Origin of the sequence: Micromonospora sp. NPDC051296, from assembly GCF_040682255.1 — a bacterium.
Classification (GTDB): Bacteria; Actinomycetota; Actinomycetes; order Mycobacteriales; family Micromonosporaceae; genus Micromonospora; species Micromonospora craterilacus.
In genome coordinates, this window is sequence record NZ_JBFBAO010000012.1 from 1 (window position 1) to 41,674 (window position 41,674).

Genomic DNA, 41,674 nt, shown 5'->3' on the forward strand with positions numbered 1-41,674 from the left:
CGGGAAGGTGTCGCCCCGGCGTACCGCCCAGCCGCGTTGGCGCAGCTCGGTCCGTATCCGGTCGGCTCCGGGCCGGTGGACCAGCACGAAGGCGCTGGCCGGGCGGCCGGCGACGCGTACCCCCGGCAGGGCCGACAGCCGGGCGACGAGGTGTTCGCGGTCGGCCGTGAGCTGCGCGGCGATGGCGCGCTCGGCCCGGACCGCCTCGGGGCCGGCGCAGGCGGACGCGGCGGCCAGGGCCGGTGTGGCGACCGCCCAGAGCGGCTGTACGGCGGCCAACCGCTCCAGCAGCGCGGCCTCGCCGAGCAGGTAGCCGATCCGCAGCCCGGCCAGCCCCCAGGTCTTGGTGAGGCTGCGGACGACCAGCAGCCCGGGTAGGTCCCGCCGGGCCGCCAGCGACTCGGGCTCGCCGGGTACGCCGGGCGCGGCGGTGGTGTCGGCGAACGCCTCGTCGACCACCAGCACGCGACCCGGCCGGGCCAGCGCGGCCAGGTCGGCGGCGGGGTGCAGCACCGAGGTGGGGTTGGTCGGGTTGCCGATCATGACCAGGTCGGCGTCGGCCGGGATCCGCTCCGGGGCGAGCCGGAAACCGTCCGCCGCGTCGAGCAGTACCCGCTCGACGACGTGCCCGGCCGCCCGCAGCGCGGCCTCCGGCTCGGTGAACTGCGGGTGCACCACCACCGGCCGGCGTACCCCGCGCAGCGCCTGGGCGAGCAGCACGAAGCCCTCGGCGGCACCGGCGGTCAGCAGCACCTCGGCCGGGGGCCGGCCGTGCCGGGCGGCGACGGCGGCCCGCGCCGGCCCGGGATCCGGGTACGCCGCGAGGTCGGCCAGCGACGCCGTGACCGGGTCGGCCAGCCAGCTCGGCATCGGGGCGCGCCGCACGTTGACGGCGAGGTCGACGAGGCCCTCGCCCACCTCCGCGTCACCGTGGTGGGCGAGATCCGGCTCGGCCGGCACCACGCCGGACGTCCCGGTCAGCTGACCATGCATGCCCGCGATCCTGCCGGGAAGGCCGCGCGGGGGACAGCCGCGCGGGGGGTGGGCAGCATCACCACCGATCACTTCATGAGTATTTCTCATAGACGAATCGGAAATGTCATAACTTGGCGGTGTGAGCAACCGACCCCTTGCTGCCGCTGGTCGTCTCGTTCCTCTCCTCCGTGCCGGACTCATCGCCGGCATCGTGGTCGCCGCCGTCGCCTACCCCGTGGTCGCCATGACCGGCGTCGGCGCCAAGGCCACCGCACACGCCGTGGAGAGCAAGACCCGCCTGCTGGCCACCGCCCTGCCCGCCGAAACGTCCTATCTGTACGCGCCCGACGGCAAGACCGTGCTGACCATGTTCTACGAGGAGTACCGGCAGTACACCAAGCTGTCGGACATCTCGCCGACCATGCTGCAGGCGATCGTGGCCGCCGAGGACAGCCGCTTCTACCAGCACCACGGCGTCGACCCGAAGGGCGTCGCCCGTGCCTTCGTGGCCAACGCCCGCTCCAGCGGCGTCTCCCAGGGCGCCTCCACGCTGACCATGCAGTACGTCCGGATGGCGCTGCGGGACAGCGCCACCACCCCGAAAGAGGTACAGGAGGCCACCGCACAGACCCCGATCCGCAAGGTCAAGGAGATGCGTATGGCGGTCGACCTGGAGAAGGAGTTGAGCAAGGAGGAGATCCTCGAGCGCTACCTCAACTCCGCGTACTTCGGGCACCGGGCGTACGGCATCTACGCCGCCAGCGAGATCTTCTTCTCCAAGACGCCCAAGGAGCTCACTCCCGTCGAGGCGGCCACCCTCGCCGGGCTGGTGAAGTCTCCCTCCCAGTACGACCCGGCCAGCTCCGACCAGAAGGACGCCACCGCCCGCCGCAACTACGTGCTGGACAACATGACGCATCTCGGCTACCTGTCACCGGACTCGGCTGCGGCGGCCAAGGCCGAGCCGATCCGGCTGCGCCTGACCTACCCGCCCAACGACTGCGCCGCGGTGCCCGAGAGCTGGAACAGCTGGGGATTCCTCTGCGACTACCTGAAGAACTGGTGGAGCGCGCAGCCCGCGTTCGGGGAGAACCGGCTGCAACGGATGGACAAGCTGCGCCGGGGCGGCTACCGCATCGTGCTCAGCATGGATCCGAAGATCCAGAAGGCGGCGGAGGAGAACGTCGGCACCAAGGGAAACACCGGCAGCCCGTTCGCCAACGGCATCGTGGTCTCCGAGCCGGGCACCGGGCGGGTCAAGGCGATGGCGGTGAACCGCACCTACTCGCTGAACCTGGACGAGAACCCGCTCAGCTCCAACCCGGAGGCCGGGCCCAAGGTGAAGGCCAACTACCCGAACACGGTGGCACCCCTGATGGGCGGTGGTGACCTACCGGGGTACCAGGCCGGATCCACCTTCAAGATGTTCCCCATGCTGGCCGCGCTGAACTCCGGCATGACCCTCAGCACCACCTTCAACGCGCCGCACCGGTACCAGTCCCAGATATACGACGGCTGGGCACCGACCAACGCCAGCGGCGCGATGAGCGGCACCCAGACCATGTGGTCCGGCTTCGGCAAGTCGGTGAACACCTACTTCGTCTGGCTGGAGGAGCAGGTCGGCGCGGAGAAGGCCGTCCGGCTCGCCGAACAGTTGGGGCTGCGCTGGCGTACCGATGTGGACCGGGAGCACGCCTCACCGTCGAGGGCGCACAAGTGGGGCGCGTTCACCCTGGGCGTCTCCGACGCCACCCCGCTGGAGATGGCCAACGCGTACGCCACCGTCGCCGCCGACGGACGGTACTGCGAGGCGATGCCGGTGACCGCCATCTACACCCGGGACGGCACCCCGGCCACCTTCAAGACCGCCGGGGGCATCGAACGGGAGGTCGCCAAGCCGCGGTGCCGCCAGGTGGTCAGCGCCGACGCCGCGCGCGCCGCGACCGACGCCGCCCGGTGCCCCACCGGCGACTCTCCGGCCAAGGGCGGTTGCGGTGGCTGGTCGACGGCGGACAGCGTCCGGGGCACGGTGGGCCGACCGGTGGCCGGCAAGACGGGTACCACGGACAGCACCCGGTCGGCCTGGTTCGTCGGCTACACCCCGGAACTGGCGGCGGCGAGCTTCATCTCCGACCCGGACAACCCGTTCAACGCGGTGGGTGACGGACAGTCACAGATACCGATCGCGGCGGTCTCGAACACCCTCCGCGACGCCCTCAAGGGCAAACCCGTCCGGGACTTCGTCCCACCCTCCGACCAGATCGTCGGCTGACGGCCGGCCACCCCGTTGCGCCAGATGCTCCGCTCGCTCAGGCCGGTGGCCCGCCGGCCGGCCCGGCCGGGACGACACCGGCCGGGCCGGCCGCCGCGACATCGCCGGACCCGACCCCGATCGATCCCGCCGCGACCGTGGCCGGTTCGGCCGCCGCGGCGGCCACCAGCCGCGTCGCGACCTGCGGGTACGCGGCCCAGTGCGGGACGAGTTGGGAGGCGTGTACACCGCGCCAGACGAATCCCTCCGGCGCCCCACCCGGCCAGCTCCACGCCGGCCGCTGCCCGCTCCTCGGGGTGAGCACCGCGCGGTGCTCCTTGTGCCCGGTCAACACCTCGCCCCGGGTGGCGACCACGCTGTCGCTCTGCGCGGTCGCCTCCCGGTAGCCGACGACCATCCCGTCGCGAATGCTGCCGACCGCGTCGAGCACCCCACACATCGGCAGCCCGTCCACCTCCCGGGACAGCCACAGCAGGCCGGCGCCCTCGGCGACCACCGGCCGGCCGGTCCGGGCCAGCTCGGCGACCGCGATGCAGAGCCGGCGGTTGGCGGAGAGCTGCTCGGCGTACGACTCAGGCAGGGCACCACCGACCACCAGTGCCTGGGTCTCGGCCGGCAGCACCTCGTCGGTGAGCGGGTCGAGCGTCACCACCTCCGCCCCGGCGGCCCGCAGCAGCTCGGCCGTCTCGGCATGGCTGAAGCTGCCACCCGGCCCGCCGGCCAGCGCGACGACCGGACGTCCGGCACCGGGCGGCCGGGCTGGCGCCACGCCGTCGGCACCCCCCGGCGGCTGCGGCGACCACGGCTGCACACCAATCGTCGGGGCCGAGCGGGCCAGCCCGAGCAGCCGGTCCAGTTCGACGGTGGCGGTCACCGCCTCGCCCAGGCGGCGGACCGCACGGGTGGCCTCGGCGGCACCGGCGAGGACGGGCACCACCCCGTGCCGACGGGCCGGCAGCACCGAAGGAAGGTCCTGGCGGCGCAGCGCGCCGTAGACCGGTACGCCGATGTCGTCGAGCGCCTCGCGCAGCAACGCCTCGTGCCGGGAGGAGGCGACCCGGTTGAGGATCACGCCGCCGATCCACAGCTGCTCGTCGTACGCCCGGAAGCCATGCACCAGGGCGGCCACCGACTGACCCATCGCAGCGACGTCGACCACCAGCACGACCGGGCTGCGCAGCGCGGTGGCGACGGCGGCGGTCGACTCGCTCTCGGGGCGGCCGGTGAGGCTGTCGTACAGGCCCATGCTGCCCTGTACGACCGCGAGGCCGGCGCCGGCCGCGCCGTGCAGGAGCAGCGGGGCGATCCGTTCGGTACCGACCAGCCGTGGGTCCAAGGTCCGCCCGGGCCGTCCGGCGGCCAGCCCGAGGTAGGCCGCGTCGACCTGATCCGGCCCGATCTTGAACCCGGCCACGTCGAGACCCCGGTCGGCGAACGCGGCGAGCAGACCGATCGCCAGCGCGTTCTTGCCGTGTCCGGAGGAGGGAGCGCTGAGCACCAGACGCGGCACGACGGTCATCATCGACTCCTCGCGAGCGGACGGCGTGCCGACCGTCGGCGCGCTCCGCCCGCGTGACGATAGCCGAACCGGACGACTGGCACGCACCGCCCGGTACCCATCCCATTCCGGCGCGGCCCATCGGCGCGGACGGCCCCGACGCGGGCACGCTCCGCCACCGGGACCCGCGGCGACGCCCCTCGGGCGGCGCGGGGCAGTGGTGGCGGTCACACGGGTAGCCTCGTAGCGTGTACCGGTTCCTGCTGACGCCGCGCTGGCTGGGCATCCTCGCGCTGACCCTGGTGGCCGCCATGGTGATGGTGGCGCTCGGAAACTGGCAGCTGGACCGCTACCGGGGCCGTACCGCGGTCAACGAACGGATCGACGCGGGCCTGCGGATGGCACCGGCGCCACTGCGCGAGGCGCTGCCCGCGCCCACCGGTGGTCCCGGTACGGCCGGCCCGCCGGCGAGCGAGGAGCGGACCTTCACCCGGGTCACCGTGACCGGCCGGTACGACACCGACAACATCGTCCTGGTCCGGGGCCGGACGGTCGAGAGCAAGGTCGGCTTCGAGGTGGTCACCCCGCTGGTGCTGGCCGACGGCACGGCCGTCCTGGTGGACCGGGGCTGGATCCCGCCGGCTCCCGGCGGGGCGATGGCCCAGCCGCAGGTGCCGGCGACACCGACGGGCGAGGTGACCGTCGAGGGCCGGGTGCACCCGAGCGAGAGCGGGGCCGGCACGGTGACCCGGCGCGAGGGCCGGCTGGAGACCCGGCGTGTCGCCGTGCCCCAGCTCGCCCGCGAGTTGCCGTACCCGGTGCACGGGGCGTACCTGCTGCTCGACGAGCAGACCCCGGCCGCCGACCCGGTGTTCAAGGCGGTGCCGGTGGGCCACGCCAACAACTGGCAGAACCTCGGCTACGTCGTGCAGTGGTGGATCTTCGCGGCGATGACCCTGTTCGGCTACGGCTGGGTCGCCCGCCGCGAGGCCCGCCGCCTGGCCGGCGTCACCGACGATCGCCCCCGCGACCGCGCCGCCGCCTGACCCGCTGGCTCCCGCCCACCGCCTCGGCGCTGGGCACGGGTGGGCTGGGGTGGGTCAGGTGGACGGGCGGCCCGCGTGGATGGCGCGGACGGCGTCGATGGTGTCGGCCTCGGCGGCGGTCTTGTCGTCGCGGTAGCGCACCACCCGCGCGAAGCGTAGGGCGACCCCGCCGGGGTAGCGCGAGCTGGTCTGCACCCCGTCGAAGGCGATCTCCACGACCTGCTCGGGTCGGACCCGGACCACCCAGTCGCCGCGCTCCACGGCGAGGCCGAGGAAGCGCTCGGTCTGCCAGCGCAGCAACTCGTCGGTGAGCCCCTTGAAGGTCTTGCCGAGCATCACGAAACCACCGGTGCCCGGGTCGCGCGCCCCCAGGTGCAGGTTGGACAGCCAGCCGGTGCGTCGGCCGCTGCCCCACTCCACGGCGAGCACGACCAGGTCGAGGGTGTGCCGGGGCTTCACCTTGACCCAGGCCGCGCCACGCCGGCCAGCGTCGTAGGGCGCGTCGGGCGACTTCACCACCACGCCCTCCTGCCCGGCGTCGAGCGCGGCGGCGAAGGCCGCACCGGCCCCCGCCGGCCCGTCCACCTCCATCCGCCCCACCAGCAGCGACGCGTCGACCGCGCCGGCCAGGGCCGCCCACCGCTCGCGGCCGGGGAGATCGATCAGATCCGCGCCGTCGAGGTGCAGCAGGTCGAAGAAGTACGGCGTGAGCACGGTCTCGCCGGTCCGCGCGGCGGCGGCGCGCACCGCCGGGGCGACCGGTGGCCCGTCGACGGAGCCAGCCGACCCGCCGCCAGCCGATCCGGCCCGGCGGGCGGCGGCACTCGACGTCTGCTGGAACGGCACCGGCCGGCCGGTCTCGTCCAGCCCGATCGCCTCGCCGTCGAGCACCAGCTCCCTCGCGGGTATGGCACGCACCGCAGCGACCACTTCGGGCACCCGGGCGGTGATGTCGTCCAGGCTGCGGGTGAACACGGCGATATCGGGGCCGCTGCGGTGCACCTGAATGCGGATGCCGTCGAGCTTGACGTCGACCACGGCGGGCGTGCCGGTGGCCGCGAGCGCTTCGTCGACCGATGACGCGCTCTGCGCCAACATCGGTGCGAGGGGCCGCCCGACCCGCAGCCCGAACCCGGCCAGCGCCGCAGCCCCACCGCCGAGCGCGGCCACTGCCACCTCCCGCAGGTCACCGGCGAGCAGCAGCGCCCGGCGCACCGCGGCGACCGGCACCCCGGCGGCCCGGGCGATCGCGTCGGCGAGCAGCCCCGCCTGGGCGCCGTGGCGCAGCTCGCCGAGGAACAGACCGGTCAGCAGGCGCTGCTCATCGACGGTGGCGGCGGCGTAGAGGGCGTCCAGCAGGGCCCGCCGACGGGCCTGCGACCCCGCGCCGCGTACCGCCGCGATCTCGTCGATCGCGGCGTCCACCGCGGCCACGGTCAGGGTCGGCTCCGCCGCCGGCGGGGGCAGGTCACGCAGGCTCGCCCAGCCGACGCCGGTCTGCCGCTGACGCAGCTCGCCGGCGAGCCAGCCGGAACCCGCCGCGACCTCGGCCGGGTCGAGCCGGCGCAGCGCGTCGGCGAGCAGCTCGACCTTGGCCCGCCGGCCGCTGGTGGCGCCGACGGCCGCGGAGGTGGCAGCCAGATCGAGGAACCGCACGGCCCCATCCTGCCAGCCACCCCCGACAGCGGACGCCACCTGCCCTGCTCACGAGCATGTCGTGAGCGGGCAGAGTCACCCGCGACCCGCCGTCGGGCGTCAGGCCGGGACCGGTTCCTCGACCCGCAGGCCGCGGGCGCGGACCTCGTCGGCGATCCGGGACAGCGACGCGTCCAGGGCGACCAGGGCGGCGGACAGTTCACCGAGCTGTTCCTTGAGTGTGTCCTCGGGCCACGCGGAGACGTCGACGTCCCCCAGAGCGCTGACGGCGGCCTCCAGGCGGGCCAGAACCTCGTTCGTACGCATGTTCGAGAGGCTACAACAGCCCTGCGCCCGACACACCGGAAACGGCCACCATCTGCCGGAAGTTACGGTTCAGCCGCGCGCCGCCGCCGCCACCCTGGACAGCAACAGCGCCTCGGCCAGGCAGACCCGGGCGAACTCGCCCAGGTGCAGGCTCTCGTTCGGCCCGTGCGCCCGGGCGTGCGGGTCCTCCACCCCGGTCACCAGGATCGACGCCTGCGGGAACATCTCCTGGAAGGTGGCGATGAACGGGATCGAGCCGCCGACGCCGATGTCCACCGGGTCGGTGCCGTCCCAGGCGGTCCGGAAGGCCGAGCGGGCCGCGTCGCACACCGGGCCGGTGGCGTCGATGACGCACGGGGCGCCGTCGTGTTCGAAGGTGACGGTCACCTGTGCGCCCCACGGCGCGTACCGCTCCAGGTGGTCGCACAGCGCCGCGTACGCCTGCTTCGGGTCGTCACCGGGCGCCAGCCGTACGCTCAGCTTAGCCTTGGCGGTCGGGACCAGGGCGTTCGGCGCCTCCGCGGTGGCCGGTGCGTCGATGCCGAGCACGGCGAGCGCCGGCTTGGTCCACAGCCGGTCGGTGATCCGGCCGGTGCCGATCAGCCGTACCCCCTCGACCAGCCCGGCCTCGGCGCGGAACCGGTCCTCGGGGTAGTCGACGCTGGCCGCCTCCTGGCCGACCAGCCCCTCGACCGCCACGTTCCCGGCGTCGTCGTGCAGCGTGGCGAGCAGCCGGACCAGGGTGGTGAGCGCGTCCGGCACCGCGCCGCCGAACATGCCGCTGTGCACCGCGTGGTTCAGGGTGCGAACCTCGACGAAGCAGTTGACGATGCCGCGCAGCGAGGTGGTCAGGGCCGGCACCCCGACGTCCCAGTTGGTCGAGTCGGCGATCACGATGACGTCCGAGGCGAGCTTGTCGCGGTGCTCGGCGAGCAGCCGCTCGAGCGAGTCGGAGCCGTACTCCTCCTCGCCCTCGATGAACAGGACCACGCCGACCGGCAGCCGGTCGCCGAACGCGCGCAGCGCCGCGACGTGCGCCATGATGCCGGCCTTGTCGTCGGCGGCGCCCCGCCCGTACAGCCGACCGTCCCGCTCGACCGGCTCGAACGGGTCGGACTCCCACAGCGCCCGGTCGCCGACCGGCTGCACATCGTGGTGGGCGTAGAGCATGACCGTCGGCGCGCCGGGCGGCGCCGCCTTCCGGCCGATCACCGCCGGCTGGCCGCCGGCCCGCACGATGTCGACGTCGAGCCCACAGCCGCGCAGCAGCTCGGCCACCGCCTCGGCGGAACGTTCCACCTGCGCGTGGTCGAAGCCATCGAAGGCGATCCCGGGGATGCGGACGAGACGGTCCAGGTCGGCCCGGACGCCGGGCAGCTCCCGCGCGACGGCGGCCCGCAGGTCGGACTCGGTCATGATCGGTGTGGTCATGACCGGCATCGTATTCCGGCCTTACCCAGGGCCACCGTCGGCATCGCCAGCCCGAGCCCACCGGGCTGCGGCTGTCCACCGGGCTGCGTCTCCCGGGTCGGTGTCGCGCGGGTCGGTGTCGCGCGGGTCGGTGTCGCCATGCGCGACGGCGACCCGCAGGTAGTAGCGGCCGGCATCGTGGGGCAACGTGGGCGCGCCGTCGACCACCAGGTCGGCCCGGGACTCGGTGCGGTCGGCGGTGAAGTGGACCCGCTCGGTGGTGTGCCAGTGCCGCAGCTCCGGCAGGATCGACGGGCCGTCGCGGGCCACCGCCCGGGTCAGCCGCAGCGGCGGAGGGGCGGTGACGAACACCGACAGGGTCAGGTCGGGTCCGGCGGCGGCCCGTGCCGCGCTGACCCCCTCCACGATCAGCACCGGCGCGGCCGGCACCGGCACCGGCCGGGGCAAGAAGCGGCGGCGCACCCAGCTGTAACGGTGGTACGCCCCGGCTCTGCCGGCCCGCACCGGCGCCAGCACCGACTCCTCCAGCCGGTGCCAGAAGGTGAGCTGGTCGCCCCACCCGTCCAGCAGGTCGTCGGTGTGCACCACCGGCGGCCGGCCGACACCGAACGTCCCGGCGGCGTGGGTCCCGGCGGCGTCGGTCTCGGCGGCGATGGCGTCGGCCAGGCGGGCGGCGAAGACGGTCTTGCCCGCGCCGCTCGGCCCGTCGACAGCCACCAACCGGGTACGCCCCAGCCGGGGCGGCCCGGCCAGCACCCGGCGCGCCAGCTCGGCGTACGCCTCGAAGACCACCACCACGGGCACCGACGTTACCGATCGGGTTGTCCCGGGCCGCTTCCGGCCGTGAGCCCGCTGAGCAGGCGGCATGCTCGTGCCGTGTCCCATTCCGTGATGAGTCCCGGCGTCGAGGCGCTGCTGGAACAGGCCCGCGCGGGCATGACCCGGTTGACCCCGCAGGAGACGGTGCAGGCCGCCACCCGGGGTGCACTCGTGATCGACACCCGTACCGACGCGCAGCGACGGGAGCAGGGCGACCTGCCCGGCGTCATCGTGATCGACCGGACGGTGCTGGAGTGGCGGATCGACCCGGCCAGCGATTGGCGCATCCCCGAGGCCACCGGGTACGACATCGAGGTCGTCGTGGTGTGCCGCCAGGGCTACAGCTCCAGCCTCGCGGCGGCCAGCCTGCGCGCCCTCGGCCTGCACAAGGCCACCGACATGATCGGCGGAGTGGACGCGTGGCGATCGGCGGGGCTGCCCTTCACCGACAAGCCCGCCGACATCCGCTACTGACCCCGACCGGCTGGCGGCCGTCGCATCCGCCCCCCACCGAGGGCCTACTGGTCGCTCCCCGGCATTTGCCCCAGATCGGTCCGCAGGCGTCAGCGGGGCGGGGCGCCGGGCGGGACGAACGGCAGGTCAGCGGGCGGGCCGGATTCGATGAGCCGGCGCAGGGCGACGGTGTCCAGGTGTTCTTCGACCAGATCGCCGAGCAGGTCGAGGTTGCGTTCGCGGGCGGCGGCGAACGAGGTGCCGGGCGCGACCCGGAACCCGGTACGGCCGGCGAGGCGGGCCACCCGGGCGAGGAACCACCGGCGGAACTCGTCGGACTCGAAGGTGCCGTGCCAGTGGGTGCCGTGCACGACGCCGTGGACCGCACCCTCGCCGGTTCCGTCGGTGTGGTGCAGCAGTGGGAGCAGCTCCGGGGCGGCGGTCGAGACGTACCCGTGGTGGATCTCGTAGCCACCGACCGGCCGGTCACCCTCGACGGTGCCCTCCGCCTGGCGCACGGTCTTGCGCGGGGCGAAGGTGACCTCGATGGGGAGCAGGCCGAGGCCGGGGACCGTGCCCCGGCGGCTCTCCACCGGGTCGTGGATGGCGCGGGCCAGCATCTGGAAGCCGCCGCAGATGCCGAGCAGCGGCCGGCCGGCCGCCACGTGCCCGGTCACCGCGTCGGCCAGGCCGGTCTCGCGCAGCCAGGCCAGGTCGGCCACCGTCGACTTGGAGCCGGGCAGCACCACCAGGTCGGCCGCGGCCAGTTCGGCCGGTTCGACGGTCAGTCGTACCCGCACCCCGGGTTCGGTGGCGAGCGCCTCGACGTCGGTGGCGTTGCTGATCCGGGGCAGCCGCACCACGGCCACGTCGAGCCACTCGGTGCCGTACGGTGCGGCGGGGCGGCCGAGCACCCGCCCGTAGGCGAGCGAGTCCTCCGCGTCGAGCCACAGGTCCAGCGCCCACGGCAGCACCCCGTACGTCGGGCGGCCGGTGAGCCGGCGCAGCATGTCCAGCCCCGGGGCGAGCAGGCCGAGGTCGCCGCGGAATTTGTTGACCACGAAGCCGGCGACGAGCGCCTGGTCGGCGGGGTCGAGCAGGGCCAGAGTGCCGAACATGGCGGCGAACACGCCGCCCCGGTCGATGTCGCCGACCACGATGGTGGGCAGCCGGGCGTGCCGGGCCAGGCCCATGTTCACGTAGTCGCCGTCGCGCAGGTTGATCTCCGCGGGGCTGCCGGCCCCCTCACAGATCACCACGTCGTACGCCGCCCGCAGCTCCGCCAGGGCAGCGTGGGCCGTCTCGGCCAGCCGGGGCCGCAGCGCGCGGAACGTGCCGGCGGTGACGGTGTCGACCGCCTCGCCGAGCAACACCACCTGGCTGGCCAGGTCGCTGCCCGGCTTGAGCAGCACCGGGTTGAACCGCAGATCAGGTGCGAGCCCGCAGGCCGCCGCCTGCATCGCCTGCGCTCGGCCGATCTCGCCGCCCCGACCGTCGGGCCCGACCACGACGGCAGAGTTGTTGGACATGTTCTGCGCCTTGAACGGCGCCACCTTCACGCCCTGCCGGTGCAGCCACCGGCAGATGCCGGCGGTGAGCACGCTCTTGCCCGCGTCGGAGGTGGTCCCCGCGACCAGCAACCCACCCGTCATCGCCGGCTGCCCACCTCGGCACCTGCCGACGTGGCGGCACGGCCACTTCCGCCGATGGCCGGCCGGACGAACCGCGTCGCGGCACCAGACCGGGCGGCCCGGCGGGCGACGGCGCCGGCGAGGCGGCCGACGGTCAGCGGGTACGCCGCCGCCAGCCCGAGCGCCGCCAGCCCGACCGCGCCGGAGATCCGGGCAGCCCGCGCCAGGTGTCGCGCCTCGGGCCGGGGGCCGTCGCCGAGGAACGGACGCACCTCGGAACGGCCGAAGTAGACGTTGCGCCCGCCCAGCCGTACGCCCAACGCGCCGGCCATCGCCGCCTCGCACTGCCCGGCGTTCGGGCTGGGGTGGTCGGCGCGATCCCGCCGCCAGACCCGCCATGCCTGCGCCCGGTCGCCGCGGCCGGTGGGCGCCACCGCGACGGTCAGCAGCCCGGTCAGCCGCGCCGGTGCCAGGTTGAGCAGGTCGTCCAAACGGGCCGCCGGCGTGCCGAACCGGGCGTAGCGGGCACTGCGGTGGCCGACCATCGCGTCGAGGGTGTTCGCCGCCCGGTAGCCGAGCAGGCCCGGCAGCCCGGCGACCGCGCCCCAGACCAGCGGGGCGACCACCGCGTCGGAGGTGTTCTCCGCGACCGACTCGACCGTCGCCCGGGCCAACTCGGGCTCGTCGAGCGCCGACGGGTCCCGCCCGCAGAGGTGCCCGAGTCGCTGCCGGGCGGCGGGCAGGTCACCGGCGCGCAGGGCCCGTCCCATCGTGTCCGCCTCGTGGCGCAGGCTGCGCCCGCCCAGCACGGCCCAGGTGCCGGCGGCGACCAGCACCGCGCGGGCCACCGGTCGGCGCCGGGTTCCGTAGGCGGCGGCGGCCCCGACCAGCACCGGCCCGCCGACAGCGAGCGCGGTGAACACGCCACCGGCCAGCCGGCCGGGCCGGTAGAGGCGGCGTTCCAGGGCGGCGGCGGCCCGGCCGAACCCGGCGACGGGATGCCCCCGCCGGGGGTCGCCGAGCAGCGCGTCCAGCGCGTATCCCGCGACGAGCCCCGCCGCGTTCGCCACCGCATTCGCATGGCGCATCCACACCACCCCCCGGCCGGCCAGCCTAGCCGAGCCCGCCAGCCGGACCCGCCCGCCGATCCGCGCCCCCGCAACCCCTGCCGTCGACGACCAGCGCCGGCCCGCCGACGGAGGGCATGCTCTGGCCGACGTCGAAGCTGGTCCCCGCGACCACCCCCGCCGCCATCGCCAATCGGCGCCCCACGAGCCCCGCCACTGACGATCGTCTGCGGATAAGTGACTCGACACGCCGGCCACCTAGTCACTCATCCGCAGACGATCACCCGTCAGTCGCCCTGGCCACTGCGGTCAGGCCGGCTGCGGCAGCCGCCCGCGAACCCGCCGGCCCCGCCCGGTCGCTGCGTCGCCCGCCCCCGATCCCTCCGGACGCGCCGCCGACCCGCCCTCCTGTACGCCGGTCGCCCCGTCCCCCGGCACCGCGCTCGCTCCGTCCCCCGGCACCGCGCTCGCTCCGCCGGGCACCGCGCTCGCTCCATCCTTGGGCACGGCGGGCTCGATGCGCACCGGGGCCAACTCGTCGACACCCACCTCCCCTCCACCGGTGAGTTCGTCGAACGGATCGGGCGAGAGGATGTCGTCGAGGACGATCCCTCGCTGGGTCGCGGCAACCATGGACGGCTCGACGCCGTCGGCCGGACCGGGCCCATAGCCGCCGGTGTGCGCCAATCCGACCCGCGACGGAGCGAGGTCGGGCAGTTCGAAGTCGTCGTCGAGCGGACGGTCGTCGAGCTGGGTGGGCGCGTCGCCGTACGGCACCGACTCGGTCGGCTCGCCGTGCACCCGCTGCTCGGCCTCGGCATCGGAGACGGCACTGGTGGCCAGGCTCGGCCGGTTGCGCAGGAACCGCCCGCGCCCCCGGGACAGGTCGTGACCGACCGCGACGGCCTCCAACTCGTACAGCGTGCGGTGGTTGCCGGCGTCGTCGGTCCAGTCCCGGGTGTAGAGCCGCCCGCAGACGACCACGGGATCGCCGACGGTCACCGAGGCGGCCACCCCCTCGGCGAGCTTGCGCCAGCAGTTGACCCGTACCCGCAGGCTGTTGCCGTCGACCCAGCGCCCGCTGTCGCGGTCGAGGCGCCGGGCGGTCGAGGCGACCTTGAAGTTGGCCACCAGGGTGTTGCTCTGGGTCGTACGACGCCACTCAGGCGCCGTCAGCACGTTGCCGACAATCGTCACATAAGTATCAAACATCGTCCCTCCAGCGGGGATCGGCGGCCCGCCTTCGCGAGCCGACTCGCAGTCGAGCCTGCGGCCCGGCACCACCAGCGGGCAGCCCCGAGGCCCCGATCTGTGGACGACCGGGCCACCTGTGGACGAACACCTGATCAAGGTCCCGGTGTGGTAGGCCGGGTGGCCCTGCCCCGCCGGGCAGCCGGATCGCGATGATCGAGAGACACCGGAACTGCTCACGTTCCGGACGGAGTCGACCTGGGTAGGGATCTTTCAACCGCACCGGTGAGCACGACGTCGAACGAAAGGTCAGCGATCATGAAGATGACCACCACCCGTTCCGCCCGCGTCCCTGGTCAGGTGCGGCGATGAGCACGAACCCCGCCACCGTGGCGAAGTGTCTCCGGCTCGGCGCCGGCTTCTCGCAGGCCGAGCGGGACTGGATCGTCGCGCAGTTCGCCACGCTCGACGCCCGCCTGGCCACCTTCCACGCCGACGCCACCGAGCTTGAGCTGTCGGTCAAGAACCGGGAGGCCAAGGGCCAGCACGTCACGCTGGAGTGCTGGATCGCCGGCCGGCAGAAGATCGTCACCACCTCCGCCGAGGAGAATCTGCGTGCCGCGCTCAACGATGCCCGCGACGACCTCCGCCGCAAGCTCAACGACGCGAAGACCCGGCAGGAGCCACGCAACAACAAGCACCTGCGGATCAACACCCCACCCGGCCAGGCCACGCCGGCCGACGAACTGGCCGACGCCGGTGTGACGACCGACGAGAGGTGATCGCGCCGCCGGCCGGGGGTGCACCCCCGGCCGGCGGGCCGGGCTACCTCCCGGTAGCTTGCCGGCGTACCGTCGGCTTGTGGAACCGGATCTGCTGGGCCCGCCGTACGAGCGGCACACCATCGACCTCGGCAGCGACGACGAGGGGTCGGTGGTGGCCACCCTGGTTCGCCGCCGGGCCGAGCGCCCCACCGGCCGGGCCGTGCTCTACGTGCACGGCTTCGTCGACTACTTCTTCCAGACCCACGTGGCCGACTTCTTCGCCGAGCGGGGCTGGGACTTCTACGCGCTGGACCTGCGCAAGTACGGCCGCAGCCTGCTCCCCCACCAGACCGCCAACTTCTGCCGCGACCTCGGTGACTACTTCCCGGAACTCGACGCCGCCGCGCAGCTCATCCGTACCGAGGACGGGCACGACACCCTGCTGGCCATGGGCCACTCCACCGGCGGCCTGATCGTCTCGCTCTGGGCGCACGCCCGCCGCGACGCCGGGCTGGTCGACGGCATCGTCCTGAACAGCCCCTTCTTCGACCTGAACGCCCCATGGTTCGTGCGCCGACCCCTCGCGGCCGCCGTCGCACGCCTGGGCCGCAGGGCGCCGCACCGGATCCTGCCGTTCGGTCTCGGCACCGTGTACGGCGAGAGCATCCACGCCGATCATCGCGGCGAGTGGACGTACGACCTGGCCTGGAAGCCGCTCGCCGGCTTCCCCGTCCGGGCCGGCTGGCTCGACGCCGTCCGCACCGGGCAGCGGCGGCTGCGCGCCGGGCTGGACATCCCGGTGCCGGTGCTGCTCGCCTGCTCGACCCGCTCGTACCGGAGCACGAAGTGGCACGACGCGGCCAGCCTCGCCGACGCCGTCCTCGATGTCGAGCACATGGTCCGCTGGGCGCCCCGCCTGGGCCAGCACGTCACGCTGGCCCGCTTCGACGGCGGAATGCACGACCTGACGCTCTCCGGCCCCGCCGTACGCGAGAAGGTCTTCGCCGAGGTGGGCCGGTGGGCCGAGGCGTTCCTCGGCGCCGGACCGACGGCCTCCCGCCCGGCCACCCCGGAACCCCGCCGGGCTGAGGGCGCACCCGAGCCTGCGGCGGAGACCACGCCCCACGCGGACGCGGGGACGGCCGCCTGAGCACGCCCCGTAGCCGCGAGTAACCAGGTGCGACGGGGTCAACGCGCGTGCGACCCTGGCCCGGCCACCCGTTCCGTCGCGCGGGGCCGGGGCGGCGGTACCCTTCTCGCGCGATAACACGATGCGCCCGTAGCTCAGCGGATAGAGCAGGGGACTTCTAATCCCAAGGCCGCAGGTTCGAATCCTGCCGGGCGCACCCAGTTCACCCCAGTTCACCTCAGCTCAGCGGCCTGCCGCTGATCATGGGTTGACCGGTTTCGGGAGGCCTCGCTAGGGTCGGCCGGCTATTGGTCATGGAAAGGCGCCCGCTTCAGGGATGGGTACGGGCGAAGACGCAATGCCGTTCAGATAAGGCTCTTTGGGCAGGCCAGGACGGGTGTGGGAGGTCCCGTGTGGCGGATGATCTTGTCGGTGGGTCGTTTGACGCGGTAGGAGTTGTGGCGGGCGCGTTTGACCGCTCGTTGGCAGGTGCGGTGCCGGCGTTCGGGTAGCGGGTGGCGCAGGATCTCGGTGTGGGCGTCGGTGATGGCGGTCCTCAGGCGCTCAGGGGGAAATGGCCGCCTGGTCGGTGACCTGGCGGCGCACGAGACGGAGCCCGCGTATGAAGGACAGCCGGTCGGGGTCGTAGCCGGCTTCGTCGGCGGCGTCGACGAGCAGGGCCCGGATCGCGTAGTGCGCCAGCAGCAGGCCCCACATCTGTTGTTCGACCAGGTCAGGAGTCTTCGACCGGAGAACTTCGCCTCGGCCTCGGAGGTCACTTTTGATCTCGTTGAGGGCGGACTCCTCCTCCCAGCGATCGTGGTAGGCGCCGGCCAGGTCCATCGCGGGCACGTCGGTCGGGGCGGTGATGGTGGTGATCACCGTGATGAGCTCACCGTCGGGGTTGCGGTCGGGCACGGTGTAGTCCACAACCCGCACCAGCCGTGCGGTATCAGCGGGCGCCTCACCGCCGTCGGTGACGGTCTGCGCCAGTCGGCGTCGCCGCTCGGCGGACAACCCGGGTCGGTAGATCAACGCCAGGTAGGAGCCGTCAGACAGCCACCGCACCAGTCCCAGTGACACCGATGCCCCGACGCGCCAGGTGAGCTCCGCGCCGGTGGCGGCGAACCGGTTGAACAACTCGAAGGAGTAGAAGCCGCTGTCGGCCAGCAGCAGCATCCCCGGCTCCACCACGCCGGTCAGCTCGACTGCCTGGGTGCGTTCCCCTGTGCCACACGGGCCCAGGACCGCTCCCACGACCGCCCGGCTGCCGCACTCGACGACCGCGGTCACCCGCAGCTTCGGATACGCCGAGGCGTTCGGCCCGGAACCCATCCGCCCGAAACGCTCCACGTTCACCGGCGTGTCGGCCACATCGAAGCTAGTCCCATCGATGGCCATCAACCGGCGTCGGGCCAACCACGCACCCTTGGTGCCCGGACCGGCCAACGGCACCGCCGCCCGCTCGAACAACTCCTTCACCGGTGCCACCCCGAGGCGCTGGCGGGCCTGCGTGATCGCCGAACCGGTGGGGACCTGCCAGTCATCCGACCACGAGCCCAACATGCGCAGGCTACCGACCAGCCGGCGCATCACTTCCTCGGCGGACTCCTGGGCGTACAAGCCCATCGCGATCACGTAGCGCAGCATCACGTGCGCCGGCAGCCGACGGCTGCGTTTCTCCCGACACCCGGTCCGGTTGATCACTTCCTCGATCAGGTCACGGTGAAACCGAGCTGACAACACTCCCAGACCGATGTGGTCGGTCAACCGGCCTGAGGGCTGCGCCTGCAACGTCACGACCAGCAACCGTACCGGCCCCGATCAGCGTTCGTCAGCACCCCACGCTGACCTGCACCGATGCCCTATCTGAACGGCATTGGGCGAAGACGGAGGCGACCGTGGGTGCCGAGAAGGCAAGACAGCGGCTCATCGATACGGCGTCGCCGTTTCTGCAGGAGGGCGAGCGTGTTGAGGTGGCCAGCGTGGCGATCGTTGGCTCTGTCTCGACGAAGGACCAGGTCGCGATGGGGGTAGCGACAGCTGTCTTGTCCGGCGGTCTGTTCACCGCGTTCTCTGTCGCGGTGAAGCAGTATCTGCTGTTGACTGATAGACGTCTGCTGTTCTTCGCAATGAACCAGGTGACTGGCCGACCGACCCAGAACGTGCTTGGTGAGGTGCCGCGTCCGATCCTGCGTGCGTCCGATGTTCGCGGTCGGCTGACCCGTGTTGTCGTCCTGACGGCAGACGGTGAAGCGGCGAATCTCAAGCTGCGCTTTCCGTGGCCTGCACGTCGCGACGCGGAGGCCCTGGCCGCCGCGCTGACGGCGGCCGCGAGAACCGGCGGTGGTCCGGCCACCGGAGACTAGCCTCCGGCTGGTTGCGGTTGCGAGTGCCGTCCAACAATCGCTCGCCTGGCTGCCGGGCCAACCCGTTACGCCCCGCCCCGCCGGCGCTTGTCGGCGTCTTCGATCGCGTGCCGGACCGCAAGACGGATTACCCAGTAGAGAACGAAGAGGCTCAGCGGGTAGACGAGAAGGGCGGTGAGTACGGCATCCATGATCATGAACCATAGGGATCAGCTGCCATTGTCGCTACAGCCGTTCGTACGCCGAGGTGGGAGTCAGCCGGGCAGGCGGTAGTGGCCGGCTCTGGGTCGCCAGCCCGATGGCGGGTCTTCGCCGACCAGCCCGTCGACGGCCTCGCGGAGCAGATCGGCGTGCCCGGTGTGCCGGCCGTACTCCTCGATCATGTCGCAGACCAGCCGGCGCAGGCTGGCCTGACGGCCGTCTGCGGCGCGGACGTGGACGAGTTGGTCGAGTCCGCCGGCGTCGAGCGCGGCGTCGAGCCGGGCGCGGGAGCGGGCCACGGCGTCGTCCCAGAACGCGTACAGCTGCTCGGGGGTGTCGGCGGCGGCTGAGGTGAACGGCCAGTCATGGCCGTCCCAGGCGGCGGTGTCCCACGGCGCACCGATCGGCGTGCCGCTCAGCCTGGTGCCGAAGAGGTCGTCCTCCACGACTGCGAGGTGCTTGAGCAGACCGCCGAGGGTCATCGCGGAGGCGCCGACGCGGGTCTGCAGCCCGGTCGCGTCGAGGTCGTCGGCCTTCCAACGCAAGGTGGTACGTAGGCGGTCCAGCGCACCGACGAGGTGCTCCACGTCGGTGCCGGCCAGGGGCGGTTCCCACGGAAAGTCACTGTCGGTCACGGCGCCCACCCTAACCCGAGCCCGCCAGCCGGACCCGTCCACCGATCCCGTCGCCACCCGACGCCCCTACCGGTCGCGGGTGCGTCGTCGCCCTGGCGTCGCTGCGGTCAGGCTCGGTCAATCATGGACAGTTACCGTTCGGACCGAACGGTAACTGTCCATGATTGGCGAAGTGGCACCGCCGGCGGGTCAGCTTGTCTGGCAGGGGGTGCCGTTGAGGCGGAACTCGGTCGGGCGGTCGTTGGTGCCGGAGTAGGTGGCCTGGAAGCCGAAGGTCACCGTGCCGTTGGTCGGCAGGCTGCCGTTCCACGCGGCGTTGCGCGCGGTCACGTTCCGCCCGGACTGGGTGACCTGCGCGTTCCACCCGTTGGTGACCTGCTGGTTGCCGCTGAAAGACCAGGTCACGGTCCAGCTGGTGAGGGCGGGGCCGCGGTTGGTGACGCGTACGTCGGCGGTGAACCCGTTGTTCCACTGGTTTGCCGTCCAGTTGACCGTGCAGGCGGCCGGTCCGGGCGTGGTCGGGGTCGGGGTGGGCGTGGGCGGCGTCGGGGTGGGCGTGGGCGTGTCCCGGGGCGGAAAGCGCAGGATGCGGTCGTCGTTGGCCGCCGGGGTGCCCCGGCCGTCGCGGTTGCTCGTGGTGACCCAGAGCCAGCCGTCGGGGCCGTACTCCACCGTGCGCAGTCGCCCGTAGGCGCCGACCAGCTCGGCGGTGGGGGTGCCGACACCCCCGGAGCCGTTCAGCGGCACGTTCCACAGCCGGTTGCCGCGCAGGCTGGCCACGAACAGCCGGTTGCCGGCGATGGTGGCACCGCTGGGCGACGCCTCGGCCGGGGTCCAGGTGATCAGGGGGTCCCGGAATCGGGGATCGTTCGCCCGCCCCTCGACCGTGGGCCAGCCGTAGTTGCCGCCCGCGACGATCAGGTTGACCTCGTCCCAGGTGTTCTGACCGAACTCGGTGGCAGATAGTCGGCCCTGGGCGTCCCAGGCCAGACCTTGCACGTGGCGGTGGCCGAGACTGTAGACCGGCGAGCCGGCGATCGGATTGCCCGGTGGGACGGAGCCGTCCGGCCGGATCCGCAGGATCTTGCCGTTGCGACTCTGCGGGTCCTGTGCGGTGGCGGTCTGTCCGGCGTCACCGACCCCGACGTAGAGCAGCCCGTCCGGACCGAAGGCGATCCGGCCGCCGTTGTGGATCGCCGCCCGGGCCAGCCCGGTGAGGATCGGCTCCTGGTTCTGCGGCGTTGCGAGCCGGAATCGGGCGATCCGGTTGTCGGTCGCGGTGGTGAAGTAGACGTAGATCCAGCCGTCCTGCGGGTAGCTCGGGGAGACGGCGAGGCCGAGCAGGCCGCCTTCGCTGGTCGCCGTGACACCGGATATCTGGGCGACCGGCTCGGGCTGCTGGCCCGGGCGTACCCGCACCACCTGACCGGTGGGGCGTTGGGCCACCAGGGCGCTGCCGTCGGGCAGGAAGTCCATCCCCCACGGCACCTGGAGCCCGGTGGCGACCGTCTCCGGCCGGGTGAGGTCGAAGTCGCCGACGGCGAGCAGCCCGGGCGCTGCGTCACCGGCGGTGCCGGGCGGGCGTTCTGCGGTCGGGACCGCGCCGGCGAGGCCGCCGACGCCGACAGCGCCGGCGACCAGCCCGGCGGTGAGTACGGCTCCGACCACGAGTCGGATCTTCATGGCACCCCCTTAGATATTGATAGTTTTCAATGTATCACCGCCGCCGCGACCCGTCCGAGCGCGCCGGACGCCCCGGACCGCTGACGCAGCGACGACACGCCCGCAACCCACGGTCACCAGGACCGGCGCCGCATGTTATTCTCCGGCGTCGATCTCCGCAGCGCGGACCCGGATCGGGTCGTTTGTCGCAAAGGACACCCTCCCGATGCCGGCCCTGCCCGCCCCGAGTACGCCACCGGACACGGTGGAACCTCCGGCCGCTGGCGCGTTCGCATTCGTCTTCACCCGGTTGCCGGCGCTGTTGCGGCTCTCCTGCGGCCTGGCCGGCGCGGTGGTGGCGCTCGCCGTGCGTACCCCGCCGGTGCGCCTGGAACTGCTGCTGCCGGCCGTGGCGGCGCTGACCGCGTGGTCGATCTGGTACGCGCTACGCGCCTGGCGGCACCGCGTCGGCGCGGCACTGATCGCCGGGGACGTAGCCTTGACCAGTGCCACCTGCCTGGCGATGCCGGTGCTGGTCGCGCCGGAGGTGCTGCCCGGCGAGGCAAGTTGGATCGCGGTGCTGGCCAGCGTCACCGTGATCAACGCACAGGCGACCGCGCCAGCGGGCTGGTCGATTCCGGCCGGTCTGCTGGTCACCGCCGCCTACGCGACGGGGGCGTACACGGCCGGCGACACCGCCGAGGCGAGCGCACACGCGGCGACGCTGCTGGTGCAGACCGCCTGCACGGCGATGCTGACCGCGGTGATGCGCCGGCGCATGGCCCGGGCCGATGCCGCCTTCGTGGCGGATCAGCGGGCCGCCCGGGAGGCACTGGTGGCCCGTACCGCCCGGGAGGCGGAACGGCAGCAGAACCGCGACCTGCACGACACCGTGCTGGCCACGCTCACCATGGTCGGGCTCGGCGCGGTTGCCGGCCCGTCCGCGGCGCTGCGCGAACGGTGCGCCGCCGACCTGCGTACCCTCGCCGCCCTGGCCGAGGCCCGGTCGGTGCCGGGCGGCACCGACCGGGTGGACGACCGCCTGCGCGAGGTGCTCACCCGGCTGCCCGGCCTGCCGGTCACCGCCGATCTCTCGCCGTGCACGGTGCCGGCGCCGGTCGCCGAGGCGATCGCGGAGAGCGCACACGCCGCGCTGTCCAACGTGTCCCGGCACGCGCCCGGCGCCTCGACGGTGCTGCGGCTGCGGCGGCTCGCCGGCACCATCGCGGTCGAGGTGATCGACGACGGTCCCGGCTTCGACCCGGCCACGGTCCCCGCGCACCGGTACGGCCTGCGCGAGTCGGTACGCGGCCGGATGGCGACGGTCGGCGGGCGGGTCGACGTGGAATCAACGCCCGGTCAGGGAACCCGGGTCCGACTGGAGTGGTCGGATGTCGGCTGAACCGGACACGACCCGCAACGGGCGGGCACGGTGGGGCACGATACCGGCGCCGCGTACGCCGGAAGTGGCCGACGAGGTCGGCGCGGGCCGCGCGGCGGCCGCGGTGGCCCGCACCTCCGACCGGGGTGCCCGGATCGTGGCGGTGACCATCGCGCTGGCCTGGCACCTGGCGATCGGGCTGCCCGCGGTGCTGGCCGCCCGGGCGGAGCTGGCGGTGCCGCTGGTGGTGCTCGGCGGCTGGCTGCTGGTGGCGTCCGCCGGGGTGTACGCCGGGATCCGGCTGCTGCGCGACGCCCCGCTGCCGGCACCGCCGCTGGCCGGGCTGCTGCTGGCGGTCGACGTGGCGGTCTTCGCCGCGGTCGGCCGGCCGCACCTGTTCAGTCCGGCCAACTGGGTCTGGGGCACGCTCGCCTGGTTCTTCGTGGTGATCCTCTGGGGCCGGCCGGTGCGCTGGCTGCTCGCCCTGCTCGCCGCCCACGCGGCCACCGCGCTGACGGCCGTCGCACTGTACGGCGCCACCGGCGCCGCTGACCTGACCCGCTCCGCGATGGCCCTGTACGGCACGTCGTCGCTGCCGGCGGCCGTCTTCGCCGGGGCCACGGCGCTCGCCGTGCTCTCCCGCGGCCGGGCCGCCACCGCCGCCACCGCGAACGCGCTGGTGGCCGACCGCGAGGCCGCCGAGCGGGCCCGACTCGACCGGCGCGAGCGGCTGGCCCTGGTCAGCGGCGCCGCCGAGGACGTGCTGACCGAGTTGGCGCAGGGGCGCGCCGATCCGGCCGACCCCGAGGTGCAGCGACGCTGCGTACGCGCCGCCGGCCGGCTGCGGCGGCTGATCGCCGAGTCGGACGACGTGCCCCATCCACTGCTGCACGAGCTGCGCGCCGCCGCCGACCTGGCCGAACGCAACGGCCTGCCGATCGACCTGGTCACCATCGGTACGCCGCCACCGCTGCCGGTGCGGGTCCGCCGGAGCCTGGCCGATCCGCTCACCGCCACCCTCGCCGACGCGCGGGACTGGGCCCGGCTGACCGTCGTCGCCGGTCCGGACGAGGTGGTGATCGGTCTGGTCACCCCGGACCGGGCGGGTCCCGGAGCCACCGGTCCTCCGCCGGATGATGGTGATGGTCAGGTCGAGCACCTAGACGAACGGGACGGGAAGATCAGATGGACGCAGACGCGCTGGCGGCGGTGACGCCGGGGCGGCCCGTCGGCGTGGCGATCGTGGACGACCACCCGGTGGTCATCGACGGGGTCCGCGCCTGGCTGGCCACCGAGCCGCGGCTGATCGTGCTGGCCACCGGCGACGATCCCGACGAGGTGCTGCGGGCCGCGCCCGAGGCCGACGTCGTCCTGCTCGACCTCCGGTTGCACGGCCGGGTGGTCCTGGACAAGCTGGCCGAGCTGAGCGCCGCCGGCCGGCGGGTGGTGGTCTACTCCGAGCACTCCGACCCGCAGACGATGCTCGCCGCCCTGGATGCCGGGGCGGTGGCCTTTCTCGCCAAGCACGAAGGGCGGGAACACTGTGTGGCGACCGTCCTGGACGCGGCGGCCGACCGCCCGTACGTGGCGCCCGCGCTGGCCGGGGCGATCGTCGGCGATTCGCGGCCGGGCCGGCCGGTGCTGTCGGACCAGGAACGCGAGGCGCTGCTGCTGTGGTTCCAGTCGATGTCGAAGGCGTCGGTGGCGCGCCGGATGCGGATCAGCGAGCACACGGTCAAGCAGTACGTCGACCGGGCGCGGATCAAATACACCCGGGCGGGCCGGCCGGCGGCCACGAAGGCGGCCCTACTCGCCCGCGCGATCGAGGACGGGCTCGTCCGACCGGAGGAAATCGGTATCTACCGGTCGCAGGCGTCGACCGATTGGCCGACCCCCTAACGGGTGTCATGACAGCCCGGGTCGGGCTGGGCGAGGCTCGTCCGCAGATGCCGTCTGCACCGGAGGTCCGTGACGATGCACGATGACGCGTCCCCCTTCTTCATCGCACCGCATCGCTTCGACGCGGTGGACGACGACACCGGCCCGGTCCTGGACCGGCGGCACGAACTGGTGCCGGAGAGCGGCGAGCGGGTACTCGGTCGCCACCGGCTGGACGTGGCGGGCTACCTGCTCGGCCCGACCGAGGCCTGGCACCGGTGGGCGCTGCCTGCTCCGGTGACGCTCACCGTCACCGACCGCCGGATGGCCTACGTCGGCACGGGTTCACAGCTCGCCCTCATCGGTGCCCGGCATCGCCGGGGGGCTCGGATGCCGGGGCTGGTCAGCGGGCAGATCCGCTGGCAGTGGCCGTCCCGGCTGGAGCTGCTGCCGGCCGCGGCGGGCCGTCCCGCGCGGTTGCTGGTGGTCTGCGACGCGCTGCGCACCATCCAGCAGCCCGCGCTCGCCCTGGTCGGGCCGGGCGAGCAGATCGACGAGTTGGCCCGGCGGGTCCGTCGCGCGGTGGCCACGTTCCGCCTGACCCGACCCGAACTGGTGGACCTGTCCCCGCCGGAGCGGGACGTGCTGTCCCGCCTCGCCCTCGTCGCGCCGCACGCCACCCAGACGCGGGTGATCCTGCCCGGGTCGCTGCCCGTCGAGTTCCACTCACGCGACGACTACTACCGGCCACGGCACGCCGGCCAGTTGGCGTACGGCGCGGCATCGGGGCAACGCTGAGCGGGCGCTGAACAGGCCACCGGGCATGGGCGTCGGGGCCGGGCCCGCAGCGCGGTCAGGCAGTCGGGGTACGGCGGCCGGCCGCGTCGAGCGCCGCGGCTTCCTCCAGGGTCGGTGCGGTGCCGTCGAGGTGAGCCGGCAGCCACCACCGGTCCTCCGGACCGGACGGCCGGTCCGGGTACTCCCGCTGGGCCCGGTCGACCAGCGCGTGCAGTCGAGACCGCAGGTCGGCACTCATCGCACCGGCGTCCGGGTACGCGGACGGGTCCATCGGCTCGCCGACCAGGATGGTGATCGGCGTGTGCCGCCGGGTGAGCGTGCGTGGCCGGCCCTTGGTCCACAACCGCTGGGTGCCCCACAGGGCGACCGGCAGCACCGGCACGCCAGCCTCGCGGGCCATCCGGGTGGCCCCACTCTTGAGTTCCTTGACGGTGAAGGACCGACTGATCGTCGCCTCCGGGAAGACGCCGACCACCTCGCCGTCCCGCAACGCCCCCACCGCGGCGGCGTACGACTCGGCACCCGCGCGCCGGTCCACCGGGATGTGCCGCATCCCCCGCATCAGCGGCCCCGACACCCGGTGCCGGAACACCGAATCCTTCGCCATGAACCGGACGAGCCGCTTCGACTCCAGCGCACCCAGCCCGCAGAAGATGAAGTCCAGGTAGCTGACATGGTTGCTGGCCAGCACCGCCCCGCCGGTACGCGGCACGTGATGGTCGCCGTCGACGGTGATCTTCAGGTCGAGCACCCGGAACATCGTCTTGGCGGCAGCGATCACGGGCGGGTACACGAGTTCCGGCATCCGGCAACTTTACCCTGAGTAGGTTACGCGTCGGTAGGACGGGACGAACGCCAGCGCGCGACCGGGCTCTCCCCCGCGGGGAGAGCCCGGTCGCGCGCCCTCATTTGGCGAGCTGGTGCAGGTCGAGGCGACCACGGGCGAAGGCGTCGACCCGGCCCCAGCGGCCCGGGATGTCCAGCACCTCGATCCGCCCCATGCCCACCGGCAGCCGAGGCTCGACCGCCAGGTGCCCCTCGTGCGGTTCCAGGCCGAGCATCGTCCGCAGCAGCAACAGCGGCGCACCGGTCGACCACGCCTGCGGGCTGCACGCCGTCGGGTACTCCACCGGGAACTTCGTCTGCTCGCGCGGGTAACCGCCGAACGCCTCCGGCAACCGGCCGTCGAAATACCGGGCGGCGTCGAGGATCCCGTTGGCGATGGTCGCCGCCTCCTCGGAGAAGCCGTACCGGCGCAGGCCCCAGGCGCAGAAGGAGGTGTCGAAGGGCCAGACCGTGCCGTTGTGGTAGCCGATCGGGTTGTAGCGAACCTCCCCCTCGGCCAGCGTCCGCACCCCCCAACCGGAGAAGAGCCGCGGCCCCACCAGGTGCTGCGCGATCTGCGCGGCCCGGTCCTCGTGCACGATCCCGCTCCATAGCAGGTGGCCGATGTTGGAACTGAGCACGTCGCACTGCCGCCCGTCGGGATCCAGCCCGAGCGCGTAGTAGCCGCCGTCGGCGACCCACCAGTCCCGGTTGAACCGCTCCTTCAGCTCCGCGGCCTCCCGCTCCAACTGCTCGGCGTACGCCGGGTCGGCCCAGAACTCGCGGGCCAGCCGCGCCGCGCGCATCTTCGCGTCGTACGCGTACCCCTGCACCTCGCAGGTGGCCCGTGGGAACGGCGGCAGCGTGCCGTCGGCGTACGAAATGGAGTCCCAGGAGTCCTTCCAGCACTGGTTCTCCAGGCCCTTGTCGGTGTTGCGTCGCTCGTACCAGATGTAGCCGTTGCCGACCAGGTCGGCGTGCTCGTCGATCCACCGCAACGCCCTTCGGCACTCCTGCTCCAGCTCCTTGACCAGCGCGACGTCGCCACTCCACTTCTCGTACTCGTCGAGCAGCACCACAAACAACGGCGTGGCGTCCACCGATCCGTAGTACGGCGAGTGCGGCTGCTCCTCGAACGCGGCGCTCTCGCCGTAGCGCATCTCGTGCAGGATCCGGCCCGGGTCCTCCTCCCGGAAGTCGTCGAACCGGGCGCCCTGCAGGGCGGCCAGGATCCGCAGCGTGGTGGCGCTCAGGTCCGGCGTGAACGGCAGCGTCTGCAGGCAGGTCAGGATGCTGTCCCGGCCAAACATGGTCATGAACCAGGGCAGACCGGCGGCGGGGAGCGTCTGGCCGCCGAGCGACAGCGGTGCGAAGCGCAACGCGGCCAGGTCGATCACGCATCGCTGGTACGTCGCGGAGAGCTGCCCGTGTTCGCTGTTCACCTTCGGTGCCTTGGCGATCCACTCCTCCAGGTCCTGCTGCAGGGCGAGCCGCTCGTGGCCGTGGATGCTCAGCCCGATCCGCAGGTCCTTTCCGCCCGGGCCGAGCGCCACCGTCTGTACGTCGATGGCGGTGTCCCACTGTTCGTTCGGCTCCAGGTGCACGGTGTAGGCGAAACCGCTGCGGTCGTACCGCGCCGGCGTCGAGGAGGCAATGATCGTTTCCCGCTTGAAGTTCCCGCGCCGGTAGCCGAGGCGCAGTTTGTCCGGCTCCACCTCGGAGTAGATTTCGCCCTTCTTGTTCAGGATCTCGTCCTTGACCTCGAACAGGTCGGCGAAGTCGCAGTCGGCGTCCATCCTGATCTCCAGGTCGACCGCCTTCTCGTCGTGGTTGAGGATGGTGATGGTCTCCCGGAAGCTCGCGCCGACGGCCCGCTCCCGGATGATCGACAGCTTCGCGTCGACGTAGTGCGTGGCCAGGCCGGGCACCAGGAAGAAGCGCGATTCGTAGTACTGGAGGTCGTCGTAGGAGAGCACATTGAGCCGCTCACCGTTGACCGTCAGGATCCATTTCGACAGGAAACGGGTGTCGATGGAGAACAACCCGGTCGGCTCCGTCGGCGTCGCCTCGATGTCTCCGGTCGCCTCCGAGACGACGAATGTGTTGCCGTCCAGGATCCGAACGGTGTGGCTCGGCGCCATCAGCGCACCCCCTTCCGATAGCGACGCGGTCCCTGGGCGTGCGGCGGCCCCGGAAAGATCCGTTCCATCTGCACCACCAGGCGGGCGTCACCGGTCAACGTCATGTCCCCGCGCAACAGCGCCGCCAGCCCGTTCTCCCGGCCGGCGGCCAGTCCCTCGAACATGGCCGGGGTCGCGCCGATTACCGCGTCCGCCTCCATGTCCTCCTGGCTGACCCGGATTTCCCCCCGGTCGATCCGGACCAGCCAGTGCCTGGTCTGCGGCCCCTCGTGCAGGTCGATACGCAGGGTTCCGGAGGACTTCGCCAGCAGGGGGTCGTACCCCCGGCGGTCGAGTTCCTTGAAGAACCGTGTGGTCGCATCCGCCATCGGGCGCTCCTCCCGGTCGCTCGTGTCCTCAGGCGGGTCCCCGCCCGGTGCGGGGTCAATCTCGCCCGGATCGGGTGAGGTTGACCCGGCGGCGGTACGCGTCGACGCCGGCTCCTCGGGAGGAACCGGCGTCGATCGGCGGGAGGGTCAGTTGTTGGGGTCGTCGGCGCTGATGTCGGCGAGCACCGACTGCGGCTCCCGCTCCACGGCCAGGTCGCCCATTGACACGAGGCCGATCAGCCGGCCGTCCTCGATCACCGGCAACCGCCGTACGGCGTACGTCCGCATCAGGTCGGCGGCGGCCACGGCGTCGTCGTACTGACTCACCGTGACCACGTCCTTGGTGGTGATCTGGTTGAGCCGGGTGGTGCTCGGGTTCATGTTCTCCGCAACACCCCGAACCGCAATATCACGGTCCGTGATGATTCCGACCACGTTGTCGCCGTCGGTCACCACCACGTCCCCGATCGCGGAGTCACGCATCTCCTGGGCCGCCGCGACGAGCGTGTCGTTGCCGTCCATGGTCACCAACCTGGTCGTCATGAACTCTCCGACCGTTGTCATGGTGCCTCCCTCTCGGTGTAGGGCAACCACGGTCTACCCGACGGCCGCGACCAGTAACGCCCGCCGCGCCGCGCCGGCCCGGGTTCATGCGGACCGACGCGGCGCGGTGGGCGGCAGGGCAGGACCGCTCAACGGCAGGAGAGTCAGCGGGGCGGGGCGCCGTAGAGACGTTCGACGTGCAACCGCAGCACGAGCCGCCGCTCGGCGACCATGGCGCGGCGGTAGTCGTCCCAGTCCGGGTGCTCCCCGCGCACCGACCGGTAGAGCCCCACGAGTTCCTCGACCGTCGCGTCGCCCGGCTCCACCGCGACCGGGGTCAGCTCGGCCCGCGCCTCCGCCACCGCGTACGCCCAGCCGTCGTCGCTGGCGACGTGGAAGCTGGCGCGCGGATCGCGGCGCAGGTTGGCGGTTTTCGCCCGGGTGTCGGTCACCGACACCCGGATCAGCCCGTGCTCCCGGTCGAAGGCATAGACCACGTTGGACAGCTGCGGTCGCCCGTCCCGCTTGATGGTCGCCAGCACCCCCAACGACCGGCTCGCGATGAGGTCGCCCAGCGCCCGCTGGGTCGCATCGTCGGTCACGGCATCCTCCAGATCGGCGTTCGGGCGGAGCTCAGCCCTCCGCGGCCACCAGCTCGGCGAGCTGCACCGCGTTGAGCGCGGCACCCTTGCGCAGGTTGTCGTTGGAGCAGAACAGCGCCAGCCCGTGCTCGACGGTCTCGTCGGCACGGATCCGACCGACGTACGTCGGGTCCTGACCGGCGGCCTGCAACGGGGTCGGTACGTCGGTCAGCGCCACGCCGGGCGCGTCGGAGAGCAGCTCCAGCGCCCGCTGCGGGCTGATCGGCCGGGCGAACCGGGCGTTGATCTGGAGCGAGTGCCCGGTGAACACCGGGACCCGGACGCAGGTGCCGGAGACCTTCAGGCCGGGGATCTCCAGGATCTTGCGTGTCTCGTTGCGGAGCTTCTGCTCCTCGTCGGTCTCCGCCGACCCGTCGTCGACGATCGACCCGGCGAGCGGGAGCACGTTGAACGCGATCGGCCGGGCGAACGAACGGGGCGCGGGGAAGTCCACCGCGGCACCGTCGAAGGTCAGGCCGGACGCGGTCTCGGCGACCTTGCGGACCTGCTCGTCCAGTTCGGCGACGCCGGACAGCCCGGCACCGGAGACCGCCTGGTACGTCGCGACGACCAGGCTGACCAGCTCCGCCTCGGCGTGCAGCGGGCGCAGCACCGGCATCGCGGCCATGGTGGTGCAGTTCGGGTTGGCGATGATGCCCTTCGGCCGCAGCGCGGCGGCGTGCGGATTGACCTCGGCGACGACCAGCGGCACCTCCGGGTCCATCCGAAACGCCGAGGAGTTGTCGATGACGACCGCACCGCCGGCGGCGACCCGCGGCGCCAACTCCTTGGCCGTGCCCTTGCCGGCCGAGAAGAGCACGATGTCCAGCCCCGAGTAGTCGGCGGTGGCCGCGTCCTCGACGGTGATCTCCTCGCCGCGCCACGGCAGCGTACGCCCGGCCGACCGGGCCGAGGCGAACAACCGCACCTGCTCCGCCGGGAACTCGCGGTCCGCCAGCACCTGCCGCATCACGCCACCGACCTGGCCGGTGGCCCCCACAATGCCGATCCTCATGCCCGCGAGGCTACCCAGCCGGCCAGTGGCGGCGGGAACGCTTTCCCACCGCCCGGGCCGGTTATCGCCTGGATCAGGGCGTGGCGTCGATCACCTCACCCAGCTCCGTCACGACGAGTTCATCCCTGATCAGCGCGGCGTCACCCTCGATGACCAGGGTCATCGACTCCGGGTGCAGGTGGGTCGTGGCGGCCGCCGAAACCTGCGCCACGTCGGCGGCGAGCAGCGCCTCGCGCAGCCGGGCGTGGTAGTCGTCCGGCAGGTCGTGCACCACCAGCGTGGTCAGCGCGCCGGCGATCGCCCGAGGGCTCTGCAACTCGACCGAGAGCTGCCCCGCCCGCCAGGACCGGGCCACCGCCAGCTCGTCCTCGGTCACCCCGCCGGCCTGGGTACGGGCGATCTCGCCGACCGCCTCCACCAGGGCGGGCGCGGTGACCGCGGTCTGCACCCCCGAGCTGACCGCGAACCGGCCGAACCGGCGGGACGAGGCGAAGTCGCCCCGGATGCCGTACGTGTAGCCGCGTACCTCGCGGATGAGGTGGTTCAGCCGGGAGGTGAACGCCCCGCCGAGCACCGTGCCGGCGAGGGCGATCGGCACGTGGTCCGGGTGGGCCCGGTGCGGCGCCGGATGCCCGAGCCGCAGCGTGGACTGCACCGAGCCGGGCCGGTCGACCAGGATGATCCGGCGGCCGGTGTGCAGCGGCACCTCGATCGGCGCGCCCCGGTCCACCGGCCCGCCGCCGGCGCCGGCGAACGCCGCCGCGGCGAGCGCGTCCAGGTCGATCCGGTCCAGGTCACCGGCGACCACCAGGGTCCCCGGGCGGATGAACCACTCGGAATGGAAGACGGTGACGTCCTCCACGTCCAGGGCGGCCACCGACCCCGGGTCGCCGTACATCGGGCGGCCCCAGCGGTTGTCGACGCCGAACAGGTCGGCGCGCAGCACCGCGTCGGCGCGCGGACCCGGGTTGGCCCAGTCCATCCGCAGCGCGGTCGCCTCGTCGTCGCGGACCCGCCGCACGTCGTCCGGGTCCAGCTTCGGCGTACGCACCGCCTCGGCGAGCAGTTCCACGGCCGCGCCCAGCCGGTCCACCGGCACCTGCACGCTGGCCTGGAAGGTGTCCCAGTCCAGCGCGGTCACCAGCTCGGTGCCGAGCGCCTCGATGGCGAGCGCGTACGCGGTGGCGTCGCGCCGGGTGGTGCCCTCCTCCAGCGCCTTGGCCAGCACCCCGCCGAGCCCCTCCTTGCCCACCGGCTCCCGGCCGGCCCCCGCGTCCAGCAGCAGCAGCGCGACGGCGAGGTTCTGCCCCGGCAGGTGCGCGGCAACGACCTGACCGCCCGCCACGGCCCGGCGGACCACCTGCGGGAAGCGGTACGGTCGGGCCGCACCCGGACCGGGGCGATCGGCGATGAGCGTCACTGAGCCATCCTTTCGTTCGCGGCTGCGGGGCTCGCGCCCTCCAGGTCACGGCGCTCCGCCGGGCCGCGCCGCTCACTCCTCGCGCTCACTGAGCAATCCTTTCGTTCGCGACTGCGGGGCTCGCGTGCGCCGGGCCACGGCGCTCCTCCGGGCCGCGCCGCTCACTCCTCGCGCTCACTAGGCTTTCTCCTCTGGAAGGTAGGTCAGGGTCACCCGGTCGGCGGCCAGCACCTCGACGGCCGCCTCGGCGATCTGGTCGGCGGTCACCGCGAGCCAGGCCGGCAGCCGCTCGGCGACGGTGGCCGGGTCGCCGAACTGGGTGGCGTACCGGCCCAGCGCGTCCGCCCGGCCGTCCACCGTGGACATCTGTCGCCACCAGGCGGTGCTCAGCAGCGCCTTCGCGCGGTCCAGTTCGGCGGCGGTGACCGGCACGGTGGCCAACTCGTCGACCACCTCGGCCAGCCCGGCGGCCAGCCGTTCGCCGCCGACCCCGGGACGCGCGGTGGCGGTGGCGATCAGCGGCGCCGGGGCATGCGCCAGGTCCACCCCGTACGCCCCGACCAGGTCCGGCTGGGCGATCCGCTCCCCGTCGGCGAGGCGCTGGTAGAGCCGGCTGCCCCGGCCACTGCCGAGCACGGTGGCCAGCACGGTCACCACGTCGTAGCCCGGGCTGCCGAACGGGTACGTCCGGTGCGCCAGGTACACCCGGGGCGCTGGCACGTCGGTGACCACCGTCTCCTCGGCCGGTACGCCGGTGGCCGGCACCATCCGGCCGTCCGGTGCGGACGGGATGTCCGGCCGGGGCGGAATGGCGCCGAAGTACTTCTCGGCCAGCGCCACGACCTCGTCGGCGGTGGCGTCGCCGACCACGGTCAGCACCGCGTTGTTCGGCGCGTAGTAGGTCTGGTGAAACGCCTGGAAGGTGGCCAGGTCGGCGGCGTTCAGGTCGGCCATCGAGCCGATGGTGGCGTGGTGGTACGGGTGGCCCGGCGGGTAGAGCAGCGGCAGCAGCCGCAACCAGGCGTCGCCGTACGGCACGTTCTCGTAGCGCTGCCGGCGCTCGTTCTTGACCACGTCCCGCTGGTTGTCCAGCGTCTCCTGGGTCAGCGCCGGCACCAGGCCGCCCATCCGGTCGGCCTCCAACCAGAGCGCCAACTCCAGGTGCTCGGCCGGCACCGTCTCGAAGTAGTTCGTCCGATCCGGGTTGGTGGTGGCGTTGAGCGATCCGCCCGACCCCTGCACCAGCTTCATGTGCTCGGTCTTCGCGACGTTCACCGAGCCCTCGAACATCAGGTGCTCGAAGAGGTGCGCGAAGCCGGTCTGTCCGGCCGGCTCGTGCCGCGAACCGACGTCGTACCAGAGGTTGACCGCCACCGCCGGTGCGGTGCGGTCCTCGCTGACCACCACGCGCAGGCCGTTGTCCAGTCGGGTCGTCGAGATGGGCCAGGGGTAACCGCTGTCGGGCATGGCCCCGACGCTATCCGATCTCCGGGGCGCGGCGGGGCCGGGACGCGGCGGGGCATCTCGCCGCACCCGCCCCGGCCCGGCCCGGCTCCGGCCCGGCCACCCGGCCACCGAGGTCAGTCCGGCGGCTCGATGGGGGTCACCGTCTCCTCCGAGGCACGCCGTTCCAGGACGGTGTCCGGCGCGGCGTTGCGGTCGGCCTCCCGGATGTCCGACTCGGTCAGGATCGCGTCGGCCTGGGCCTCGGGGTCCGCGCTGCCGACCGCCGCCTCCTCGGGCAGCAGGTGCGCCCGCGACTCGATCCGCTCCTGGTCGCTCTTTCCGTCACTCATCCCGCTCCCTTACCCCCACGGCCTCGCAGGCATGTAAGGAAGGGCCCCTTGTTAACGCCTCGCGTACTAAAAGGGCCCCTTCCTAACACTTGGGCGGTCAGGAGCGGAACGGGCCGCGTACCTCGTAGGTGATGCCGCCGGAGGACGACCCGGAGGTGCCGCGCTGCGAGGAGAAGTAGAACCGGGTGCCGTCCGGCGAGAAGGCCGGCCCGCAGATCTCCGAACCGGACTGGCCGGTGATCCGCAGGAACGGCGCGACCACCTCGGCGGGTGTGATCACACAGATCTCCATGTTGCCGCCGTCCTCCGCCACGTAGAGGTCACCCGAGCGGGCGCCGGTGATGTTGTCCACCCCGGTCAGCGGCGCGGTGCCGGACACCAACGAGTCGTCGTACGCCAGGTCGATGCGCTGGTTGACCGCGTCGTACGCCCAGACCCGGTTGTCGCCCTTGGTGGTGAACCAGCAGGTGCCGTCGGCGTACCAGCAGCCCTCACCGCCGTTGAAACGCTTGGCTCCGGAGACCTGGTTGCGGGTGAGCGTGCTCGCCGCCGCCGGGTCCGGCACCCGCGCCCAGGTCACCGGCCCACTGGTGGCGGTGCCAGCGACCAGCACCTCCAGCGTGCCGGCGGAGAGGTTGCCCCAGCTCGTCGGCCGGAACCGGTAGAAGCAGCCATTGGTCTCGTCCTCGGTCAGGTAGATCACCCGGCGGTCCGGGTCGCAGGCGGCGGCCTCGTGCTTGAACCGACCCATCGCCGCCCGGCGTACCGCCGTCGTCCCGCCCTGCGGGTAGGTCTCGTAGACGTACCCGCGGCTGACCTCCTCGCAGGACAGCCAGGTCGCCCAGGGGGTGGCACCGCCGGCACAGTTCTGGTTGGTGCCGGAGAGGATCCGGTACGCCGAGGCGATGCTGCCGTCGGCGTTGAACCGGACCGCCGAGGCACCGCCGCCCGGGGTGATCTCGGAATTCGAGACGTAGATCCAGCCCGTGCCGGCGGCGAAGCAGGCGCCACCGTCGGGCGCGTCGTGCCAGGCGTACGACGTGCCGGCCACCGCCTGGCGGGACCGGGCGACGACCCGGCTGGTGAACCCGGTGGGCAGTTGGATGCCGTTGGCGTCGGCGGCGGCGAGCGGCCCGTACGGGCTGGGGCCGGGCTGGGCGGGGGCGGCCACGGCGGCACCGGCCCAGAGGCTGCCGGAGAAGGCGGCGGCACCACCGGCGACGGTGGCGCGCAGGACGGTACGACGATCCATCGGGTACCTCCGGTTTTGACGGCGTTCGGTGGCGCTGAAGTTACCGGCGGTTCCATCGACGGGGGTGAACGCCGAGCGAGACTTTGCCGACGCGGGGGTGAGCAGTGGCCCGAGGTCGGGTACGCTTACCGCCGTGACGCGGTGGTATCGATGGTTTAGGCAGCCGGCTCGCAGGCCGGTGACCTCACCTTGATCTGACGTCACCGTTTTCGAGCCGGCCGGGCAGGAGCTTTCGTTCCTGCCCTTTCGCGTACGAGCAGCCGGCTCGACCTGGGCACCGGCCCCGGGTGCGGTCGGCGGAAGGATGCCCACCGTGACGACCCCGGAGGACCACCGGGTCATCGACCAGCGAATCGACCGTGTCGTGCCGCTGACCACCCCGGCGCTGCTGCACCACGAGCTGCCCCTGGACGACAGCCTCACCTCGGCCGTGCTGGCCGGCCGACGCGCGGTCGGGCAGGTGCTCGACCGGGTCGACGACCGACTGCTGGTGGTGGTCGGGCCGTGTTCGGTCCACGACCCGGCCGCGGCCCTGGACTACGCCCACGGGCTGCGCGAGGCGGCCGAGCGGGTCGCCGAGGACCTGCTGGTGGTCATGCGGGTCTACTTCGAGAAGCCGCGCTCCACGGTGGGTTGGAAGGGCTTGATCAACGACCCGGGGCTGGACGGGTCCGGCGACGTCAACAGCGGCCTGCGGATGGCCCGGGCACTGCTGCTCGACGTGTTGCGCCTCGGCCTGCCGGTGGGCTGCGAGTTCCTCGACCCGATCACCCCGCAGTACATCGCGGACACGGTGGCGTGGGGGGCGATTGGGGCGCGCACCGTGGAGAGCCAGGTGCACCGTCAGCTCGCCTCCGGCCTGTCCATGCCGATCGGCATGAAGAACCGCCCCGACGGCAGCATCGCCACGGCGGTCGACGCGATCCGGGCGGCCGGCGTACCGCACGTCTTCCCCGGGATCGACGTCTCCGGCACCCCGGCGATCATGCACACCCGGGGCAACGCGGACGGCCACCTGGTGCTGCGCGGCGGTGGCGGTCGCCCGAACTACGACGCGGAGTCGGTGGCCGGCGCGCTGGACCTGCTGCGGGCCGCCGGGCTGCCGGAGCGGCTGGTGGTGGACGCCAGCCACGCCAACAGCGGCAAGGACCACCGCAACCAGCCCGCGGTGGCCGCCGACGTGGCCGGGCAGATCGCCGCCGGCCAGCGGGGCATCGTCGGCATCATGCTGGAGAGCTTCCTCGTGCCCGGCCGGCAGGACCTCGACCCCACCCGGGAGCTGACCTACGGCCAGTCGATCACCGACGCCTGCATCGGCTGGGACACCACCGACGAGGTCCTCAGCCAGCTGGCGGCCGCCGTCCGCACCCGCCGAGCCATCCACCCCCAGCCCCTTGCGACCCCAGCCTGACTACACCCCAACCCACCCCGTCGATCATGAAATTGACGGCCGAGAACGCATGATCGACGGGGTCAGGGGCCCGGTGGGCGAGGTGTTTGACCGATTCGGTCGCGGGTAGCTGAGGGCGTGACCGACGACGTACCCGTGACCGGGGCACCCACGGCACCCACCGCACCCACTGGGCCCACGACCGAGGCGCGGTTGCCCGACGCCATCCTGGCCGACGTGCCCGTGGTCGACACCGCCGCGATCGACGAGCCGACCACCGAGCTGCCCGGTACGGCCGCCGCCGTACCGGACGAGGTGGTGACCGAGGAGGTGGACACCCGGCCGCTCGACGAACTGCTCGACGACCTCTACCACGGTCAGGAGCGGATCAGCCAGGTGGACATCTACCGCCGTGCGGTCGCCGCCGAGTTGCCGGCCCAGTTGCTCTCCCGGCTCAACGCGCTGCCGCAGGGCGAGTACGCGGTTGACGAGGTGACCGACCTGCTGGGCGGTTCGGTGGGCTGACCCGCCGAACCGCGGCCGGCCCGGCCGGCACCGGCGACGAGGAGAGGACCGCGATGTCACAGCCCGAGGAACACCAGCACGAGCGGATGCCCGCACTCGCCGAGCCGCCGGAGGGCATGGACACCCTGCCCGAACCGGACTTCGCCGACGAGCACGACCGCACCGCCGTGGACCGGGACATCATCACCGGCGCGGACGAGGACGAACGCGAGCCGGAGTCGCCGCGTGGTTGGTCCGGCATGCAGCGTTGACCGCCGCATGCAGCGTTCGCGCCCGTCAGTCCCCGTGGCCCTCCGCGCCCTGCTGGGCCATCGCGTACGCCATCTGGAGGAAGTCCGACGCGGCCACCGCGGTCAACGCGGTGGCGACCAGGCGGGTGAGCCGCGGGGCGAGCACCAGTGCGCCGGTGAACCCGGTGGCCACCCAGACCGCCAGGCAGAACGGGCAGCTGAGCAGCTCGCCGATGGCGTGCCGAGCCTGGCTGCCCGAGTCGCGTACCTGCTCCATCACCTCGCCGCTGCCGATCGGCCGGTCGTACCGGGTGAAGGGAGCCCGCAGCGGGCTGGTCACAGCGTCCTTGGACAGCAGCCGGCTGAGTTTGTGGGTGGCGATGGCGAGCAGCACCACGTCGGACGTGGCGGGTCGCTCCGGCACGGTGCGCCCGGTCATCCGGACCAGACCCGCGATCGCGCCGGCCACACCGGCGTAGGTGCCCATCGCGGCCAGGTAGCCGCCGAGCGGCCGGTGCTCGTGCGGGGCGTACGCCTGGCGCAGCCGCGCCACCTTCTGCTTCAGCTCGCTCACCCGGCCTCCTTCGGTCAAGCCACGATCCGTCGCCCCGTCCCGGGGCAGGCTCCGTCGGGTCAGCCGGCCTGCAGGTTGTCGGCCACCTCGCGGGCCAGGTTGACCAGGGCCTCGTCGGCAAGCCGGTCGGTCTCCTGACCGCCACCGGCCAGGTCCAGCCGGATTCGGGCGCCGCCGGCGTCGACCGGCTCCACCCGCAGTTCGGCCGACCAGTCGGTACGCCGCGCCGCCCAGCGGGCCCGCATCTGCTCGGCGTCCTCGGCCCGGGTCGACTCCCCGGACAGCAGCGGCTCGGGCAGCCACGCGGAGACCCGGCGGGGATCGGTCGCCGTGTTGAAGACGACCTCGGGCGGTGCGGACACGCCGCGCTCCGCGTACGCCATCACAGGTCCCGCAGCCGACTCGGGTCGACCTCCCGGCCGGGGTGCCGGGCGAGGTACTCGGTCTCCAGTTCGGCGGTCCGCCGCAGGTGGTTGGCCAGCGCCGAGTCGGTCGCGTGCCGTAGCGTGTCCAGCCGGGTGCGGTGCAGGCTCTGCATCTCCCGGATGAGTTCCGCGTCGGGCAGCTCGGCCGGGTCGATGCCGGGCAGGTCGGCGTCGAACGCCGGGGCGGCCACCCGGTCGTCACCCCACTCGGGAATCCGCTGCTCGGGGCTCACCTCCGTGCCACCGGCGGGAAATCCGTCCTGTCGTCCCGATGCCGTCATCTCGCGCCCCCTCGTCCATCGTGGGCTGGCGTCTGTACGGATGCCCACGCCGGATGCGACCAAACCACCGCCGCCACTACGACACCGCGTCGGAGAGCGCCGCGCGTCCCGGTACCCTCGTGGCATGAAGCGGCTCTGGACCCCGGCGTGGATCGCCCGCCACGTGGCCATGGTCGTGCTGGTGACGTCCTTCCTCGGGCTGGGCTGGTGGCAGGTCAGCCGGGCCGCCGCTGGCAACGCCATCAGCTGGGGCTACGCCGTGGAGTGGCCGATCTTCGCGGGGTTCGTGGTCTTCGTCTGGTGGCGCGAGGTCCGCCACACGCTGCGCGGCGCGCCGCCGGCGACCACCGGCGAGGCCGAGTCGGCAACGGCAACGGCGACCACCGGCGAGCCGGACGGCCCGGCCGAAGCCGCCGGGGCGGACGGGCAGCGGCCCGGCTTCCGCCGTCCGGTACGGGTCGCCCGCGTCGCGGTCAGCGACGGCGCGGAGGATGCCGGCCTGGTCGCCTACAACCGCTACCTGTCATGGTTGAACGCCAACCCGGGCGCGAAGCCCGGCGACTACCCCGGCTGAGCCGGGCCCGGAAGGACGGACGAGAAGTGCGCGCTGCCCTCACCCGCTACCGCGTGATCGCCTGGGTCGTCGGCGTGGTGCTGATCCTGCTGGTCGTGATCGGCATGCCGCTCAAGTACGGCTTCGACAACCCGATCGTGGTGGAGACCGTGGGCCAGGCGCACGGCTTCCTCTACATGGTCTACCTGGTCGCCGCGTTCGACCTGTCCCGGCGGGCCAACTGGCCGCTCAAGCGCATGATCCTGGTGATGCTGGCCGGCACCGTGCCGTTCGTCTCCTTCTGGGCCGAGCGTCGGGTGAGTTCCCTGGTCACCGCCGAGCAGCGGGAGCGGGAGCAGGCCCCGGAGCCGGTCGCCGGCTAGGCCCTGACGGCACCAGCCGCTCATCGTCGCGGTCGCCATGGGTCCACGGTGGCCACCGGGTCCTCCCAGCCGCCATAGCTGTTCATCTCCCGGGCCCGGCGCACCGCACGGGTCACCTGGCCGAACTGGTGCTCGTCGTCGCTGCTGAACAGCAGCTCGTCCACGCCACCGCGGCGGCCCCACAGTTCGTACGCCGGCGGACGCCACCGGTCCCCCGCCGCCGCGAGCAGCACCGGCACCAGGAACACGGCGCCGAGCAGGAGGTACGCCCCCGCGGTGAGCCGTTGCAGGCCCCCGGTGAAACCGAGCAGCAGGCCGACGCCCACGATCACCACGGCGGAAACCAGGACGGCCCGCGTCGCCACCCGGTCGTGCGGCCCCCGGGTGGTGTTCAGGTGGGTCAGCTCGGCGACCCGCCAGCTGGTCCGGCCGACGGTGAACCGGTCGACCGTGACGACGATCCCGGGTCGGGCGTAGAGCAGCGTCGACTCGTTGCCGGCGGCGCCGCGCGGTGACCGCGGCGGTCTCGTCGTAGCGCCATCACGTTCCACGGCCCCTCCTCCCACGGCTGTTGGTGCCGGGTCGGCCTGCCGGCCTCTCGCATCGATGCCGGTGGACGGGATTCCCGGCTGTGCGCTTCATTGTGTGCCGCCCCCGCCAGCCCGACCGGCCGTTTCGGGTGGTCGGGCTGGCGGGCGCGGCACCAGCGCCGCCGGAAAGAGACTCCCAAGTCGGTCTTGTCGGTTATAGCGCTCAGTCAACCGGCGGCATGTGCCGAGAGCGACTAGTCCGGCATGTGCCCAGATTGCCGGGCAATCCCCAAACGGGGAATCCGACCGACCCCAGCACCATCATTGGTCCCGGCTTTCTCTGCGGGTCACTCCTGTCCCGTACTAGGTTGGGCGGGTCGGCCACGGTCGGCCGCCGTCCACCGGGACGGCGCCGGGCCGATGCCGTCGCGGAGCGTCAGCAGCCCGCGCCGGCCCTGGGAGAGGAGCATTCAAGCTCTTGTCGTCCCTGACGCACGCGCTGCGCGCCCTGACGATCGCCGCCTTCTCGCTGGCGCTGGTCGCGCCGGCCACGGTGGCCCGGGCCGAACCTTCCCCGGCCGAACTGACCCGGCGAATCGAGAAGTCCTCCGCCGAGCTGGAGCACGTGGTGGAGGCCCACAACGAGCTGCGCGAGAAGATCAAGAAGAACCAGGCCGCCGTGGGGCGGCTGCGGGACCAGATCGGCCCACTGGAGCAGCAGGCCGCGCAGAGCCGGGCGGACGTCGGCCAGCTGGCCGTGACCGCGTACAAGACCGGCAACCTCGGCGCGGTCGACGCGCTGTTGCACGGCGGCGACTCGGCGTCGGTGCTCGACCGGCTCGGCACGCTGGACCACCTGACCCGGCAACGCCAGGCGACCATCGCCAGCTACACCGCCGACCAACAGCGCCTGCTCGACGAGAAGACCCGGCTGGACGTCACGCTCAGCCGGCAGGCGGCCCAATCCCGGGAACTGACCGCGGCGAAGAAGCGGATCGAGCGGGACCTGGCCAAGCTGTACGAGCTGCGCCGGCAGGCGTACGGCCGGGCCACCGAGCGTCCCGCCAGCCGGTCGAACAGCGCCGACGACGCACCCGCGGTGTCCGGCAAGGCGGGCATCGCCGTGCGGTACGCCTACGGCGCGCTGGGCAAGCCGTACGCCTGGGGCGAGGACGGGCCGGACGGCTACGACTGCTCCGGGCTGACCTCGGCGGCCTGGCGGGCGGCGGGCAAGTCACTGCCGCACAACACCCGGATGCAGTGGGGCGTGGTGGCCCACATCAGCCGCAGCGAGCTGCGCCCCGGCGACCTCGTCTTCTATCGCAACCTCGGGCACATGGCCATCTACGTCGGCGGCGGGCAGGTCATCCACGCACCGACCTTCGGCCGCAACGTGGAGAAGCGGAGCGTGGACCTGATGCCGCCGTACGGCTACGGCCGGGTCCGCTGACCCGGTCCAACTCCAGGCTCCAACGCCTGGGCCACGGAGATGATGAACGGCCGGCTTCCCCCTATCGGACGCCGGCCGTTCCTCGTCATTACTACCAGCTCAGGCCGCCTGGAGACCCTCCGCACGGGCCAGCTCACGGAGCCGGCCGAGCGCCTGGATCTCCAGCTGCC

General features: G+C 72.9%; 41 protein-coding genes, 1 tRNA gene and 2 pseudogenes. 17 read left to right on the forward strand and 27 right to left on the reverse strand.

Annotated features, from left to right (window positions below):
• The coding region (cobC, locus tag AB0M52_RS02490) for an Rv2231c family pyridoxal phosphate-dependent protein CobC (RefSeq protein ID WP_363947847.1) at positions 1 to 993 on the reverse strand (993 nt) is incomplete at its 3' end.
• Positions 994 to 1,114: 121 nt separating this feature from the next.
• Here cobC and AB0M52_RS02495 point away from each other — a divergent pair.
• Complete coding sequence (locus tag AB0M52_RS02495) at positions 1,115 to 3,247, forward strand: transglycosylase domain-containing protein (RefSeq protein WP_363947849.1); 2,133 nt, start codon at positions 1,115 to 1,117, stop codon at positions 3,245 to 3,247.
• Positions 3,248 to 3,284: 37 nt separating this feature from the next.
• On the opposite strand, the gene AB0M52_RS02500 is transcribed toward AB0M52_RS02495, so the two are convergent.
• Positions 3,285 to 4,766 (reverse strand): cobyrinate a,c-diamide synthase, encoded by a 1,482-nt coding sequence (locus AB0M52_RS02500; protein ID WP_363947852.1) that lies wholly within the window; start codon positions 4,764 to 4,766, stop codon positions 3,285 to 3,287.
• Positions 4,767 to 4,993: 227 nt separating this feature from the next.
• Between AB0M52_RS02500 and AB0M52_RS02505 the strand changes: the two genes are divergently transcribed.
• Positions 4,994 to 5,791, forward strand: coding sequence for an SURF1 family protein (locus tag AB0M52_RS02505; protein ID WP_363947855.1), 798 nt, complete (start codon positions 4,994 to 4,996; stop codon positions 5,789 to 5,791).
• A gap of 54 nt (positions 5,792 to 5,845) precedes the next feature.
• Here the strand turns inward: AB0M52_RS02505 and AB0M52_RS02510 are convergent, their stop codons facing one another.
• The 4 genes and pseudogenes from AB0M52_RS02510 to AB0M52_RS02525 all read right to left on the reverse strand — a co-directional run.
• The gene (locus AB0M52_RS02510) at positions 5,846 to 7,447 is read right to left on the reverse strand and encodes an ATP-dependent DNA ligase (protein ID WP_363947858.1); all 1,602 of its coding nucleotides are present in this window, start codon (positions 7,445 to 7,447) and stop codon (positions 5,846 to 5,848) included.
• Positions 7,448 to 7,546: 99 nt separating this feature from the next.
• Positions 7,547 to 7,753, reverse strand: coding sequence for a hypothetical protein (locus tag AB0M52_RS02515; RefSeq protein ID WP_137780978.1), 207 nt, complete (start codon positions 7,751 to 7,753; stop codon positions 7,547 to 7,549).
• A 69-nt stretch (positions 7,754 to 7,822) separates the two neighbouring features.
• Positions 7,823 to 9,169: a dipeptidase gene (locus AB0M52_RS02520; protein WP_363947943.1), complete on the reverse strand. Its 1,347-nt coding sequence runs from the start codon at positions 9,167 to 9,169 to the stop codon at positions 7,823 to 7,825.
• A 171-nt stretch (positions 9,170 to 9,340) separates the two neighbouring features.
• Positions 9,341 to 10,141 (reverse strand): annotated as a pseudogene (locus AB0M52_RS02525) (hypothetical protein); the annotation flags it as partial.
• Here AB0M52_RS02525 and AB0M52_RS02530 point away from each other — a divergent pair.
• Positions 10,076 to 10,477, forward strand: a complete 402-nt coding sequence (locus AB0M52_RS02530; RefSeq protein ID WP_363947945.1) for a rhodanese-like domain-containing protein — start codon at positions 10,076 to 10,078, stop codon at positions 10,475 to 10,477. The pseudogene AB0M52_RS02525 and the gene AB0M52_RS02530 overlap by 66 nt on opposite strands.
• Here the strand turns inward: AB0M52_RS02530 and AB0M52_RS02535 are convergent.
• From AB0M52_RS02535 to AB0M52_RS02545, 3 genes and pseudogenes are all read right to left on the reverse strand, one after another.
• Positions 10,373 to 12,108: pseudogene (locus tag AB0M52_RS02535) on the reverse strand (cobyric acid synthase); the annotation flags it as partial. The gene AB0M52_RS02530 and the pseudogene AB0M52_RS02535 sit on opposite strands and share 105 nt — an antisense overlap.
• Positions 12,105 to 13,175, reverse strand: a complete 1,071-nt coding sequence (locus AB0M52_RS02540; protein ID WP_363947861.1) for a cobalamin biosynthesis protein — start codon at positions 13,173 to 13,175, stop codon at positions 12,105 to 12,107. The gene AB0M52_RS02540 and the pseudogene AB0M52_RS02535, both read right to left, overlap by 4 nt.
• 288 nt (positions 13,176 to 13,463) lie before the next feature.
• Entirely contained in the window at positions 13,464 to 14,366 is a 903-nt protein-coding gene (locus AB0M52_RS02545; RefSeq protein WP_363947864.1) for a single-stranded DNA-binding protein, read from the reverse strand.
• A 347-nt stretch (positions 14,367 to 14,713) separates the two neighbouring features.
• On the opposite strand from AB0M52_RS02545, the gene AB0M52_RS02550 reads away from it, so the two are divergent.
• The 3 genes from AB0M52_RS02550 to AB0M52_RS02560 all read left to right on the forward strand — a co-directional run bounded on the left by AB0M52_RS02550 (position 14,714) and on the right by AB0M52_RS02560 (position 16,455).
• Positions 14,714 to 15,127: an HPF/RaiA family ribosome-associated protein gene (locus AB0M52_RS02550; RefSeq protein WP_363947867.1), complete on the forward strand. Its 414-nt coding sequence runs from the start codon at positions 14,714 to 14,716 to the stop codon at positions 15,125 to 15,127.
• A gap of 79 nt (positions 15,128 to 15,206) precedes the next feature.
• The gene (locus AB0M52_RS02555; protein WP_363947870.1) at positions 15,207 to 16,259 is read left to right on the forward strand and encodes an alpha/beta hydrolase; all 1,053 of its coding nucleotides are present in this window, start codon (positions 15,207 to 15,209) and stop codon (positions 16,257 to 16,259) included.
• A 123-nt stretch (positions 16,260 to 16,382) separates the two neighbouring features.
• Positions 16,383 to 16,455, forward strand: a tRNA-Arg gene (locus AB0M52_RS02560).
• 347 nt (positions 16,456 to 16,802) lie between these two features.
• On the opposite strand, the gene AB0M52_RS02565 is transcribed toward AB0M52_RS02560, so the two are convergent.
• The gene (locus AB0M52_RS02565; RefSeq protein ID WP_363947873.1) at positions 16,803 to 18,038 is read right to left on the reverse strand and encodes an IS4 family transposase; all 1,236 of its coding nucleotides are present in this window, start codon (positions 18,036 to 18,038) and stop codon (positions 16,803 to 16,805) included.
• Positions 18,039 to 18,139: 101 nt separating this feature from the next.
• Between AB0M52_RS02565 and AB0M52_RS02570 the strand changes: the two genes are divergently transcribed.
• Positions 18,140 to 18,607, forward strand: coding sequence for a hypothetical protein (locus AB0M52_RS02570; RefSeq protein ID WP_363947875.1), 468 nt, complete (start codon positions 18,140 to 18,142; stop codon positions 18,605 to 18,607).
• 65 nt (positions 18,608 to 18,672) lie between these two features.
• On the opposite strand, the gene AB0M52_RS02575 is transcribed toward AB0M52_RS02570, so the two are convergent.
• From AB0M52_RS02575 to AB0M52_RS02585, 3 genes are all read right to left on the reverse strand, one after another.
• Positions 18,673 to 18,798 (reverse strand): hypothetical protein, encoded by a 126-nt coding sequence (locus AB0M52_RS02575; RefSeq protein ID WP_363947877.1) that lies wholly within the window; start codon positions 18,796 to 18,798, stop codon positions 18,673 to 18,675.
• 63 nt (positions 18,799 to 18,861) lie between these two features.
• Positions 18,862 to 19,443 carry a DUF664 domain-containing protein gene (locus AB0M52_RS02580; protein WP_363947880.1) on the reverse strand — a complete coding sequence of 194 codons (582 nt, stop codon included), beginning with the start codon at positions 19,441 to 19,443 and terminating at the stop codon, positions 18,862 to 18,864.
• 189 nt (positions 19,444 to 19,632) lie between these two features.
• A complete protein-coding gene (locus tag AB0M52_RS02585) occupies positions 19,633 to 21,126 on the reverse strand; it encodes a PQQ-dependent sugar dehydrogenase (protein WP_363947882.1) in 1,494 nt (497 codons plus the stop codon).
• Positions 21,127 to 21,331: 205 nt separating this feature from the next.
• Between AB0M52_RS02585 and AB0M52_RS02590 the strand changes: the two genes are divergently transcribed.
• The 4 genes from AB0M52_RS02590 to AB0M52_RS02605 all read left to right on the forward strand — a co-directional run bounded on the left by AB0M52_RS02590 (position 21,332) and on the right by AB0M52_RS02605 (position 25,162).
• Positions 21,332 to 22,507, forward strand: a complete 1,176-nt coding sequence (locus tag AB0M52_RS02590) for an ATP-binding protein (RefSeq protein WP_363947884.1) — start codon at positions 21,332 to 21,334, stop codon at positions 22,505 to 22,507.
• Complete coding sequence (locus AB0M52_RS02595; RefSeq protein ID WP_363947887.1) at positions 22,497 to 23,699, forward strand: hypothetical protein; 1,203 nt, start codon at positions 22,497 to 22,499, stop codon at positions 23,697 to 23,699. The genes AB0M52_RS02590 and AB0M52_RS02595 overlap by 11 nt, the downstream gene beginning before the upstream one ends.
• On the forward strand, positions 23,672 to 24,385 hold the full coding sequence (locus AB0M52_RS02600; RefSeq protein WP_363947890.1) for a response regulator transcription factor: 714 nt from the start codon (positions 23,672 to 23,674) through the stop codon (positions 24,383 to 24,385). The genes AB0M52_RS02595 and AB0M52_RS02600 overlap by 28 nt, the downstream gene beginning before the upstream one ends.
• A 75-nt stretch (positions 24,386 to 24,460) precedes the next feature.
• A complete protein-coding gene (locus AB0M52_RS02605; RefSeq protein ID WP_363947893.1) occupies positions 24,461 to 25,162 on the forward strand; it encodes a hypothetical protein in 702 nt (233 codons plus the stop codon).
• 55 nt (positions 25,163 to 25,217) lie between these two features.
• Here the strand turns inward: AB0M52_RS02605 and AB0M52_RS02610 are convergent, their stop codons facing one another.
• The 10 genes from AB0M52_RS02610 to AB0M52_RS02655 form a co-directional block, all read right to left on the reverse strand.
• Complete coding sequence (locus AB0M52_RS02610) at positions 25,218 to 25,967, reverse strand: lysophospholipid acyltransferase family protein (RefSeq protein ID WP_363947896.1); 750 nt, start codon at positions 25,965 to 25,967, stop codon at positions 25,218 to 25,220.
• Positions 25,968 to 26,067: 100 nt separating this feature from the next.
• On the reverse strand, positions 26,068 to 28,128 hold the full coding sequence (locus AB0M52_RS02615; RefSeq protein WP_363947899.1) for a glycogen debranching N-terminal domain-containing protein: 2,061 nt from the start codon (positions 28,126 to 28,128) through the stop codon (positions 26,068 to 26,070).
• Positions 28,128 to 28,496 carry an SCP2 sterol-binding domain-containing protein gene (locus AB0M52_RS02620; protein ID WP_363947900.1) on the reverse strand — a complete coding sequence of 123 codons (369 nt, stop codon included), beginning with the start codon at positions 28,494 to 28,496 and terminating at the stop codon, positions 28,128 to 28,130. The genes AB0M52_RS02615 and AB0M52_RS02620 overlap by 1 nt, the downstream gene beginning before the upstream one ends.
• Positions 28,497 to 28,643: 147 nt before the next feature.
• Positions 28,644 to 29,060 carry a CBS domain-containing protein gene (locus AB0M52_RS02625; RefSeq protein WP_363947903.1) on the reverse strand — a complete coding sequence of 139 codons (417 nt, stop codon included), beginning with the start codon at positions 29,058 to 29,060 and terminating at the stop codon, positions 28,644 to 28,646.
• A 143-nt stretch (positions 29,061 to 29,203) separates the two neighbouring features.
• Positions 29,204 to 29,641 carry a PPOX class F420-dependent oxidoreductase gene (locus tag AB0M52_RS02630; RefSeq protein ID WP_363947906.1) on the reverse strand — a complete coding sequence of 146 codons (438 nt, stop codon included), beginning with the start codon at positions 29,639 to 29,641 and terminating at the stop codon, positions 29,204 to 29,206.
• A 31-nt stretch (positions 29,642 to 29,672) separates the two neighbouring features.
• Positions 29,673 to 30,695 (reverse strand): aspartate-semialdehyde dehydrogenase, encoded by a 1,023-nt coding sequence (locus AB0M52_RS02635; RefSeq protein WP_363947909.1) that lies wholly within the window; start codon positions 30,693 to 30,695, stop codon positions 29,673 to 29,675.
• Positions 30,696 to 30,768: 73 nt separating this feature from the next.
• Entirely contained in the window at positions 30,769 to 32,115 is a 1,347-nt protein-coding gene (locus tag AB0M52_RS02640; protein ID WP_363947912.1) for a pitrilysin family protein, read from the reverse strand.
• Positions 32,116 to 32,292: 177 nt separating this feature from the next.
• Positions 32,293 to 33,582, reverse strand: coding sequence for a pitrilysin family protein (locus AB0M52_RS02645; RefSeq protein WP_363947914.1), 1,290 nt, complete (start codon positions 33,580 to 33,582; stop codon positions 32,293 to 32,295).
• Between the two features lie 113 nt (positions 33,583 to 33,695).
• Positions 33,696 to 33,911, reverse strand: a complete 216-nt coding sequence (locus AB0M52_RS02650) for a hypothetical protein (RefSeq protein WP_363947917.1) — start codon at positions 33,909 to 33,911, stop codon at positions 33,696 to 33,698.
• A gap of 97 nt (positions 33,912 to 34,008) precedes the next feature.
• A complete protein-coding gene (locus AB0M52_RS02655; protein ID WP_363947920.1) occupies positions 34,009 to 35,163 on the reverse strand; it encodes an alkaline phosphatase PhoX in 1,155 nt (384 codons plus the stop codon).
• Between the two features lie 304 nt (positions 35,164 to 35,467).
• On the opposite strand from AB0M52_RS02655, the gene AB0M52_RS02660 reads away from it, so the two are divergent.
• The 3 genes from AB0M52_RS02660 to AB0M52_RS02670 all read left to right on the forward strand — a co-directional run bounded on the left by AB0M52_RS02660 (position 35,468) and on the right by AB0M52_RS02670 (position 37,329).
• Complete coding sequence (locus AB0M52_RS02660) at positions 35,468 to 36,574, forward strand: 3-deoxy-7-phosphoheptulonate synthase (protein WP_363947922.1); 1,107 nt, start codon at positions 35,468 to 35,470, stop codon at positions 36,572 to 36,574.
• A gap of 294 nt (positions 36,575 to 36,868) precedes the next feature.
• Positions 36,869 to 37,078: a hypothetical protein gene (locus AB0M52_RS02665; RefSeq protein WP_363947948.1), complete on the forward strand. Its 210-nt coding sequence runs from the start codon at positions 36,869 to 36,871 to the stop codon at positions 37,076 to 37,078.
• Between the two features lie 53 nt (positions 37,079 to 37,131).
• Positions 37,132 to 37,329 carry a hypothetical protein gene (locus tag AB0M52_RS02670; protein WP_363947925.1) on the forward strand — a complete coding sequence of 66 codons (198 nt, stop codon included), beginning with the start codon at positions 37,132 to 37,134 and terminating at the stop codon, positions 37,327 to 37,329.
• A gap of 25 nt (positions 37,330 to 37,354) precedes the next feature.
• On the opposite strand, the gene AB0M52_RS02675 is transcribed toward AB0M52_RS02670, so the two are convergent.
• Genes AB0M52_RS02675 through AB0M52_RS02685 form a run of 3 tightly spaced genes read right to left on the reverse strand, consistent with a single transcriptional unit; the run spans position 37,355 to position 38,588 of the window.
• Positions 37,355 to 37,882, reverse strand: coding sequence for a DUF1360 domain-containing protein (locus AB0M52_RS02675; protein WP_363947928.1), 528 nt, complete (start codon positions 37,880 to 37,882; stop codon positions 37,355 to 37,357).
• 59 nt (positions 37,883 to 37,941) lie between these two features.
• Positions 37,942 to 38,265: a hypothetical protein gene (locus AB0M52_RS02680; protein WP_363947930.1), complete on the reverse strand. Its 324-nt coding sequence runs from the start codon at positions 38,263 to 38,265 to the stop codon at positions 37,942 to 37,944.
• The gene (locus tag AB0M52_RS02685) at positions 38,265 to 38,588 is read right to left on the reverse strand and encodes a DUF6158 family protein (protein ID WP_363947932.1); all 324 of its coding nucleotides are present in this window, start codon (positions 38,586 to 38,588) and stop codon (positions 38,265 to 38,267) included. The genes AB0M52_RS02680 and AB0M52_RS02685 overlap by 1 nt, the downstream gene beginning before the upstream one ends.
• Positions 38,589 to 38,712: 124 nt before the next feature.
• Between AB0M52_RS02685 and AB0M52_RS02690 the strand changes: the two genes are divergently transcribed.
• Positions 38,713 to 39,162, forward strand: coding sequence for a hypothetical protein (locus AB0M52_RS02690; protein ID WP_363947935.1), 450 nt, complete (start codon positions 38,713 to 38,715; stop codon positions 39,160 to 39,162).
• Positions 39,163 to 39,188: 26 nt separating this feature from the next.
• On the forward strand, positions 39,189 to 39,524 hold the full coding sequence (locus AB0M52_RS02695) for a DUF3817 domain-containing protein (RefSeq protein WP_111215598.1): 336 nt from the start codon (positions 39,189 to 39,191) through the stop codon (positions 39,522 to 39,524).
• Between the two features lie 20 nt (positions 39,525 to 39,544).
• On the opposite strand, the gene AB0M52_RS02700 is transcribed toward AB0M52_RS02695, so the two are convergent.
• Complete coding sequence (locus AB0M52_RS02700) at positions 39,545 to 40,075, reverse strand: DUF6232 family protein (protein WP_363947938.1); 531 nt, start codon at positions 40,073 to 40,075, stop codon at positions 39,545 to 39,547.
• Between the two features lie 457 nt (positions 40,076 to 40,532).
• Between AB0M52_RS02700 and AB0M52_RS02705 the strand changes: the two genes are divergently transcribed.
• Entirely contained in the window at positions 40,533 to 41,504 is a 972-nt protein-coding gene (locus AB0M52_RS02705) for an NlpC/P60 family protein (RefSeq protein ID WP_363947941.1), read from the forward strand.
• Positions 41,505 to 41,674: the final 170 nt, after the last annotated feature.

Bases quoted from the DNA above. Each gene is read 5' to 3' on its own strand.
- AB0M52_RS02500 (WP_363947852.1), bottom strand. From the start codon at position 4,766: ATGACCGTCGTGCCGCGTCTGGTGCTCAGCGCTCCCTCCTCCGGACAC.
- AB0M52_RS02515 (WP_137780978.1), bottom strand. From the start codon at position 7,753: ATGCGTACGAACGAGGTTCTGGCCCGCCTGGAGGCCGCCGTCAGCGCT.
- AB0M52_RS02520 (WP_363947943.1), bottom strand. From the start codon at position 9,169: ATGACCGAGTCCGACCTGCGGGCCGCCGTCGCGCGGGAGCTGCCCGGC.
- AB0M52_RS02530 (WP_363947945.1), top strand. From the start codon at position 10,076: ATGAGTCCCGGCGTCGAGGCGCTGCTGGAACAGGCCCGCGCGGGCATG.
- AB0M52_RS02540 (WP_363947861.1), bottom strand. From the start codon at position 13,175: ATGCGCCATGCGAATGCGGTGGCGAACGCGGCGGGGCTCGTCGCGGGA.
- AB0M52_RS02545 (WP_363947864.1), bottom strand. From the start codon at position 14,366: ATGTTTGATACTTATGTGACGATTGTCGGCAACGTGCTGACGGCGCCT.
- AB0M52_RS02550 (WP_363947867.1), top strand. From the start codon at position 14,714: ATGAGCACGAACCCCGCCACCGTGGCGAAGTGTCTCCGGCTCGGCGCC.
- AB0M52_RS02575 (WP_363947877.1), bottom strand. From the start codon at position 18,798: ATGGATGCCGTACTCACCGCCCTTCTCGTCTACCCGCTGAGCCTCTTC.
- AB0M52_RS02585 (WP_363947882.1), bottom strand. From the start codon at position 21,126: ATGAAGATCCGACTCGTGGTCGGAGCCGTACTCACCGCCGGGCTGGTC.
- AB0M52_RS02590 (WP_363947884.1), top strand. From the start codon at position 21,332: ATGCCGGCCCTGCCCGCCCCGAGTACGCCACCGGACACGGTGGAACCT.
- AB0M52_RS02595 (WP_363947887.1), top strand. From the start codon at position 22,497: ATGTCGGCTGAACCGGACACGACCCGCAACGGGCGGGCACGGTGGGGC.
- AB0M52_RS02600 (WP_363947890.1), top strand. From the start codon at position 23,672: ATGGACGCAGACGCGCTGGCGGCGGTGACGCCGGGGCGGCCCGTCGGC.
- AB0M52_RS02605 (WP_363947893.1), top strand. From the start codon at position 24,461: ATGCACGATGACGCGTCCCCCTTCTTCATCGCACCGCATCGCTTCGAC.
- AB0M52_RS02610 (WP_363947896.1), bottom strand. From the start codon at position 25,967: ATGCCGGAACTCGTGTACCCGCCCGTGATCGCTGCCGCCAAGACGATG.
- AB0M52_RS02615 (WP_363947899.1), bottom strand. From the start codon at position 28,128: ATGGCGCCGAGCCACACCGTTCGGATCCTGGACGGCAACACATTCGTC.
- AB0M52_RS02620 (WP_363947900.1), bottom strand. From the start codon at position 28,496: ATGGCGGATGCGACCACACGGTTCTTCAAGGAACTCGACCGCCGGGGG.
- AB0M52_RS02625 (WP_363947903.1), bottom strand. From the start codon at position 29,060: ATGACAACGGTCGGAGAGTTCATGACGACCAGGTTGGTGACCATGGAC.
- AB0M52_RS02635 (WP_363947909.1), bottom strand. From the start codon at position 30,695: ATGAGGATCGGCATTGTGGGGGCCACCGGCCAGGTCGGTGGCGTGATG.
- AB0M52_RS02645 (WP_363947914.1), bottom strand. From the start codon at position 33,582: ATGCCCGACAGCGGTTACCCCTGGCCCATCTCGACGACCCGACTGGAC.
- AB0M52_RS02650 (WP_363947917.1), bottom strand. From the start codon at position 33,911: ATGAGTGACGGAAAGAGCGACCAGGAGCGGATCGAGTCGCGGGCGCAC.
- AB0M52_RS02655 (WP_363947920.1), bottom strand. From the start codon at position 35,163: ATGGATCGTCGTACCGTCCTGCGCGCCACCGTCGCCGGTGGTGCCGCC.
- AB0M52_RS02660 (WP_363947922.1), top strand. From the start codon at position 35,468: ATGCCCACCGTGACGACCCCGGAGGACCACCGGGTCATCGACCAGCGA.
- AB0M52_RS02670 (WP_363947925.1), top strand. From the start codon at position 37,132: ATGTCACAGCCCGAGGAACACCAGCACGAGCGGATGCCCGCACTCGCC.
- AB0M52_RS02680 (WP_363947930.1), bottom strand. From the start codon at position 38,265: ATGGCGTACGCGGAGCGCGGCGTGTCCGCACCGCCCGAGGTCGTCTTC.
- AB0M52_RS02685 (WP_363947932.1), bottom strand. From the start codon at position 38,588: ATGACGGCATCGGGACGACAGGACGGATTTCCCGCCGGTGGCACGGAG.
- AB0M52_RS02690 (WP_363947935.1), top strand. From the start codon at position 38,713: ATGAAGCGGCTCTGGACCCCGGCGTGGATCGCCCGCCACGTGGCCATG.